The organism is Streptomyces sp. DI166 (assembly GCF_900091315.1).
GTDB lineage: Bacteria > Actinomycetota > Actinomycetes > Streptomycetales > Streptomycetaceae > Streptomyces > Streptomyces fuscus.
The window spans coordinates 1-47,381 of sequence record NZ_FLSP01000070.1; the positions used below are offsets into that span (position 1 = coordinate 1).

Annotated in this window: 42 protein-coding genes and 1 pseudogene; 13 read left to right on the forward strand and 30 right to left on the reverse strand. The window is 72.3% G+C overall.

Translation table 11 applies throughout. The features are described from left to right. Window positions 1-82 precede the first annotated feature (82 nt). The 7 genes from GA0115233_RS28315 to GA0115233_RS41215 form a co-directional block, all read right to left on the reverse strand. Window positions 83-2,851 (reverse strand): SpoIIE family protein phosphatase, encoded by a 2,769-nt coding sequence (locus GA0115233_RS28315; protein WP_093723154.1) that lies wholly within the window; start codon window positions 2,849-2,851, stop codon window positions 83-85. A 74-nt stretch (window positions 2,852-2,925) separates the two neighbouring features. Beyond that, window positions 2,926-5,415: a SpoIIE family protein phosphatase gene (locus GA0115233_RS28320; RefSeq protein ID WP_093723155.1), complete on the reverse strand. Its 2,490-nt coding sequence runs from the start codon at window positions 5,413-5,415 to the stop codon at window positions 2,926-2,928. Between the two features lie 163 nt (window positions 5,416-5,578). After that, window positions 5,579-5,809, reverse strand: coding sequence for a cold-shock protein (locus tag GA0115233_RS28325; RefSeq protein WP_255310382.1), 231 nt, complete (start codon window positions 5,807-5,809; stop codon window positions 5,579-5,581). 1,898 nt (window positions 5,810-7,707) lie between these two features. Beyond that, window positions 7,708-9,534 (reverse strand): SAV_2336 N-terminal domain-related protein, encoded by a 1,827-nt coding sequence (locus tag GA0115233_RS28330; protein ID WP_093723156.1) that lies wholly within the window; start codon window positions 9,532-9,534, stop codon window positions 7,708-7,710. After that, window positions 9,531-10,595 carry an AAA family ATPase gene (locus GA0115233_RS28335; RefSeq protein ID WP_093723157.1) on the reverse strand — a complete coding sequence of 355 codons (1,065 nt, stop codon included), beginning with the start codon at window positions 10,593-10,595 and terminating at the stop codon, window positions 9,531-9,533. The genes GA0115233_RS28330 and GA0115233_RS28335 overlap by 4 nt, the downstream gene beginning before the upstream one ends. A gap of 26 nt (window positions 10,596-10,621) precedes the next feature. Beyond that, on the reverse strand, window positions 10,622-12,535 hold the full coding sequence (locus GA0115233_RS28340; RefSeq protein WP_176711965.1) for a VMAP-C domain-containing protein: 1,914 nt from the start codon (window positions 12,533-12,535) through the stop codon (window positions 10,622-10,624). Beyond that, window positions 12,532-13,743: an alpha/beta hydrolase gene (locus GA0115233_RS41215; RefSeq protein WP_218063556.1), complete on the reverse strand. Its 1,212-nt coding sequence runs from the start codon at window positions 13,741-13,743 to the stop codon at window positions 12,532-12,534. Before GA0115233_RS41215 ends, GA0115233_RS28340 begins: the two co-directional genes overlap by 4 nt. Before the next feature lie 173 nt (window positions 13,744-13,916). On the opposite strand from GA0115233_RS41215, the gene GA0115233_RS28345 reads away from it, so the two are divergent. Next, the gene (locus GA0115233_RS28345) at window positions 13,917-14,612 is read left to right on the forward strand and encodes a YoaK family protein (RefSeq protein ID WP_218063558.1); all 696 of its coding nucleotides are present in this window, start codon (window positions 13,917-13,919) and stop codon (window positions 14,610-14,612) included. A gap of 4 nt (window positions 14,613-14,616) precedes the next feature. Here GA0115233_RS28345 and GA0115233_RS28350 read toward each other — a convergent pair whose 3' ends face one another. From GA0115233_RS28350 to cpt, 4 genes are all read right to left on the reverse strand, one after another. Then, window positions 14,617-16,182, reverse strand: coding sequence for an MFS transporter (locus tag GA0115233_RS28350; RefSeq protein WP_093723160.1), 1,566 nt, complete (start codon window positions 16,180-16,182; stop codon window positions 14,617-14,619). Further along, a complete protein-coding gene (locus GA0115233_RS28355) occupies window positions 16,151-17,227 on the reverse strand; it encodes a hypothetical protein (RefSeq protein ID WP_093723161.1) in 1,077 nt (358 codons plus the stop codon). Before GA0115233_RS28355 ends, GA0115233_RS28350 begins: the two co-directional genes overlap by 32 nt. Window positions 17,228-17,286: 59 nt before the next feature. Beyond that, window positions 17,287-18,006: a carbonic anhydrase gene (locus GA0115233_RS28360; RefSeq protein WP_255310379.1), complete on the reverse strand. Its 720-nt coding sequence runs from the start codon at window positions 18,004-18,006 to the stop codon at window positions 17,287-17,289. 98 nt (window positions 18,007-18,104) lie between these two features. Continuing rightward, on the reverse strand, window positions 18,105-18,638 hold the full coding sequence (gene cpt / locus GA0115233_RS28365) for a chloramphenicol phosphotransferase CPT (RefSeq protein WP_093723162.1): 534 nt from the start codon (window positions 18,636-18,638) through the stop codon (window positions 18,105-18,107). A gap of 202 nt (window positions 18,639-18,840) precedes the next feature. Between cpt and GA0115233_RS41945 the strand changes: the two genes are divergently transcribed. The 3 genes from GA0115233_RS41945 to GA0115233_RS28375 all read left to right on the forward strand — a co-directional run bounded on the left by GA0115233_RS41945 (window position 18,841) and on the right by GA0115233_RS28375 (window position 20,691). Beyond that, entirely contained in the window at window positions 18,841-18,966 is a 126-nt protein-coding gene (locus GA0115233_RS41945) for a hypothetical protein (protein ID WP_255310380.1), read from the forward strand. An 86-nt stretch (window positions 18,967-19,052) separates the two neighbouring features. After that, a complete protein-coding gene (locus tag GA0115233_RS28370) occupies window positions 19,053-19,622 on the forward strand; it encodes a hypothetical protein (RefSeq protein ID WP_093723163.1) in 570 nt (189 codons plus the stop codon). Between the two features lie 256 nt (window positions 19,623-19,878). Next, window positions 19,879-20,691 carry an HAD family hydrolase gene (locus GA0115233_RS28375; RefSeq protein ID WP_093723164.1) on the forward strand — a complete coding sequence of 271 codons (813 nt, stop codon included), beginning with the start codon at window positions 19,879-19,881 and terminating at the stop codon, window positions 20,689-20,691. Between the two features lie 98 nt (window positions 20,692-20,789). Here the strand turns inward: GA0115233_RS28375 and GA0115233_RS42260 are convergent, their stop codons facing one another. Together GA0115233_RS42260 and GA0115233_RS28385 are read right to left on the reverse strand one after the other, a co-directional pair. Continuing rightward, on the reverse strand, window positions 20,790-22,073 hold the full coding sequence (locus GA0115233_RS42260) for a cytochrome P450 (protein WP_093723165.1): 1,284 nt from the start codon (window positions 22,071-22,073) through the stop codon (window positions 20,790-20,792). 67 nt (window positions 22,074-22,140) lie between these two features. After that, window positions 22,141-22,722, reverse strand: coding sequence for a TetR/AcrR family transcriptional regulator (locus tag GA0115233_RS28385; RefSeq protein ID WP_093723166.1), 582 nt, complete (start codon window positions 22,720-22,722; stop codon window positions 22,141-22,143). A gap of 101 nt (window positions 22,723-22,823) precedes the next feature. Here GA0115233_RS28385 and GA0115233_RS28390 point away from each other — a divergent pair, with 101 nt between their 5' ends. Then, window positions 22,824-25,013, forward strand: a complete 2,190-nt coding sequence (locus tag GA0115233_RS28390; RefSeq protein ID WP_093723167.1) for an MMPL family transporter — start codon at window positions 22,824-22,826, stop codon at window positions 25,011-25,013. Window positions 25,014-25,124: 111 nt separating this feature from the next. Beyond that, on the forward strand, window positions 25,125-25,550 hold the full coding sequence (locus tag GA0115233_RS28395; RefSeq protein ID WP_093723168.1) for a tetratricopeptide repeat protein: 426 nt from the start codon (window positions 25,125-25,127) through the stop codon (window positions 25,548-25,550). Between the two features lie 111 nt (window positions 25,551-25,661). Here GA0115233_RS28395 and GA0115233_RS28400 read toward each other — a convergent pair whose 3' ends face one another. Further along, window positions 25,662-26,366 (reverse strand): DUF4328 domain-containing protein, encoded by a 705-nt coding sequence (locus tag GA0115233_RS28400; protein ID WP_255310381.1) that lies wholly within the window; start codon window positions 26,364-26,366, stop codon window positions 25,662-25,664. Window positions 26,367-26,523: 157 nt separating this feature from the next. Between GA0115233_RS28400 and GA0115233_RS28405 the strand changes: the two genes are divergently transcribed. Continuing rightward, window positions 26,524-26,997, forward strand: coding sequence for a DUF6174 domain-containing protein (locus GA0115233_RS28405; RefSeq protein ID WP_093723169.1), 474 nt, complete (start codon window positions 26,524-26,526; stop codon window positions 26,995-26,997). Here the strand turns inward: GA0115233_RS28405 and GA0115233_RS28410 are convergent. After that, a complete protein-coding gene (locus GA0115233_RS28410) occupies window positions 26,994-27,428 on the reverse strand; it encodes a hypothetical protein (RefSeq protein ID WP_093723170.1) in 435 nt (144 codons plus the stop codon). The genes GA0115233_RS28405 and GA0115233_RS28410 overlap by 4 nt on opposite strands. 416 nt (window positions 27,429-27,844) lie before the next feature. Here GA0115233_RS28410 and GA0115233_RS28420 point away from each other — a divergent pair, with 416 nt between their 5' ends. Beyond that, on the forward strand, window positions 27,845-28,396 hold the full coding sequence (locus GA0115233_RS28420) for a YciI family protein (RefSeq protein ID WP_093723171.1): 552 nt from the start codon (window positions 27,845-27,847) through the stop codon (window positions 28,394-28,396). 4 nt (window positions 28,397-28,400) lie between these two features. On the opposite strand, the gene GA0115233_RS28425 is transcribed toward GA0115233_RS28420, so the two are convergent. The 5 genes from GA0115233_RS28425 to GA0115233_RS28445 all read right to left on the reverse strand — a co-directional run bounded on the left by GA0115233_RS28425 (window position 28,401) and on the right by GA0115233_RS28445 (window position 32,431). Next, window positions 28,401-28,634 carry a hypothetical protein gene (locus GA0115233_RS28425; protein WP_093723172.1) on the reverse strand — a complete coding sequence of 78 codons (234 nt, stop codon included), beginning with the start codon at window positions 28,632-28,634 and terminating at the stop codon, window positions 28,401-28,403. A gap of 58 nt (window positions 28,635-28,692) precedes the next feature. Next, window positions 28,693-28,965 carry a hypothetical protein gene (locus tag GA0115233_RS28430; protein ID WP_093723173.1) on the reverse strand — a complete coding sequence of 91 codons (273 nt, stop codon included), beginning with the start codon at window positions 28,963-28,965 and terminating at the stop codon, window positions 28,693-28,695. Window positions 28,966-29,026: 61 nt separating this feature from the next. Further along, entirely contained in the window at window positions 29,027-30,046 is a 1,020-nt protein-coding gene (locus GA0115233_RS28435; protein ID WP_093723174.1) for an LLM class flavin-dependent oxidoreductase, read from the reverse strand. A gap of 61 nt (window positions 30,047-30,107) precedes the next feature. Then, complete coding sequence (locus GA0115233_RS28440; protein WP_093723175.1) at window positions 30,108-31,607, reverse strand: metallophosphoesterase family protein; 1,500 nt, start codon at window positions 31,605-31,607, stop codon at window positions 30,108-30,110. 20 nt (window positions 31,608-31,627) lie between these two features. Then, complete coding sequence (locus GA0115233_RS28445; RefSeq protein ID WP_093723176.1) at window positions 31,628-32,431, reverse strand: MHYT domain-containing protein; 804 nt, start codon at window positions 32,429-32,431, stop codon at window positions 31,628-31,630. Window positions 32,432-32,576: 145 nt separating this feature from the next. On the opposite strand from GA0115233_RS28445, the gene argG reads away from it, so the two are divergent. Together argG and GA0115233_RS28455 are read left to right on the forward strand one after the other, a co-directional pair. Then, a complete protein-coding gene (argG, locus tag GA0115233_RS28450; protein ID WP_093723177.1) occupies window positions 32,577-34,022 on the forward strand; it encodes an argininosuccinate synthase in 1,446 nt (481 codons plus the stop codon). Window positions 34,023-34,252: 230 nt separating this feature from the next. Next, window positions 34,253-36,646 carry an ATP-binding cassette domain-containing protein gene (locus tag GA0115233_RS28455; protein ID WP_093723178.1) on the forward strand — a complete coding sequence of 798 codons (2,394 nt, stop codon included), beginning with the start codon at window positions 34,253-34,255 and terminating at the stop codon, window positions 36,644-36,646. 4 nt (window positions 36,647-36,650) lie between these two features. Here the strand turns inward: GA0115233_RS28455 and GA0115233_RS28460 are convergent, their stop codons facing one another. Then, entirely contained in the window at window positions 36,651-37,412 is a 762-nt protein-coding gene (locus GA0115233_RS28460) for a DeoR/GlpR family DNA-binding transcription regulator (protein WP_093723179.1), read from the reverse strand. A 99-nt stretch (window positions 37,413-37,511) separates the two neighbouring features. Between GA0115233_RS28460 and GA0115233_RS28465 the strand changes: the two genes are divergently transcribed. Both GA0115233_RS28465 and GA0115233_RS28470 read left to right on the forward strand, forming a co-directional pair. After that, entirely contained in the window at window positions 37,512-38,693 is a 1,182-nt protein-coding gene (locus tag GA0115233_RS28465; RefSeq protein WP_093723180.1) for an MFS transporter, read from the forward strand. A gap of 19 nt (window positions 38,694-38,712) precedes the next feature. Beyond that, window positions 38,713-39,318: an HAD family hydrolase gene (locus GA0115233_RS28470; RefSeq protein WP_093723181.1), complete on the forward strand. Its 606-nt coding sequence runs from the start codon at window positions 38,713-38,715 to the stop codon at window positions 39,316-39,318. 6 nt (window positions 39,319-39,324) lie between these two features. On the opposite strand, the gene GA0115233_RS28475 is transcribed toward GA0115233_RS28470, so the two are convergent. From GA0115233_RS28475 to GA0115233_RS28485, 3 genes are read right to left on the reverse strand one after another with little or no spacing between them, the layout of a single operon-like run. Continuing rightward, entirely contained in the window at window positions 39,325-40,104 is a 780-nt protein-coding gene (locus GA0115233_RS28475) for an SDR family NAD(P)-dependent oxidoreductase (protein ID WP_093723182.1), read from the reverse strand. Window positions 40,105-40,131: 27 nt separating this feature from the next. After that, on the reverse strand, window positions 40,132-40,887 hold the full coding sequence (locus GA0115233_RS28480; protein ID WP_093723183.1) for a dienelactone hydrolase family protein: 756 nt from the start codon (window positions 40,885-40,887) through the stop codon (window positions 40,132-40,134). Between the two features lie 40 nt (window positions 40,888-40,927). Next, on the reverse strand, window positions 40,928-41,548 hold the full coding sequence (locus tag GA0115233_RS28485) for an L-threonylcarbamoyladenylate synthase (RefSeq protein ID WP_176711967.1): 621 nt from the start codon (window positions 41,546-41,548) through the stop codon (window positions 40,928-40,930). A 204-nt stretch (window positions 41,549-41,752) separates the two neighbouring features. Between GA0115233_RS28485 and GA0115233_RS28490 the strand changes: the two genes are divergently transcribed. Beyond that, complete coding sequence (locus GA0115233_RS28490; RefSeq protein ID WP_093723184.1) at window positions 41,753-43,246, forward strand: helix-turn-helix domain-containing protein; 1,494 nt, start codon at window positions 41,753-41,755, stop codon at window positions 43,244-43,246. Between the two features lie 129 nt (window positions 43,247-43,375). Here GA0115233_RS28490 and GA0115233_RS28495 read toward each other — a convergent pair whose 3' ends face one another. The 6 genes and pseudogenes from GA0115233_RS28495 to GA0115233_RS28520 all read right to left on the reverse strand — a co-directional run. Then, complete coding sequence (locus GA0115233_RS28495; RefSeq protein WP_093723185.1) at window positions 43,376-44,611, reverse strand: cytochrome P450 family protein; 1,236 nt, start codon at window positions 44,609-44,611, stop codon at window positions 43,376-43,378. Continuing rightward, window positions 44,608-45,846, reverse strand: a complete 1,239-nt coding sequence (locus tag GA0115233_RS28500; protein WP_093723186.1) for a cytochrome P450 — start codon at window positions 45,844-45,846, stop codon at window positions 44,608-44,610. The genes GA0115233_RS28495 and GA0115233_RS28500 overlap by 4 nt, the downstream gene beginning before the upstream one ends. After that, a complete protein-coding gene (locus GA0115233_RS28505; protein WP_093723187.1) occupies window positions 45,843-46,451 on the reverse strand; it encodes a GTP-binding protein in 609 nt (202 codons plus the stop codon). The genes GA0115233_RS28500 and GA0115233_RS28505 overlap by 4 nt, the downstream gene beginning before the upstream one ends. Beyond that, entirely contained in the window at window positions 46,423-46,785 is a 363-nt protein-coding gene (locus GA0115233_RS28510) for a DUF742 domain-containing protein (RefSeq protein WP_093723188.1), read from the reverse strand. The genes GA0115233_RS28505 and GA0115233_RS28510 overlap by 29 nt, the downstream gene beginning before the upstream one ends. Continuing rightward, complete coding sequence (locus GA0115233_RS28515) at window positions 46,782-47,204, reverse strand: roadblock/LC7 domain-containing protein (protein ID WP_093723189.1); 423 nt, start codon at window positions 47,202-47,204, stop codon at window positions 46,782-46,784. The genes GA0115233_RS28510 and GA0115233_RS28515 overlap by 4 nt, the downstream gene beginning before the upstream one ends. Then, window positions 47,201-47,381 (reverse strand): annotated as a pseudogene (locus tag GA0115233_RS28520) (ATP-binding protein); the annotation flags it as partial. The gene GA0115233_RS28515 and the pseudogene GA0115233_RS28520, both read right to left, overlap by 4 nt.

A 47,381-nucleotide genomic window follows, 5' to 3' on the forward strand; every position in this document is an offset into this window, starting at 1 on the left:
CAGTGGGCGGCCTGTGCTCGTGCCTGCGGCAGCGGCTGGCCTGTGCTCGTGCCTGCGGCAGCGGTGGGCCCCGCTCCCGCGTCTACGGCAGCGGCTGCTCCGCCCAGATCACCTTGCCCTCGGACGTGTACCGCGTGCCCCAGCGCTCCGCGACCTGCGCCACCAGGAACAGCCCGCGCCCGCCCTCGTCCGTCATCGCGGCGTACCGCAGATGCGGCGAGGTGTTGCTGCTGTCGAACACCTCGCAGATCAGCGTCCGGTCGCGCATCACCCGCACCCGGATGGGCTCACCGCCGTAGCGGATCGCGTTGGTGACCAGTTCGCTCAGGATCAGCTCGGTGGTGAACCCCAGCTCCTCCAGGTCCCAGTCGGCGAGCCGCCGGGTCACCTCCGCGCGCACCTTGGCGACCTCCGCCGGGTCCGACGGCACCTCCCACTCGGCGACCCGGTCCGCGGGCAGCGCCCGGGTCCGGGCCACCAGCAGCGCGATGTCGTCACCGGGACGGTCCGGCAGCCGGGCGTCCAGCACCGCCCGGCAGGTCGCCTCCGGCGAACCGCCGCCCGCCCGCGCCAGCGCCTCCCGCAGCAGCTCCAGACCCTCGTCGATGTCGTGCTCCCGGTCCTCCACCAGCCCGTCGGTGTACAGCACCAGCCGGCTGCCCTCCGCGAGGTCCAGTTCGGCCGTCTCGAAGGGCAGCCCGCCCAGCCCCAGCGGAGGACCCGCGGGCACGTCCGGGAACTCCACTCTCCCGTCCGGGTGGATCACCGCGGGCGGCGGATGACCGGCCCGGGCGACCGTGCAGCGCCCGGACACCGGGTCGTACACCGCGTACAGACAGGTCGCCCCGGTCACCGGCGCGCTCGCGGTCTCCGCCGCCTCGTCCTGGTCGATCCGGGCGACCAGCTCGTCCAGCAGCGCGAGCAGTTCCTCCGGCGGCAGGTCCAGCGCCGAGAAGTTGTGCACCGCCGTCCGCAACCGGCCCATGGTGGCCGCCGCGTGCAGCCCGTGCCCGACCACGTCCCCCACCACCAGCGCCACCCGGGCCCCGGACAGCGGCAGCACGTCGAACCAGTCGCCGCCCACCCCGGCCTGCGCGGGCAGATACCGGTAGGCGATCTCCAGCGCGTTCTGCTCGGGCAGCGAACGGGGCAGCAGACTGCGCTGCAGCGTGACGGCCATGCTGTGCTCGCGGGTGTAGCGACGGGCGTTGTCGATGGAGACCGCCGCCCGCGCGACCAGCTCCTCCGCCAGCTCCAGCTCCTCGGCGTCGAACGGCTGCGGCTTCTCCGACCGCCAGAAGCTCACCACGCCCAGCACCAGCGCCCCGGCCCGCAGCGGCACCGCGATCAGCGAGTGGATGCCGTACTCCACCACCTGCGCCGACCGCTCCAGGTCCTGCGCCTGCCAGCCCGGAGCCTGGGCGAGCCGCGGCTCCAGCACCGGCCGCCCCGCCTCCAGCGCCCGCGCCTGCGGCGAGGTCTCCACGAACGCGATCTCCTTGCCCAGCGGGTACAGCGGCGCGTCCTCACGGATACCGCTGAACGCCGTCCGGTGCAGCGGCGACACCGTGTCCGCCTGGCCGCCGTTGAGCACCGCCCCGAACAGGTCGACGGTGACGAAGTCCGCGAACCTCGGCACGGCCAGATCGGCCAGCTCCCCGGCGGTGCGCGTCACGTCCAGGCTGGTGCCGATGCCCACCCCGGCGTCGTAGAGCATGCTCAGCCGCTCGCGCGCGGTCTCCGCCCGGCCGGACAGGGCCCGCAGCTCGGTGGAGTCGCGCAGCGTCGCCACACTCCCGGAGGGGCCGCCGCGCAGGTTCGTCGGCCGCTGGTTCACCGCCAGCAGCCGCTCCTTGATCAGGTGCACCTCGTCGGTGGCCACCCGGCCGGAGGCCAGCAGCTCCGCGGTGTCCGCGGTCAGACCCAGATCGGCGACCTGGCGGCCCTCGGCGTCGGCCGGGAGATCGAGCAGCCGGTGCGCCTCGTCGTTGGCGAGCAGCAGCCGCCCCTCGTCGCCGACGATGATCACGCCCTCGCGCACGGCGTGCAGCACCGCGTCGTGGTGCTCGTACATCCGCGTCATCTCGTGCGGGCCCAGGCCGTGCGTCTGCCGCAGCAGCCGTCTGCTCACCAGGGCCGTGCCGCCGGTGGCCAGGGCGAGCGCCACTGCCGCCGCGCTCAGCAGCAGCGGCAGCTGCTGGTCGGCGGTACCGCCCACGGTCGCCGTGGTGATCCCGGCCGACACCAGGCCCACCACCTTGCCGTCGGAGTCCTTGACCGGCACCACCGCCTGCACCAGCGGCCCGATCGTGCCGACAATCTCCTCGGTCACCACCTCGCCGCGCAGCGCGGGCTCGATGGTGCCCACGAACTGCTTGCCGATCCGGTCCGGCTTGGGGTGGCTGTAGCGGATGCCGTCGGTGTTCATGACGACGATGAAGTCGACCCCGGTCGTCACCCGCGCGGCCTCGGCCTGCGGCTGGAACACGGCGGACGGGTCGGGTGCGCTGAGCGTCTCCACGGTGCCGGGCGCGTTGGCGAAGGCCTGGGCGACCGCCACCGAGCGGTTGCGGGCCTCGTTGGTGCTGTCGTGCCGCACCTGGAGCACCAGCGCCACCACCGCGGCCACCACCAGCAGCATCACGATGAAGACCTGGAACAGGAAGACCTGCCCGGCCACACTGATCCGGCTCAGCGGCGACCTGGGCCGCCGGCCGTGCTTGGGCGGGCGCCCGCCGTCCGGTATGCCGCCTCCGCGCAACCCGCGGGCGCGGTCGGGCGCACGGTGGGGACGCGGACCACTACGACGTCGGAGTGACCGGGCCCCTGATCGACCCGAGAGTCGGACCATGAGCCATGTCTACACTGCTCAACCCCTGGAGGCGAGAGGCGTAGCACACCGTCACGGCATGTCACCGGGGTTGCTCACGCCTCGTGCCGGGGCGCCGTGCGCCGGGTGGCGAGCAGCAGGGCGATGTCGTCGGGCCGGTCGACGGTGTGCCGCGCGGTCGCCGTGAGCCGGTCCGCGATCTTCGCCAGCGACTGCCCGCCCGGCCTGCCGAGCGGAGTGCCCGCCCGGGCCAGCGCCACCCGCATCCGCCCGATGCCGTCGTCGATGTCCCCGCCGGGCCGCTCCACCAGCCCGTCGGTGTACAGCGCCAGCACCGCGCCCGGGTCGATGACCAGCTCCGCCACCGGGTAGCGGGCCTGCGGGTCCACACCGAGCACCACCCCGCCGGGCAGGTCCACCCGGTGCGTACGGCCGTCCGGACTACGCAGCAGCGGCGGCAGATGCCCGGCACGTGCCGCCCGGGCCACCCCGGTGACCGGGTCGAGGCGGATGTAGCAGCAGCTCGCGAACAGCCCCGAGTCGATGTCGATCAGCAGCCGGTTCGTACCGCTCAGCACCTCGTCGGGCGGCCGGTCCCCGAGCGCGAACGCCCGCACCGCCGTGCGCAGCTGGCCCATGGTGGCCGCCGCCTGCACCCCGTGCCCCTGGACATCGCCGATGACCAGGGCGAGCCCGTCCCCGGCGGAGACCACGTCGTACCAGTCCCCGCCGATCTCCATGCCCTGGGTCGCGGGCAGATACCGGCCCGCGGTCTCCATCAGCGGGTGCGCGGACAGCCGCCGGGGGAGCAGCGCCTGCTGCAGGCCGCGGGCGAGGGTCGCCTCGCTCTCGTAGCGCTTGGCCTTCTCCATGGCGTGCGCGATCAGCCCGGCGAGCGCGGTGAGCGCGGCCCGCTCCTCGGTACTGAAGGTGCGCGACCGGTCGAAGCCGAGGATGCACGAACCCACCGGACGGCCCGAGGCGATCAGCGGCAGGAACGCCCGCGCGCCCTCCTCGGCGTCCAGCGGTATGCCCGGATAGGCCTCCCCGAGCTGCTCCATCGAGTCGAAGAAGAGCGGGCGACCGCTGGTCAGCGTCTCCACCCCGGGCAGCCGCTCGTCCAGCCCCACCCCCTCGAAGGGCGCCAGGAACCCGGGCGGGAAGCCGCTCTCCCAGGCCAGGAACAGATGGCGGTCCTGCAGCAGGTAGATCGCCAGCCGGCGCCCGCCGAACGCGGGCAGCAGCTCCCGCATGACCACCGCGGACACCTGGCGCGCGGTCACCGCCTCGGTCAGCGCGATGGCCAGCACGATCGGCCGGTACAGCGGCGCCATGGACGCCTCCGGGGCCGGCTCGGCGGGCTCGGCGACCTCCTTCGGCGCGTCGGCGGGCACCTCGACCACGTGGTGCGCCGGACGCACCGAACAGGTCAGCAGCTCCGGGCCGGGGTGCAGGGACAGCACGAGCCAGTCCCCGGCGGTCTTGGCGTCGGGCCGCCCGACGTGGAAGGACACCGGCTCGGGGGAGAGCAGCGCCTTGCGCAGATGGTCCTCGCAGGCGGGCTGGGTCAGCCACGGCACGGCGTCCCACAGAGGTCTGCCGAGCAACTGCGACCGGGGCAGTTCCAGCAGGTCGGCGGCGCGCGGATTGGCGTACACGACCGTCCCCAGCCGGTCCAGCGCGAACACGCCGTCGGGGAGCAGATCGGCCGCGGACTCGGCCGCCGAGGCGGGCCCGGGCTCGATGACGGCACCGTGCACCTCGGACATCGCGGACGCGCCGTCGTCCGCCCGCCACAGCTCCACCAGCCGCAGCGAGCCGTCCGCGGCGCGCAGGTACAACGGCAGCGGCGGCGGCCGCCCCGCGGCGGCGTCACGCAGCGCGGCCAGCAGCGTCTCGGTATCACCGGGCGCCACGGCATCGGCGAACGGACGCTCACCGCTCGTGCACTCCTCGGCGACCGCGCCCAGCATCCTGCGCAGCCGCTCGTCCGCGGTCACGGCCCCGGTCACGGGGTCCCAGCCGAAGCATCCGGCCCGCCCAGGCGGATGCGTCGCGGGCGGCCGTACGCACAGCGGCTCGCCGTCCCAGCGCACCGGACCGTCCTCCTCCGCCTCCCTGAGCCGCCCCGCCAGCTCCTGGGCCAGCCGCGCCAGCCGCTCGCGCGCCGGCAGCAGCTCGGTGGCGTCGGCGGCGGCCGGACGCAGCACGGTGAGCACGCCGTACGCCTTGCCGTCGGTCGCGACCGGCACGTACAGGGACCCGAACTGGAACGGCAGACCCGCCGCGAACTGGGGGTAGCGGCGCATGGTCTCCGTGGCGTTGGCCAGCACCACCTCCACGCCGAGCCGGTGGGCGTCGGCGACCGCGAACCGGCTGTCCATGTGCAGCCGCCACCACGGTTTGAACAGGCGGCTGGGGAGTCCGACGAGCGCGGACAGGCGGAGCACTCCGGGCGTGCTGGAGGTCATGTAAACCCCCGCCGCGTGGCCGTCAGCGGCCCTGAACGCCTTCAGTGAGGCGTCGATCAGCGCCGCCGTCGACCGCCCGGGCGTCAGCTGCGTGTGCTCGACGCTCCCAGTCATCGGCCCCTACCTCGTCCGTGCGCCGTCCCGTGGGGCGACACAGCAAGAATGCGCCACAAGACCCGACCGCCGCACCCGGGCGGCACGGGAGTCCGGCCCTTCCCCGAGGATCACACGAGTCGGGCGCCGTGTACCCGGGGCGGGGTGGATGAGTCCCGGGGGGTCAGTACGGGCGGACGTTGGTGGCCTGGGGGCCCTTGCTGTTCTCGGTGATCGTGAGGCGGACCCGCTGGCCTGTTTCCAGGGTGCGGGGGTCATGCGCAATGATCGCCGAGTAGTGGACGAACACGTCGCGACCGCTGTCGAGGGTGATGAAACCGAAGCCCTTCTCCGCGTTGAACCACTTGACCGTGCCGTGGTGCTCTGCGGGGAAGGCGGGGTTGCGGAAGAGCAGGGTGGGGGCGTCAGCGAGGGAGCGGCTGGTGAGTGACATGACGCGTGAGTGGTGATTGGCGATGTCGAGCAGGCTCAGGAACTCGGGGCCACCGGGGATGCCCGTACTGAGGGTGCGGGTGAGGGCCTGGGTCATGGCGTGAGGTCTCTGACCGGGTTTCGGGAACAGCAGTACCCGGGCGTCCAGCGTTCTGACGTCGGGCTCGAACCATGACCACAGGCGGCTACCGCCGTGGGTGTCGGCGTCGAGGATCAGGACCTTGTGCTGAGCGGGACTCTCGTCGAGGAGCGAACGGAGCCGCAGTACGGACAGAGCTGTGCCGTGCAGGTTCTCGATGTCGGTGTTGCGGAAGGCCAGGAAGGCGTCGTCCGGGGTTTCGACCACGTGGCCCGCGTAGGCCAGGAGGAACGTGTGCTCGGCCTGCTGTACCGCCGAGGAGAGCCTTGAGGAGAAGTTGCTGGGGAGAGGACGGTTCCAGATGGCTTGGACGTTCTCATGGGCGAGGATTCCGTCCTCCCGCCGCCTCCCCAAGGCGGACGCCAACGAGGTGGCGGCCTCCGCGGTGCCCGGCAGCTCGGGGAAATCCTCGTAGAGGCTGCATCCGATGACGACGGCGCGTGACCTGGTCGGGGCGATGAGTCCGGGGGGAGACGACTGCTGGGACGACCGGACGGGGGGGAGAGGGAGCGGGATGATAGGAGCGGCGAAGAGTCCTCTGGATGTTGCTTCGGCCATCGTGACTGCTCCGACGACCGATCCGTGCAGGTCGATGACCGCGGAGCCGACAGTGGGCCATGGCGCCGACACGACTGGAGCCAGTTGGTAATGGTCCGAAATTAGGCGCGTCACCCGGCAGCGGAGCACCCTCAGTTCAGTGCCGCCCTCACTGTCGAAACCGACGACCAAGACCTCCTGCCCGGCGGTCGGCATGGGACCCATCGAAGGACGTGGTACGGCGCGAAGTTCCACACGGGGGTTCAGCAGCAGGTAGGACAGCGCTGTCCGCGGGGCCGGGGAGACGAGCCGCGCGGCTGCGACGTTCTTGCTCAGATAAGGACGAACCTTCAGGGTCTCCTCCGGGACGGCGGGGGAGTGTCGCGCGAACGCGGTGACCACCAGCCCTTCGTCTGACAGGCAGATTCCCGATGCCAGTAGGGATCCCGTGCTGCTCCGGACCTGGACCAGACGTCGCCCGATGTCCTCGATGAGTCCCCGGATGACGGAGTTGGACTCGGGGGACACGTCGTAGAACGCATAGGTGTTGGAGAGGACGCGGGCTTCGTGGGAAAGCCCTCGCTCCTGTGCGGATTGGGCGAGTGAGGGAAGCGCGGCACGGTCGGCGTACTGGGCCAGCACCGGCCACAGACCCGTCGGTGGGTCGACGAACGGTGTCTCCTGCTCGTCGGTACGCACCACGAGGTCGACCAGCTGGTACGTCCCAGGCCCGAGGAGTGCTTCGTCGAGCATGAGCGGCGGTTCTCCCGGGCTCGGCCGACAGGCGTACTCGATTGCCGCCAACATGTTTCTGCGCGTCAGCTTCGCCCGGCTGTTGCGGGGGTGGTAGACCTCGGTCGCGGCCGTCAACAGGTTGAACGGCATGGTGGGGAAATGACCGAGACGCCGAATGTCCAGCGCCGCGCGGAGCATGGACCTGGCGATCGGGGGCGCTTGCTGGATCCGGCGCGCCACTGCGGACTCGTTGCTCCACGAAGGGACGCGCACCAGGTCGATGCCCGCGTTCTCGGGGATGACGTCCACGTCGTCTTCGGTGATCTCGCCGAAGATGAGGAAGGGTCCGGACCTGAAGGGCTGGGACAGGAACGGAACGTCGAGCGTGCGTCCCACTTGGGAGAGATTCAACTCCTTCAGGAGCACGATGGTGCGGCCAGGCAGGTCGGTCAGCCCGGGCACCACCTCGTCCGGACTCCGCGGTGTCCACACCATCCAGTCATCCGGCATCCGGCTGAACGCACGCGCGAGAGCCGTGGTCTTCCCCGCGCCCGTCTCACCGACCAGCACGGTGAACGAGCCCAGGCCCTCCAGGGCCCGAGTGATGACCTCAGCGAGCCGCTCGTCCACCCACCGCTCGAAGTAGTTGTCAGGAACCAACTCCGCGAACTCCGCGACCCGCCGCCAGTCGGGCCCAGGCACCTCCCCGAACCCCCCGGCACCACCCTCGTCCGTGTAGCGAACGGCACCGCCTCACCGGCAACCCTCCACCGGCCGCCCTCGCCCCCGGCCGTGCGCCCCGCGAGAAAGTCACCCCCACTCACAGCCCCCCGCTCGCTGACCTCCGCCCCCATCTCCCGCCGTACGACCTCCTGCACCGACGTTATGGCGTCCCGCCGCTGTCCGCCGAGCAGGGCCTCGCGCACACCGGGCCGGAAGTCGAAAGGAACGCTGTCCGGGTCGGTGGCGTCTGCACCGGCCCAGGGCCTGAGCAAGCCGCCCAGGGCGACCTCCGCCAGGTGGCCGTGCTCGGAGTTCGGGAGCATGACCTGGCGGACCAGGTTCATGACCGGCAGGCTCAGCGGCACGGCGGACAGGTACCCGGCCAGCTCCTGCGCGACCGGTGACGCTCCGGCCCGGAACCGCCGAAGGATGTCGTCGACACCGTCAACACCCGGCGCCTGCTCGACCATTGCGGTCGGCGCAGGCGTCGCGTGAGGCGCCCGCGGGACCGACAAGGACTGCACCCGCTTCCACTGACCGTCGCCCGCCACCACCTTCGCCAGCACCGACACCGACCCCGCCGTGGCCTCCACCACCGGAATCGCGATGCCCTCAGGTTCGGGGCGTCGGCGGCGTCGGCTCCGGGTGGCCGGGGACTGGCGCCAGGACGTGTTCGGGGCGGCGGGGCCCACCGCGCGGACCAGCAACGCCCGAGGGCGTACCGCGCCCCGGTCCCACAGCCGGCGGGGCAGGACGTTGAGCAGGGCCACCGGACCGTGGGTCGACCACTGCCGCAGCATCCCGGCGGCCTCGGCCCCGGCCCAGCCGCTCGCCACCGTGTCGGTCACGACCAGGATGAGACGGTGGCCGGACGGGTCGGACACCTCCTGCACACTGCGCGGCTCGCCGTCCGGTGTCCGGGAGACCGACAGCGGCCCGCCCCCACCCGTGCCGCTCAGGTGCCACACGCGGACGTCCCTGAAGATGCCCGTCTGCACGAACACGCGCCGCAGTTCCGCCACCAGGTCGTGCCACAGCAGCATCGAGTGGTGGGCGTCGATCACCAGCGCCAGGTCCAGCCACCGCGCCTTGCGCGGGCGCAGCACGGGCAGCGGCAGTCGCTGCTCGACGGTGCGGCGGACGGTCAGTTCCTCGTCGAGTTCCAGGTCGGCGGAGCCGTAGTCCGGCTCCCGCCGGCCCGTGCTGCGGCCCAGGGGGCGCAGGGCCCGCATCAGGGCCAGCGGGTCCCGCAGGGACGCGGCACGACGGACTCGGACCAGTTCGATGCCGTCGCGTGAGGGGCCGGGCGCGTCCGTCACATCGGCCGCGCCGTAGAACTCCTCGGTCGGCTCCGGGGCCGCCTCCTCCCGCCCCGGCGAGCCGGGCTCGGGCAGGTCGAGCGGATCGGGATCCTCACCTGCCTCCGGCCACTGCCGTACGCCCGCGCCCGCTGTGCCGCCGACACGCGCCGCCAGCCAGAGGATGTCCGCCAGCTCCTCGGGTCCGGCGTCGGCGCCGGACTCCCGCAGGGCGCGGAACAGGTCCTCGATCACGCCAGCGGGCCCGTCAGCCGTTGCAGCACGGTCTTGAGGAAGTCCTCCCGCTCGTCCACCCCGGACCACGCGCCGCTCAGCCGCAACTGGACGGCGTTCAGGAGCTGGTCGGTGGCCAGGTCGCCTTCCGTGCGGCGTTCGTCGAAGGCCTTGATCAGGTCCCGGTAGTGGTCGTCACCGGTCGACTCGTCGAGCCGCAGGCGCTGCCGGACGATCCGCTCCAGCTTGTCCTTCGTGGGCGGTTCGACGTGCAGGCGGATGCAGCGGCGCAGGAACGGCGGCGGGAAGTCGCGCTCGCCGTTGCTGGTGAGCACCACGATCGGGAAGGCCCGGCACTGGACGCGTCCGCCCTCGATGCCGACGCGGGCCTTCGGGCCGTCCTGAGTGCCGACCCTGACCCGAGGCTGCCGGGCGGCGATCCGGGCCAGCTCGGGGATCTCGAAGGAGCCCTCCTCGAAGACGGTGAGGAGGTCGCCGGGCAGGTCGATGTCGCTCTTGTCGATCTCGTCGACGAGCAGCACCCGGGGCCGGTCCTGAGGCAGCAGCGCGGTGCCGAGCGGACCGAGGCGCAGATACGGTGCGATGGAGTTCCCCGAGGCGGGGCGCTTGGCGCCCGGCGGGCGGCGGCTGCGGCCGGAGGATGCCAGGTGCCTCAGGTTCGCGTCGTGTAGCCGCCCGATCGCGTCGTACTGGTAGAGCCCGTCCCGCAGGGAACTCCGGCTGGTCACCGGCCAGTGCAGGACCGGGCCGAGTTCGAGGTCGGCCGCGATGCTGTGGGCCAGAGTCGACTTGCCGACACCCGGCTTGCCGGTGACGAGCAGCGGGCGGCGCAAATACAGGGCCGTGTTGACGGCGTCCACTTCGTAGTCGTCGGGCACATAGCCGTCGCCGCGCTCGTACGTCTCCGCCCACGCCGGACCCTCGGTGCCCGGCGGGGTGTACTCGGGATCGGGTTCGCCCTTGAACTCCCGCCACGGCGGCCGGTGTTCGTCGAGCCGGGCGCGCCGTTCCCCGACTGTGCCCGGGCCCCGGTAGATCCACCAGTCCTTGGCGGTGTCCATCCGACTTCCTCTCCTCGACGGCTGGTTCATGAGGACAACGACCGCCTGACCGGAATCCGCCCGGGGTCGTCCCAGAGCAGGGCGAGTGGTTGACGGCGCACCCGCAGGTGCTTGAGCTTGGTCGGCAGCTGCGCCACGTCCAGCGAGTCCATCTCCAGCGCGGTGCGGAGGGGTTCCTTCTCCGTTGCGGAGGGGCGGCGCCAGACGGCGATGGGTATGCCGCTGTCGATGACGGCGTCCAGTGCGTTCGGGACCAGGGGTTCGGTCACGTCGGCCAGTACGCACACGGGCGGTTCGTTCAGTTGCAGGACGTCGGCGAGGCCGTCGGTCACGTCGGTGTCGCACACTTCGTGCACGGCTTCCGGGTGGCGGCCGCCGTGGGTCTCGTACCACCGCCACTTGGTCCGCCATGGTTCCTCGACCAGCCCCTCCCGTTCGTCCGGGCAGCGGAGCACGACCTCGTACCAGCACCCGAGGGATGCGGTCTTGTTCGGGCGTCCCGTGGGAACCTCCCACGTCTCGAACGGCTCCTCCAACAGCTCGTACGGGACGTGGAACTCGATCCGCTTCGGCTTGGCGGACGCCTTGTGGGTCAGCAGGTGATCGCCGAGTGCCTTGCGTACGGCCTCCAGGTCCAGGGGTTGTTCGGAGTCGCCCACGTTCTCGAAGTCACCCTGGTACATCCACAGTTGGAGCCAGTACTCGTCCTCGCTCTCGGGGGTGAGGCGGACGTGCAGGGCGGGCGGCTCGGTGGGCTCCGGGGGAGGCGGCGGGAGCGGGTCGGCACCCAGCCGCTCACGGGTGCGTTCGACCCAGGCGGTCGCGGCCGCGGCCCAGTCGGACAACCGGGATCTGGAGGCGAGGTGCTGCATGAACGGCAGGACCAACGGGACGCCGGGGCGCGTTCCCTGACGGTTGTTCAGGTCGCGGGCGATCTCCGTCAACTGTGTCGAGGGCAGACAGTGACCGGCGGGCGGGCCGCTGTCCGCCACCTCGAAGGCCCACCGGTACGCCTCGTAGGTGTGCGGGGGCATCCTGGGGAAGTCCTTGAGCAGTTCGGCCAGTTCCGTCCACGCGAGCTGGTCGAGGACACGCGCGCCGGTGGAGCCCGAGGGGTCGGTCCACCTATCCCCGAACAGCGGTGATTCGTCCCACGAGGTGGCTATCTCGAACGTCGGCTGCTGCGATGTCCTGCCGTTCCGCTTCATGTCCGCAAAGTCCCCTTGCACGGCCCTGGCGATGTCGACCAGGTCCCGGACCGCGTCCGCCACCGTCAGCCCGTCAAGGCGCCTGAGCAGTGTGTCGGTGAACTGGCCCGCGCCCAGTTCCGCCCGGTTGGCCGCCGCCTGGCCCGGCCGAGCCGCGTACAGGACGAACTGGCGCCGCGCGGGTACCGGTTGGCCGACCGGGTACGCGACCGAGCCGAACCCCAGGCGGTCGCCGCGCCAACGGGTGTCGATGCGGCAGGCGTCGGTGATGGCGACGACGTCACGGAACCGTCCCCCGCCCACCGCGGTCGACTGCCACATGCGCAGCGCCGAGGTCAGGTTGAGGTGGGTCGTGTGGGCCGCCGTCGCGTCGGAGTAGGGCAGGAGCAACTGGTGGGCGCGGTCGAGGAAACCGTGTCCGGCCCAGTAGATCCACAGCAGGTCGCCGTCGCGCTGCGGTAAGTCCTTCAGGAGCGCGTCCTCCACGCACTTCTGGGTGGCCGGATCGGCCGTCACGCCGTTCGCGTTGCGGGCCAGGGGCGACAGCAGCAGCCGTACGTTGGCCTGCGGGACGCCTGCCGTGCCGGTGAGCCAGTCGGCGAAGCGGGTGGCGTCGCGGGCCGGGCCGGACAGGTCGAAGCCGCCGATCTCGTACGACTCGACGCCGACGACGAGGGCGAAGGTCCGTTCCGGGGTGATCGGGGGCTCGCACCCGGCGGGCGCCTCCGTCATCGCAGGGCCTCCGCGATGCGGTCGAAGACCGGGTCGAGACGCCAGTAGGCGCTGTGCGAGACGGGGAAGGGCTGACGGCTGCGGACCTCGTGGTCGGTGACCCGGGCGCCGTCGCCGAAGAGCGGCTCGGCGAGGTAGGAGAGCAGGTCGCGGCGGTCGTAGATATTGAGCCATTCGGGGAAGCCCGCGGGCAGCGCCGAGCCCGGTTCCAGGCCCGCGAGGGCCCCGAGCTCGTGCAGGAACGGCGCCTGCGAACCCACGGTCACCAGCAGCCGTACCGGCAGCGCCTGCCCGCGCCGCGCCGCCAGCGCCAGGGTGTCCACCAGGGCGATACCGCCGAGACTGTGGCCGATCAGCACCGGCGGCTCGGGGGCGCGGCCGATCACCTTCTCCAGGTGGGCGCGCAGATGCTCGCCGCGCGCCTGGTAGCGCAGGATGTCGCCGACCTCGGACGCCTTGTCGTTGGTCAGCTCGCCGCGCTTGCTGTCCAGCACGGACTGCGGGGTCAGCCGCTGGGCCAGCTTGAACAGCACGCCCGCCGTACGCGTCATCACGCCGCGAGCGGTGCCGCCGAGCCGGTCGCTCAGCCGGTCGACGAGCCTGTCCCGCTCGTCGCCGGTGCACAGGGCGGTGTCCTGCGCCTCGGCGAGCATCGTGGCGACCACGGCCCGGCTGGTGAGGAGGACGAGTTCGGCGGCGGTGGCCTCGTCCTCGGCGGCGAGGGACGCGGCGTGGAACTCGTCGGAGTTCGCCACGGAGTCCAGGGCTGCGCGGTAGCCGTCGGCCAGGCCGGTGTCGCGTAGGAGCACGGCGAGTTCGTCGGCCGGGTCGAGGGCGCGCGGCAGGCCGCCCAGTCGGTCGCGGACCTCATCACCGGGGCTCTGAAGGCCCGGCAGCCCGAATCCGCCGTCGTCGTCCGAGCCGACGCCGAGTTCCGCGAGCACCCTCAGCTCGCACAGCGGGTCGGTGAGCAGCAGCAGCCACTCGGCCGTCTCGGGGTCGTCCTCGGCGTCCGCCGCCGTGACCGGGCGCATCCCCGGTACGGTGGCGCCCCCGGCGGCCAGTGCGGCGCCGAACTCACGGCCCCAGTAGCACGGTTCCACCTCCGCCGCCGGGAACCGTTTCCGTAACCCCGCCTCGACCTGCCGGAACAACTCGTCGAACCGTTCCTGACGGACCCCGGTCCCGTGAACGAAGACGAACCGCATACGTCCCCCGCCCCCCAACGCGCCTGTGCGCTCAGGAGAATAGTCCGTCCGCCCAGCTCGGGCAGGCGGTACGGGAACCTGCTCCGGTCCCGTCCCGGCGTGCCGGGTGGCCGGAGCGGGGCTGTAATGGGCGGCGGGGGCCGTTGTCCGCCGTGAGGGCAGGGAGGTGTGCCGTGTCCGCAGCCGATCGCCCCGACCCGTTGCCCAGGGTGCTCGTCGTGGTGACCGCGATCACGGGGATCGTCGACGCGGTGGCCTTCCTCGGCCTCGGGCAGATCTTCACGGCCTTCATGACCGGCAACATCCTCTTCCTCGGCTTCGCCCTCGCCGGGGGCGAAGGGCTCAGGCCGCTGGGGTCACTGACCGCGTTCTCCGCGTTCGTGTGCGGTGCCGTGGCCGGGAACCGCATGGGTGCGGTGCTGCAGAACCGGCGCAGGCGCTGGCTCCTCACCTCGTCCGGCACCGCGTCGTTCCTGCTCGTCGTCGGGGCGCTGTTCGCCATCGACCTCCCGAACGTCGACGCGGAGCCCAGACCGCGGCACTACGTCGTCATCGCCGCGACCGCCCTGGCCATGGGGGTGCGCAGCGCGACCATGTGGCGGCTCGGCGCCGTCCTGAACACCACGCTCGTCACCGGCACCCTCGTGACCTTCCTCCGGAAGTCGCCGATCGGCGGCGGCAGGGGGGACGACCCGTCCAATCCCTATCGGGCGGCCGGTGTGGTGGCGGTCCTGACCGGCGCGGCCGTCGGCACCCTGCTGCTGCGGGTGAGCATCACGGTGGCGCTGCTGGTGGCGGCGGCGGGGGTGCTGGGCGCCATGGGCGGGTACGCGCTGCGGTGGGCACCGCGGCAGGTGGCGGAGGTGTGACGGCTCAGCGGCCTCCGGGGGAGCCGGCTGTCGGCCCTGTCGACCCTGTACGCCTCGTCGGTCCTGTCGACCCTGCTGGCCCCGTCGGCCGCGCCGACCCCCGCTCCGCCCCTCGCCGCGGCAGCCGTCGTGCCAGGAACCCGACCGCCGCCGCCAGCGCCAGCAGCGCCCACGAGCAGCCCAGCAGGGCCGCGGTGAAGTCCCCCTCGCCCAGGCCCGCCCCGGAGTCCTGGGGGTCGGCGCCCAGCAGGGCGACGAAGAGGGCGCCCAGCACGGCGACGCCCAGGGAGCTCGCGAGCTGGTTCGCGGTGAGCATGATGCCGGACCCCGCCCCGGCGTCCTCGCGGCGGACCGTGGCCAGGACGACCCCGATGAGGGGCGCCGATACGAAGCCCTGTCCGGCCCCGGACAGCAGCAGCGCGGGAGCCAAGGCGAGGGCCTCCCGGGGCCCGGAGGACGCCGGTCCCGGTGCCAGGGTCGCGAGGAGGACGACGTAGCCGATCACCATGGTCCCGGCGCCGATGAGCAGGACCCGGCTGCCGTACCGGGCGGTGAGGCGGCGGCTGGCCAGGGACGCGGCGGCGAAGCCCACGCCGAGCGGCAGGAAGGCGATGCCGGAGGCGAGCGGGGACAGGTGCAGGCCGTCCTGGAAGACGTAGGCCAGGAGGAGGAACAGGCCGTAGTTGCCGCTGTAGAAGATCAGGGCGATGGCCAGGCCGATCCGGAACCCGGGCACGCGGAACAGGGACGGCGGGACCAGGGGCGCCCCGCCCGCGCTCTCCCTGCGCCGCTCGGTGAACCACAGGGCGACCAGGGCCAGGGCGGACCCCGTGAGGGCCGGCCAGACCCAGCCGGGCCAGCCGTCGGCGCTGCCCCGGACGAGCGGGAAGATCAGCAGCGTCATGGCGACCGCGGTCAGCAGCAGGCCCGGGATGTCCAGCGGGTGGCGGGCGGCGGGCCCGCGTTTGGGGAGCGTGGCGGGTACACAGGCCGCCACGGCGAGCCCGATGGGCACGTTGACCAGGAACACCGACCGCCAGCCGAGGCCGAACACGTCCGCGCGGATCAGGGCGCCGCCGATGATCTGGCCGAGGACCGCGCCGAGCCCCAGCGTGGCGCCGTAGAGCGCGAGCGGGCGGGCCCGCCGGTCCGGCGGGAAGATCACCTGGATCAGCGCCAGCACCTGCGGCAGCATCAGGGCCGCCGCCATGCCCTGGAGGAGGCGCAGCGCGATGAGGACTCCGGCCGACGGTGCCGCCGCGCATCCGGCGGACAGGGTCGTGAAGCCCAGGACGCCCAGCAGGAAGACCCGCTTGTGCCCGTAGGAGTCGCCGAGCCGGGCGCCCGTGGTCAGCAGTACGGCGTAGGCCAGGACGTAGCCGCTGATCACGGCCTGGATGTCGGCGAAGCCGGCGTGCAGGTCGCGCTGGATGGAGGGGGCGGCGACGTTGACGATGAGCACGTCGAGGATGCCCATGAACGACGCGAGCAGCAGGACGGCGAGCGCGCCGCGCCGCCGGGTGCCCGGTGCCGCCTCGCTAGAGGCGCGCGATGCGGAGCGGGACGACATGCCAGTGCGTCTCGACGGCTTCCGGGTCGGCGGCCACGCGGGCGCGCAGCCCGGCCGCGAGGGCCTTCGCCACGCGCTCGACGTCACCGGCGTCGCGTTCGGCGTCGAGCGCGCTGAACAGCGACGGCTGGAACGCCGCCCGGAAGAACGCCGTCACCTGTTCGGCGAAGCCCCGGGCGTCCCCGGTCGCCCGGAAGTGGTCCAGGTGGATGTCGGGGAGCCGCACCAGGTCGTACTCCTCGACGCGCAGGACGTCCGTCAGGGGACCCGCCCGGAGCGGGGCGAGGAACTCGTCCACGGTCCGGTTCCAGGTCGGTACGGTCATCCGCGCGTGCTCGGCCCGCGTGAGCAGTCCCTGCCGTACGAGGTCGGCCAGTACCGCGTCGGCGGTGTCCATCAGGCACTCGGCCCCGCTGGACCCGTCCTCGGCGCACGACCCGCCCAGGACCACGAGCTGCCCGCCGGGGCGCAGCTCCCGGGCCCGGTGGGTCAGGAACGCCTCCCAGTCGGACCGCGACCGCTCCTTGAAGGCCTCGCGAATGTCACCGGTGGCCCGGGTGGAGAAGATGTGGCCGGGGATGGGCGCGGGCACCCGGGACAGCCAGTGCACGGCGATCGCGCTCCACGCCAGGTGCAGTTCGCCGGGCGGGAAGAGGGGCTCGTAGAAGGAGCGGGCCTCGGCCTGGACGAAGACCCGCGGCTCGCGGGCGTAGGTGCCGGGGGAGTCCATGACCGTGGCGAACAGGGTGTTGAAGTCGTTCGCGAGGATGTCGGTGTGGACCACCGTCACCGGGGTGTCCTCGCCGGTCCGTCGGCGCACGCCTTCGACCACGGCACGCATCGGGTCCAAGGAGTTGGTGCCGGCCGCCGCACCCAGGTCCGCGACCCGGAACGGCGCGCCGTTGTGCGGCAGGACCACCGCGTCCAGGGCGCGGTGCAGCAGGGGCATTCCGTAGTCGTCGGCGCGGTGCTGCACCCGGGAGTGCAGGGCGTAACCGCGCCCCATGGCGCCCTCGACACCGGGGGAAGTGACCGATCCGCTCATGGAGACCTCGCTCACCAGCAGTCGCGGCCCCTACGACCACGATAACCGTGACCCGGGGGTCAGGCGACGCGGTGCACGCGCTGGTCGGTCAGCTCGTACCGGGCCCCGACGACGGCGAGTTCACCGGCCCTGACCCTGGCCGCGAGGTCCGGTTCCGCGGCGACGAGGTCGCGCACCAGCCGTACGTTGGCGTCGATCGTCGCGTCCACGCGTGCCTCGCCCGTCCTGGTGCGGTCGATCACCGGGCGGATACGGTCGGCGATGTACTGGATGTGCCCGGGCAGGTGCTCCCCGCTCTCGTCGGCCTCGACCGTCGCGCGCACCGCGCCGCAGGACTGGTGGCCGAGGACCAGCACCAGCGGGATGCCGAGTTCGAGCACGCCGTAGGCGACGCTGCCGAGCACCGCCTCGTCCAGGACCTCACCGGCGCTGCGCACGGTCATCAGGTCCCCGAGGCCCTGGTCGAAGACCAGCTCCGGCGGTACGCGGGAGTCGATGCAGCCGAGGACCACGGCGAAGGGGTGCTGGCCCGCGACCAGCTCCTGGCGGACGGCGCGGGTCTCGTCGGGGTGTTCCTCGCGGAAGGCGCGCCAGCGCGCGTTGCCGGCGGCGAGAGCGCGCAGCGCCTGGGCGGGCGTGGCCGGGCGGTGGCGGGGTCTCGGCGCGGCGGTCGCGGGGGCGGCCCCGACGGTGAGACCGGCGCCGAGCGCGGTGGCCGAGGTGAGCGCGCCCCGCAGGAGGCAACGGCGGGCCGGTAGGGGATGGGTGTCGGCGTTCACGGGCAGAACGTACGACCGGAGCCGCGCGGGCGGGCCCGTCCGACGCAATCGTTGACGGCTCGTTGACCGTCCATGGCGAAGTGTTGATCGTTCCTTGGTCAGCCGAGGTACGAGGCGATGGTGCGCGCGCAGTCCAGTGACTCCGTGTGGGTGGTGTCCACTTCGAGGTCGTAGCGCACCTGGCGGTGCACCGGCTCCGCCTGCCGCGCGGCCATGCCCGGGGTGCGGTCCCCGCGGGCGATCTCCCGGGCAGCGGCGACCTCGGGGTCGCAGCGCACGCCGACCCACAGCACGTCGAGGTCGCCGAGCGCCTTCTCCCACCGCTGCTGGGAGGCGGCGCCGCCGAGGAAGACGTCGTCGACGACGATCCGCGCCCCGGCCCGGGCCATCGCGGCGATGCCCTCCGCCCAGGCCGCCTGGAGGGCCATGAAGTCGCCGCCGACGCTCACCGAGCCGTCGTCGCCGAAGGTGATCCCGTCGTCGGTGGTCTGCATCCTCGCGGGGAGCGCGTCGACGAACGAGTCCACCCCGAACGCCAGCCACGGATCGGGCAGCACGGCCTGAAGACAGCGCACGAGCCCGGACTTCCCCGAGCTGGAGCCGCCGTTGAGGATGATCACTTGAGTCGCCACGGGGCCACGCTACGGCGGACGGGGTCGCGGAACGAAACGGATTTCGCCCGCCGGGTGGGCGGAAGTCCTGTGCCTTGCCAACCTTCCCCGCTACTCTCGGAGTTGCTTCCATCCATGCCCCGCGCGGGCTCGGGGGGAGCCGCTGTCGGCGCCGTTCCACGGACGGGGCCGACGGAGGCGAACCGGATGGGAGGTGAAGTTCATGGCCGACGACAAGTCGACCAGGGCGGCCACGCTCTGCGCGGACCTGGCAAAGCGGGTCATCGCCGCGCTCAGCGCTCGCGCGATGTGGGCGGCGGTGCTCTATCTGCTGCACCGCGACGTGTGACGTCCGGGGTCCCGGTCCCGCCCCCAGGGCCGGGGCCCCGCTTTTTCTGTCGCCCGTGGCCCCCGCGCGCTGGCACGCTGACCGCCATGGACCAAGTGGAAGCACTGCTGATCGGTGGACGGGCCGGGGTCGGGAAGACGACGGTCGGGTGGGAGGTCTCCGCCCGGTTGCGGGCCGCCGGGGTGGCCCACGCGGTCGTCGAGGGTGACTACCTGGGTCAGATCCATCCGGCGCCGGACGGCGACCCGCGCCGCGCGGGGATCACCGAGCGCAACCTCCGAGCCGTCTGGGCCAACTTCGCCGAGCAGGGCTGTCGGCGGCTGATCTACACCAACACGGTGAGCGTGCTCTCCGCCGCGACGGGGATGTTCGAGCGCGCCATGGGCCCTGGAGTGCGTCTGGTTCGCGTGCTGCTCACCGCCACCGACGACACGGCCCGCGCCCGCCTGACCGGCCGTGAGATCGGGTCGGAACTGGAGGGGGAGCTGGCGGCCAGTCTGCGCAAGGCGCGGCTGCTGGAGCGTGAGGCGACGGCGGACACCGTGCGGGTGGCGACCGACGGCCGGGCTGTGACGGAGATCGCCCGGGAGGTCGTGGCCGCGACGGGGTGGGCGGCGGCCGATTTGGATCCGCCGCCGGTCCTACCGTATGGTTGATCTTGCGCCGGTCGCCGCAACTCAGGGCGAATGGCAGTGCGTTGGTGGTCCAAAGCAAGACGCCCCGCTTCCTGCGGGGAAATGCAGGTGCGAGACCTGCCCAGCGCTCGGATGTACGGCCCGTCCCGGTCCTCGGGGCGGGCCGTACGCGTTGCCCGGCACCTGCGACCGGTCATAAGTTGATGAATCAACTACACTGGATGTCCGTAGTTCCGCGGCCCGAGGCTCCGGAACGCCAGGACGAGAAGGTGCCGCCGTGGCCACACCCCGACTCATCGCCACCGACCTCGACGGCACCCTGCTGCGCAGCGACGGCACGCTGTCGCCCCGCACCCGGGCCGCCCTCGCCGCGGTCGAGCGGGCCGGGATCCCGGTCGTACTGGTCACCGGCCGCCCGTCACGGGTCGTGGACGCGCTGCTGGAGATCATCGGGCCGCACCACGTCATCGCCGCGAACGGCGCCGCCGTGCACACCCCCGACGGTTCCCTCGCCCTCGCCTCGCCGCTGCCGCCCGCCGCGGCCACGGGGCTGGTGACCGGGCTGCGGGCCGCGGTCCCCGGGGTCTCCTTCGCGGTCGAGTACGACCGGGACTTCGGCCATGAACCGGACTACCCCACCTGGTCGTTCGGCAGTGACGCGGTCGAACTCGTCGGTGCCGCCGAGGCGTTGGTGAGCCGTACTCCCGCCAGGCCCCTGCTGAAGATCCTCGCCCACCACCCGACCCTCCCGCTGGACGACTTCGTCGCGCGGGCCGCATCGGCCGTGGGACCGTGTGCCGAGACCACCCACTCCACCGGACTGTCCCTCGTCGAGTTCAGCGCGCCCGGCGTCACCAAGGCGACCACCCTGGTCGAGTGGAGCAAGCGCCTCGGCATCGGCGCCGACGAGATCGCCGCGTTCGGCGACATGCCCAACGACCTGCCCATGCTCACGGTCGCGGGCCACTCCTACGCCATGGCCAACGCCCACCCGGACGTCCTGGCCACCGCACGGCACCGCACGTCCTCCAACGACGAGGACGGCGTCGCCCAGGTGCTGGAGGGGTTCCTGGACACGCTGGTGGCCTAGGACCTACGCCCGCTCCACCGACGAGGACGGCGTCGCCGAGGCGCTGGAAGGGTTCCTGGGCACACTCGTGGCCTATGACTTACGCCCGCTCCACAGTCTCAGGCCCGCTCCACCGTCACCCGCAGCGGCGCTCGGAACGACAGCAGGCCGAGCATCAGGTCGTCCGCCGATGGGGACAGCCGGGCCGAGGGCAGTCGGCGGGCCGCCGCTCGCAGGGCCACCGCCGCCTCCGTACGGGCCAGGGACGCGCCCGGGCAGCGGTGGCGGCCGACTCCGAACGCCAGGTGCTGCCGTACGTTCGCCCGGTGCGGGCACAGGCGCTCCGGGGCGTCGAAGACCTCCGGGTCCGAGCCGCTGCCCAGCAGCAGGAGCAACAGCTGGGCTCCTTCGGGGAGTTGGGCACCGCCCAGCTCGACCGGGCGTGCCGTCACCCGGCGCCACGAGGTCACCGGGGGCTCACGGCGCAGCACCTCCTCCACCCAGGCGCGCGGGAGGTCGTCCTCGGCGGCGGCGCGGGCCCAGATGCCCGGCTCGGTCAGGGCGTGGCGCAGCACCGTGGCGATGAGCTGGCCGGTGGTGGACTGACCGGCGATGAAGACGAAGAAGCAGGCGGCGACCGCGGTTCCGACATCCAGCCGTTCGCCGTCCGGCAGCCGGTGCCCGGTCAGGGCCCGGACGAAGGAGCCGGGACGGGCCGCGCCGTCGGACACCGTCGCCGTCAGCCAGCGGTGGAACTCGGCCACCAGCTCCGCCAGTTCGAGCTGCCGCTCCGGTGTCGGCCGGCCCCAGAACAGCTCCAGCGAGGCATCGCTCCAGCGGATCAGCGTGGCCGGTGCGACGCCCTCGATGCCGAGCAGCTCCATCAGCACCCGGCACGGCAGCACCTGGGCGAACGTGGTGAACAGATCGCAGCGCCCCGAGGTGTCGAACCGCTCCCGCACCCCGTCGAGCAGTTCGTCGGCGATGCGCTCGATGACCGGTAGGGCGGCGGAGACCCGCTGGGCGTTGAAGAACCGCGTCACCACGCGGCGCAGCCCCGGGTGGCTGTCGGTGCCGTTGTTGGCCAGCGCGACCGGCAGGTTGAAGCCGGCCCGCGCCAGCACCCGCAGCGCGCCGAACGGCAGGGGCGTGACGGCGTTCTGCGCGTTGTCCGGCAGGTAGTCCTCCGGGGTGAGCAGCACCTGCCGGATGTCCCGGTGCCGGCTCACCAGCCACAGCCCGGTGCCCGCGTCGAAGTGCACCGGCGACTCGGCGCGCAGCGCGTCCAGCCACGGGTACGGGTCGCGGGTGAAGCCGTCGCCGAACAGGTCCAACGCGGCGCCGAGCGGGGCGGACACGTCGGTACCGAGCGGGGCGGATACGTCCAATACCGGGGAAGTCACGGCGGGGACGCTAACACGCGGTCACGGGGTGACCCCGGGTAAGTGCCCGGCGTCACTCAAGGCCTGTTCAGGACGGATCCGACCTGGTCACGAGCGCGTCGATACCGGCCCGCAGGAAGGCCATCGCGGCATCGATGTCGGCGTCCTCCGGGTGATGGCAGACCTCGCTGACCACCGCGGCCGCCGCCGCTGCCGCGATCCGGGGGCCGAAGTCGTCGGGCGACTCCCCGCGCTCCTCGGCGAGCAGCCGGGCGCCCTCCTGGATGACCTCGGTGAGCCGCACGCCGGTGACGGCCCGCACCTGCGGGTTGAGGTCGAGCATCCGCTCGTAGAGGTGATCGAGATCGGTCATCTCGGCGATCTCTCCGCGCAGCCAGTGCTCCAGCGCGTCCAGGAGCGGCAGTCCTTCCGGCCGGTCGCGCAGGGCCATGTGCAGCCGGTCCGCGAACTCGTCGAACTGCGAGGTGGCGAGCTCCAGCTTCGACGGGAAGTAGAGCGTGACGGTCCGCGGGGAGACCTCCGCCGCCGCGGCGATGTCGGCGATGGTCGTGGCCTCGAAGCCCCGCTCGGCGAACAGTTCGTACGCCGCCCGCAGGATCGCCTCCCGGCGTCGCGCCTTCGACCGTTCACGCAGACCCTCGCTCATCATGCCCGCACTTTACCATCGGTAGCGAATTTACAGTCGACTGCAAAAATGCCGTACGGTGCAAGAAGCGGGGGACGTAACTCAGCGAAGGAGAGGGGACAGGCATGGCCTCACGCCTGTACACATGGGCCCGGTGGGCGGTGCGCCGTCGCGGCCTGGTCGTCGCGGTCTGGCTGTTGCTGCTCGCCGTGGTCGGGGGTCTCGGGGTGACCCTGCACGGCAGGGCCAGTACCGAGTTCACGGTGCCGGGGATCGAGTCGCAGCAGGCCCAGGACCTGCTGGAGAAGGAGTTCCCGGAGGCCGCGGGCGGTGTGGTCCGGGTTGTCCTCGCGGCACCGGAGGGCGGTGACCTGACCGCGCCGGACACCTCGGCCGCCGTCGCGGCGAGCCTGCGCGAGGCCGCCGGGGTCGACGGCGTCGTCAATGTCCCCGACCCGCTGAAGGACCGGACCGTCTCGCCGGACCGGCGGATCGGCTATGCCGATGTCGTCTTCCGCGAGCAGGCCAGCGATGTCCCCGAAGAGTCGAAGGACGCGCTGTCCCGCGCGATGGACAAGGCCCGGGACGCCGGAATCCAGGTCGAGTTCGGGGGCTCCGCGATGGAGCCCAAGACGGAGGTCGGCGGACCCGCCGAAGTGGTCGGCGTCGTGGTCGCGTTCGTCGTCCTGGCTCTCGCCCTGGGCTCCCTCGTGGCCGCCGGACTGCCCCTGCTCACCGCCCTGGTCGGGGTGGTGATCGGCGTCCTCGGCGTCCGGTTCGTCAGCCGCTACGTCGAGATGACCAACACCGCCACCGTGCTCGCCCTGATGATCGGGCTGGCCGTCGGCATCGACTACGCACTGTTCATCATCTCCCGCCATCGCGAACAACTCGCCGATCCCGACCGGGACGTGGCCGACTCCATCGCCCGCGCCGTGGCCACCGCGGGAGGCGCGGTGGTGTTCGCCGGGGCGACCGTGATCATCGCGCTGGCGGCGCTCGCGGTCACCGGCATCCCGTTCCTGACCGTGATGGGCGTGGCCGCCGCGGTGACCGTGCTGCTCGCGGTCCTGGTCGCCGTCAGTCTGGTCCCGGCCGCCCTCGCCCTGCTCGGCGAGCGACTGCGGCCCCGCGCCCGCGGTACGGAGCGCAAGGCGCCCGGCGCCTGGGGCCTGGCGTGGGGCCGGGCGGTCACCCGCAAGCCGCTGCTCGTCCTGCTCGCCGGGGTCGTCGGACTGCTCGCGCTCGCCCTGCCCGCCCGCGACCTGCGCCTCGGCCTCCCCAGCAACGCCTCGCAGCCCACGAGCAGCACCCAGCACAAGAGCTACGACCTGCTGACCGAGGGCTTCGGACCGGGCTTCAACGCCACCCTGACGGCGATCGTCGACCTCGACGGCGTCCCCGCCGCCGACCGCACCACGACCGTGGGCGAACTGCGCGCGGACCTCGCGGGCGACCGGGGCGTCACCGTGGCCGCCCCGCCGGTCACCAACTCCGACGGCAGCCTCGCCGTCATCGCCGTGGTGCCGAAGACCGGGCCCGACGCCCAGGCCACCACCGATCTCGTGCACCGGCTGCGCGACCACGCGCCGGCCGTGGCCGAGGCGGGCGGCACCCTCTACATCGCGGGCCAGACGGCCGCGGCGATCGACGTCTCCGGCAAGCTCTCGGACGCGATGCCGCTGTTCGTCGCCCTCATCGTGGTCCTGGCGCTCATCCTGCTGACCATCGCCTTCCGCTCCCTGCTCGTGCCCCTGAAGGCGGCGCTCGGCTTCCTGCTGTCGGTCGCCGCGTCCCTCGGCGCCACGGTCTGGGTCTTCCAGGACGGCCATCTCATGGACCTCCTGGAGATCCCCTCCGCCGGGCCGGTGACCAGCTTCCTCCCCGTGCTGCTGATCGGCGTGCTCTTCGGGCTCGCCATGGACTACGAGGTGTTCCTGGTCAGCCGGATGCGCGAGCACCACGAGCACACCGGCGACGCGGCCGGGGCCGTCATCCGGGGCGTGGCCAGCAGCGGCCGGGTGGTCAGCGCCGCCGCGCTGATCATGGTCGCCGTCTTCGGCGGGTTCGTCTTCAACCACGACCCGATCATCAAGTCCATCGGCTTCGCCCTGGCCTTCGGTGTCCTCGTCGACGCCTTCGTGGTCCGGATGACCCTCGTACCGGCGGCCATGGCCCTCCTCGGCCGGCACGCCTGGTGGCTGCCGCGGTGGCTGGACCGGGTCACCCCGGACGTCGACATCGAGGGCGCGAAGCTCCCGGCGCACCGGGAGCCCGAGCCGGAGCGGAAGCAGGAGGAGGCGGTCGTGGGCTGAGGCCGCAGGGCGAGCGGGGACGCGGCCCGCGCCGGGAATAGGGCGTGCGCGGACCGCGTTCCCCCGCACGTGGTTGACGTATCAACCACGCTGGAAGCGAGGGCTGAGGGTATGACGACGAACGGCTTCAACGAGTACGCGGCTCACGGCGGCGTCGCCCCCGACCGCTGGGCGAGCGCCCTGCACCTGTTCGACAACGGTGCCGGGGTGCCGCACGAGGAGACGCTCCTGGAGCGCTGGGAGCGGGCGCGGTTCTTCTTCGACGCCCGGGACTACATCGGCGCCGCCCGGCTCCTCGCCGATGTAGTGGAGGAGGTCCCGGAGCAGACCGGCCCCCGGCTGCTGCTGGCCCGGGCCTACTACCACTCCGCCCAACTGCGGCGCGCCGAGGAGCAGTTGCGCCGCGTCATCGAGCGCGACCCGGTGGAGCACTACGCACACCTGATGCTGGGCCGCACGCTGGAGCGCCAGGGCCGCCACGAGGAGGCGGAGCCCTGGCTGAGGATGGCGGCCGCCTTCACCGGTGAGGCGCCGTAGAGGTTCACGTCCTTGGGGCGGCCTCGCCGCGCAGGGCCTTTGAGCTCTGCGCGGAGGTCACCCCGAGGGCGTGGAGGTCACCCCTAGGGCCGCGGTCCGGGGGAGCGGAGGCTAGGCGGCGGGGCCGTAGGGACCTTCGAGGACCTTGCGCTCGTGCATCGCGCTGAGCCGCAGGACGAACAGAATGGCCGCGCCCGCGGCCAGGATCTCCAGGCTGTCGCAGATCATGTACTGCACGGCGGCCTGGCGCAGCTCCGCCAGGTCGTCGGCGAAGTCGAACCGTGCCGCGCACCAGCGGCTGAAGACCGCGTTGCCGGCGAACAGGGCCCACCACAGGTTCACCGGCCAGACCGGCGCCCGGTACGGCTGCCCGTCGGTCGGCAGCGGCGAGGCGCCGCCCCACATGTCGAGGGCGATCCGGTACGGCACCCACAGATTCACGATCGGCACGAACCAGGCGCCGATGGCCCACCCCGCGCGGTGCCGGAACCGGTCCGGCGCCATCAGGCCGAGCGCGCGGCGCGTGCGGTAGAACCACTGGATGAACAGGGCGCCGCACAGAATGTAGGCGCCGCCCTGGAACCTGCCCGCCGTCTCCCACATCGACAGCGCGCCGTGGAGGTCCTGGGCATCGGTGGTGAGGAAGCCCGCCTCCCCGTCGATGACCCCGTACAGCCGTATTCCGGCCACGACGGCGAACACGCCGGTGAGCCCCGCCAGTCCGAGCAGCGCCGCGACCACGGCGGCCAGCCATCGTGGCGGCATCGGTATGCCCGTGGACTGCTGGGCGTGCGGACGTGGATCCAGGACGGACATGGCGGAGCCCCCCGAGTGAACAAGAACGTGAAACCAAGATCGATGCCCGCGTACCTTACGTCCTCACCGGCCCCGACCGCGCGGTGCCTGCGGCGCCGAACGTTCCGGCCCCCTTCGGCGTCGTAGGAGCAACCGTGTCGAAGGGATCGGATTTCACATGACTCGCGCACCCCGGCGTACCCGCACCGCCTCCGCCGTCGCCCTGGGCGGGGCCCTGCTCCTCGCCGCCGTCGGCTGCGGCGGCGAGAGCGGTACCGGAGTCCGTACGGCCGAGGAACCGCCGACCTGGCAGGAGCCCGCCGCGTACAGCTACACGCTGGAGTCGATGGCGGGGGAGCGGTCGCTGCTCGGGAAGTTCCGGATCACGGTCCGGGACGGTGAAGTGGCCGAGGCGACCGGGCTCGACGCCAGCGGGCTCCGGGTCGTGCGGCACATGCCGGAGCACGTGCCCACGATCGGCGACCTGCTGGCGGAGCTGCGCCGGGCACGCAAGGACGGCGCGGACCGGGCGGAGGCCGAGTACGCCGCCGACGGACATCCCGAGCGGATCGTCCTCGACCCGAGGGAGGGCGCCATCGACGACGAGGCCGTGTACGTCATCAGCGGCTACGAGGAGGCGAAGGCCGGCTAGGACCTCGGCGCCGGGCCGATGCCCTGGAGCTTCTGGATCTCCCCGCCCAGCTTCGGGCGGAGGTCGTCGAGCACCTCGGGCTTGGCGCCGACCACCCAGCGGGTGCCGACGAGATAGGTCCCGCCGTACACGGAGGCCGAGTCCAGCCAGGTCTGCTTCAGTCTCTCCTCGGGGAAGGTGGTGATGACGTAGTCGGCCTTCTCGGTGCGGCACACGCCTTCGCGCAGTTCGTCCGCCTCGATGCGGATCTTCGGCTTGCAGCCCGTCAGTCCCGCGATCACCTCGACCTTGGCGGGGGCGACGACACCGGCGGACGCCGCGGCCGAGACCTTCTCGGCCCTGGGAGCGGCGGCCGCGTCGTCCTCGCCGCCCCCGCATCCCGCCGCCAGGGGAGCCAGTACCACCAATCCGACGATGAGCGCACGTCTCACTCGGTCCCACTCTTTCCTTCGATCAACCGTCCGAGGGGAGTACGGACACCGGGCCCGGACTGTTCAAGCGCTCGCACGGGCGCCAGTAATCAACTTTGACTAGATTGGGGTCATGGGTAAAACGACCATTCCGATCCTCCCGTGCCGGACCCTCCCGTCGCTCCTTGACTCCCCGAAGCCGCGGCGAAGGTCGTCGACCGGGCGCTCGGGCCGGCGGACGAGCGGCCGACGCCGGTCCCGCGCGCGGACATCGCCCGTCGGCTCGACGACGAAGACACGGCGGCCGGGATGCTGGAGTGGGCCGCGGCGGTCCCCCTCACCCCGGACACGCTGCGGCGGCTGGAGGAGCCGGGCGAGCGCTGATCGGGCCGAAAGTCTGTTGAGGCCCCGCCTGCGGTGGGGGAGGCTCGGGGGTCATGGAGTTCCTCTGTTACCACCGGGACCGCCGCGGGTCCCTTCCGCTGCGCGAGAAGCTCGTCGAGGAGCACTGGTCCTACATGGACCGGTACGCGGACGGGATGATCGCCCGCGGGCCCACCTTCGCCGAGGACGGCGAGACACCGTCCGGCAGTGTGCACATCCTCGATCTGCCGGACCCCGCCGCCGCCCGCGCCTTCGCCTTCGACGAGCCCAACTACCAGGCCGGCGTGTACCGCGACGTGCTGCTGCGCCGCTGGCGCAACCTGCTCGGACGCACCATGTGGGACTTCCCCGGCGGGCCCACGGGTGGCAGTCGCTACCTGGTGCTCGGGTTCGGCGAGGGTGCTGCGGCCGATCTCACCGTTCCGCTGTCCCAGCAGGACGAACTGATCGCGTACGGCCCCCTGTTGTCCGACGACGCCGCCACCTGGCTCGGCACCGCGGCCCTGCTCCGGGCACCCGACCCGGAGAGCGCCCGCGCCCTGCTCACCAAGGACCGGTACGCCGAGACCGAGGTCCACGACTGGGAGTTCGGCGGACGGCGCTGACGCGTCACTCGATGTACCCGGTGGCCGGGTCGACCTGAGCGAGGAAGTCCCTTACGGTTTCTTCGAGTTCGGCCCGGCCGAGCGGCGCCGGAGGGTGGGTGCGGAACGCGAAACCGTACTGCGGGTCCCGACCGGACACCCACGTCAGCTCGTAGCTGCCCGGACTGTCGGGCGGCTGCACGACCTCGAACTCCTCACCGTCGACGGTGATCCGGGACCGTATGCCGTCCGTTGCCATGGCGGCTCCTCTCAAGGCCGAAACGGCGAGAGTACCCGCGGTATCCGGCCCACCTGGCCTACCCGGCCTGGCGTACGGCCTGGGCCACTTCGGACTCCACGTCGCCGAGGGCGGCGCCCTGTTCCTTCGCGTACTCCGTGAGGGACGTGTGGGCGTCGCGGGCGAGGTCGCGCCAGGCCCGCCACGCGGTCTCGTAGGTCTGGGTCTGCGTGTCCGACCAGCCGCCGGTCTGGGCCGGCGGGCCGTACTGCGCGCGCAGGCCCTCCACCCGGCGGTGCGCCTCGTCCGCCGCGCGCTGCTTCTCGATCAGCTCCTCGAAGGTGTGTGCCACTGTGCGATCGTAAGAAGCCCGGGCGCGAAGCGCGCGCCGAGCGGCAGACGGCGCAGACCCGTCACGCGGACGGCTGCCGGCCCAGCTCGGGCCCCAGCTTCACGGCCATGTCGGTGAGGATCTGCACATAGTCCTCGTGCTCGAAGGTGAAGGGCAGCGCGAAGGCCACCTCGTCCACCTCACGGAACGCGGCGTGCGCGTGCAGGTGCTCCGCTATTTCCGCGCTGGTGCCGACCAGGTCCGGGGCGAACATCAGCCGGGCCGGGCCCTGCGGGGACCGCGTGCGCGGGGTGCGCCTGAGGGCGTACTCCTCGTACTTCGCCCGCTGGGCCGGGGTCGCCGAGTCCGTCGGGATCACCACCAGGCCCTGGGAGACCCGGGCCCGCTCGCCGTCCGGGTGGGCGGCGCGGAAGGCGCGGACGTGGGAGAGCTGGATCCGCTCGAAGTCCGCCGACTCCTCGGCCTTCACCACACTGCTGGTCAGCAGGTTCATTCCGTGCTCACCGGCCCAGCGGGCCGAGCGGAGGCTGCCGCCGCCGTACCACATACGGCCGCTCAGGCCGGGGGAGTGCGGCTGGACGCGCCGGGAGAACACCTCGAAGCCCTCGGTGCCCTCGAAGTCGGTGGCCGCCTCACCGCGTACGAGGTCCAGCAGACGGCGCACCCGGTCGTAGCCGAAGTCCTCGGCCTGCGCGGTGTCCGGGTAGAGCGCCTGCTGGACGCGGTCGTAGTGCATGGGCGGGCCCACGCTGACACCGGGGTTCAGCCGGCCGCCGGACAGGACGTCGACCGTGGCCAGGTCCTCGGCCAGGCGCAGCGGGTTCTCCCAGCCCAGCGGGGTGACCGCGGTGCCCAGCTCGATCCGGCGGGTGCGCTGGGTGGCCGCCGCCAGCAGGGCGACGGGCGAGGATATGCCGTACTGGAGATGGCGGTGCCGGACCCAGGCACTGTCGAAGCCGAGCCGTTCACCCAGCTCGATGAGGCCGAGCGTGGCTTCGTGACCGGCACCCGGGTCGTGCTCGTCGAACAGGCCCATGGTCAGGAAGCCCAGTTTGCGCAGCGGTCGCGGGGTCGACGGCACAGGTCCTCCAAAGTTCAAGAGTTTTTCCGTGCCAACCGCGGCCGTGCCCGTCCTGTTCCGCTCAGACGAGGGAAATCGTCACCTCGTCCTCCACCGGGGGCTCGATCTCCTGGGCCCGGTTGCCCGTGGCCGCGTAGCAGCGCAGCCGGACCGACTCCGGGGAGACGTCCACGCGCAGGAAGGACTTGAAGAACGGCGGGCTGTAGGTCGCCGAACCGGGCGAGAACAGCGAGGTGTGGATCTTGCGCACCGGCAGCCGCAGCCGGGAGGCGCGGTCGGGGCGGCGGCCCGCGCCCAGCAGGCTCGCCACGATCCGGGTGCGCCGGGTGACCCTGGCGGCCGTCCGCTGCGACCGGGTGAGCGGGATGCCCAGGCGCCCGGCGACCACGGCCGCCGCCTCGGCCTCGCTGAGGGTGAAGAAGCGGCGCAGGCGCAGCCGGCGGCCGTACAGGGCGCTGTAGAAGGCGAGGGAGTCGCCGCGCAGAGGGTAGCAGCGGAAGTCCGCCTCGGTCACGCCCGCGATGTCGACGCGGGGGATGGTGTGGGTGGCGTGCATGAACGCGCCGCCGCCGCCCGAGACGACGTACTGGATGGTGCGGTCGCCCACCCGCACCGGATAGCGCTGGTAGTTGTGGATGTCGCCGCCTATCGCCGCCACATAGCGGTGCGCCGGGTCGCGGACGATGTCGTCGACCGTGCCGCCGCCCTCGATCGGGCAGGGGTGGTGCTCGCCGTCCACGTACAGCGGGGAACCCGTGATCAGGATCTTCGGGCGCGGGTCGCGGGAGACCTCGCGCAGCCAGGCGCCCTGCTCCGCGTCGAGGGTGCCGAGCAGCCCGGTGTCGATACCGATCAGGCGCACCGGTCCGGCGTCGATCGCCCAGTACGGGCCGGGCTGGACGGCCTGCTGCTCGGGCGCGGAGCGCAACTTGCGGGCCTCGTCCAGGTGTTGGCCGTCCGTGCGGCGCGGCCGGTGCCACAGCAGGGAGCGCGGCCAGGCCCGGGTGAGCGGGCGCGGCCGGGACTCGGGCTCCAGCGGCGGGGCGTCGCAGAAGACGCGCATGAAGGCGCCGAGGTCCTCGTACCAGTCATGGTTGCCGGGTATCGCGTAGATCGGCGCCCGGTAGTCCTGGTAGGGGCGGAAGAACTTGTCGGCGTAGTCGTCGGCGCTGCCCACCGGGTAGATCACGTCACTCGCGAGCACCGCGAAGCTCGTGCCCTCGCCCGCCTTCAACAGCCCCGGCACGACCGAGTACTGGGGCTCGCCGCCCTCCCCGGTGTCCCCGACGACCAGGAAGGAGAAGCGGTCCGGGTCTGAGCGCCGGATCACCTTGTCCGCGGGTGCCCCGGCCGCGGCCCGCTGCGCCGTCCAGCGGGCCCGGGTCCGCCCGGTCGGATCGCCGAACCAGGAGGCGAGCACGCCGTTGCGGGCCGCCCACAGCATCCGCGGGTCCAGCCAGGAGATCCGCATGACGTCCGGGGGCATAAACCGCCGGTAGGTACCGCGTTCCGCGGTTCCCCAGCCGGCGCCTTCGGCGGTATCGCGTGAGGATTCAGACACCCGTGCACCGTAACAACGATCTATGAACGGGCGTGCGGCGCAACGCTCTTGACCGACTGTCGGTCGTCCGTGCCCCCGCCCTTGTCGTCGTTGAGGACGAGCCCCGGGTCGAACATCACCACCACGCCCACGAGCCCCAGGAACACCACCGGGCCGAGGAGCATGGGCAGCAGCAGGGAGGTGGGGGAGTCGCCCGACCAGGTGCCCTGTTCCGCCCAGCTGTGCAGATGGACTGTCACGGCCGCCATGCCGGTGTAGTGCATCCCGGACACGGCCAGGCCCATCACCAGGCTCGCCCCGAGGCTCGCCAGGAAGCCCCGCACCGTCACCGCCGCCCACAGGGCGGCGGTCGCCGCGCCGATCGCGATCAGGACGGAGAGGTGGACGGTGAGGATGTCGTAGCGGATGTCCGCGCCGAGCCGCAGCGCGGCCATGCCGAGGTAGTGCATGGCCGCGATCCCGAGCCCGGTGACCACGCCCGCGAAGGTGAGCGTGGCCGGGCTCGCGCCCCGGCGGCCCACGAGGAAGACCCCGACGCCCACCACCACGATCGCCACGACCAGGCTCAGTACCGTCAGGGTGACGTCGTAGCGGACCCGCGTCTCCTCGACCTGGAAGCCGATCATGGCGATGAAGTGCATGGTCCAGATGCCGCACCCGATGGACGTGGCGCCCAGCGCCAGCCAGCCGGTCTTCCATGTCTCCTCGTCGATCAGCGACCGCACGATGCAGCGCAGTCCGAGCGCGCCTCCCAAGCAGGCCATCAGAAAGGCCGCCACGGGGGTCACCACCCCGTACCGGAACCCGTCGACCGTCCCCTCCACGTGCCAACTCCCCCCAGAGCCAAGGCCGGTTGAGGTGAAAGGTTTACGTTGTGCGACCCCTGTGAAGCAAGCCCCGCTACTGGTCCGGACCGGCCTCGCCACTAGGGCGTTGCATGTTCATGCGTTGTCGTGCATACTTCTGCGTATGTCCAAAGTGCTTACCTCCCTCCCCGTCGGCTCGCGCGTCGGGATCGCCTTCTCCGGGGGCCTCGACACCTCCGTGGCGGTCGCCTGGATGCGCGACAAGGGTGCCGTGCCCTGCACGTACACCGCCGACATCGGCCAGTACGACGAGCCCGACATCGCGTCGGTGCCCGGCCGCGCGAAGACCTACGGTGCCGAGATCGCGCGCCTGGTCGACTGCCGCGCGGCGCTGGTCGAGGAGGGCCTGGCGGCGCTGACCTGCGGCGCCTTCCACATCCGCACCGGCGGCCGGGCGTACTTCAACACCACGCCCCTGGGCCGCGCGGTCACCGGCACCATGCTGGTGCGGGCGATGATGGAGGACGACGTCCAGATCTGGGGCGACGGCTCCACCTTCAAGGGCAACGACATCGAGCGGTTCTACCGCTACGGCCTGCTCGCCAACCCGCACCTGCGGATCTACAAGCCCTGGCTCGACGCCGACTTCGTCACCGAGCTGGGCGGCCGCAAGGAGATGTCGGAGTGGCTGCTCGCCCACGACCTCCCCTACCGGGACTCGACGGAAAAGGCGTACTCCACCGACGCCAACATCTGGGGCGCCACGCACGAGGCGAAGACCCTGGAGCACCTGGACACCAGCCTGGAGACCGTGCAGCCGATCATGGGCGTGCGGTTCTGGGACCCCGCGGTGGAGATCGCCACCGAGGACGTCACGATCGGCTTCCAGCAGGGCCGCCCGGTCACCATCAACGGCAAGGAGTTCGCCTCCGCCGTCGACCTGGTGATGGAGGCCAACGCCATCGGCGGCCGGCACGGCCTGGGCATGTCCGACCAGATCGAGAACCGGATCATCGAGGCCAAGAGCCGCGGCATCTACGAGGCGCCCGGCATGGCGCTGCTGCACGCCGCCTACGAGCGCCTGGTCAACGCGATCCACAACGAGGACACCCTCGCCCAGTACCACAACGAGGGCCGCCGCCTCGGCCGGCTGATGTACGAGGGCCGCTGGCTGGACCCGCAGGCGCTGATGATCCGCGAGTCGCTCCAGCGCTGGGTCGGCCAGGCCGTCACCGGCGAGGTGACCCTGCGGCTGCGCCGCGGCGAGGACTACTCGATCCTCGACACCACCGGCCCGACCTTCAGCTACCACCCGGACAAGCTGTCCATGGAGCGCACCGAGGACGCCGCGTTCGGTCCCGTCGACCGCATCGGCCAGCTCACCATGCGCAACCTGGACATCGCCGACTCCCGCACCAAGCTGGAGCTGTACGCCGGGCTCGGCATGGTCGGCACCGCGGCGGCCGCCGCCGTGGAGACCTCCGGGACGACGAGCCTGATCGGCGCCCTGACCGAGGGCGGCGCCGAGGCCATCGCCTCCGTGGGCAAGGGCCCGGACAGCGACGAGGAGCTGCTGGACCACGCGGCCATGGAGTTCGGCACGGACTGACGGACGGTACGCACGCACGGCGCGGGCGGGTTCCTGGGACAGGGAACCCGCCCGCGCCGCGTTGTGCGCGGCGGCCCCCCGATCAGGAACGGAGAAGCGCCCGGCCCCCGGCAGTGGATAGCGTGGCAGTCGGCTTGAACCGCCCCCGATTCCGACGGCGATCAAGTACACCTTGACGTACTGTTCAAAGCCGGTCAGCTCCGGCCAGGCGATCCGACGAGGGAGACACGATGAGCAGGGCCACCAGGACGAACACCAAGTCGCCCGCGCCGCACATCGCCGACAGCCACGACCTGATCCGGGTGCACGGAGCCCGCGAGAACAATCTCAAGGACGTCGACATCGAGATCCCCAAGCGCCGGCTGACGGTGTTCACGGGCGTCTCCGGCTCCGGCAAGTCCTCCCTGGTCTTCGACACCATCGCAGCCGAGTCGCAGCGGCTGATCAACGAGACCTACCCCGCCTTCGTCCAGGGCTTCATGCCGAACCTGGCCCGGCCCGAGGTGGACGTCCTGGACGGCCTGACCACCGTGATCAGCGTCGACCAGCAGCGCATGGGCGCCGACCCGCGCTCCACCGTGGGCACCGCCACCGACGCCAACGCGATGCTGCGCATCCTCTTCAGCCGCCTCGGCAAGCCGCACATCGGCCCGCCCAGCGCGTACTCCTTCAACACGGCCTCGGTGAAGGCCAGCGGCGCGATCACCGTGCAGCGCGGCGACAAGACCAAGGCCGAGAAGGCCACCTTCGAGCGCACCGGCGGTATGTGCACCCGCTGCGAGGGCCGCGGCAAGGTCACCGACATCGACCTCACCCAGCTCTACGACGACACCAAGTCGATCTCCGAGGGCGCCTTCACCATCCCCGGCTGGAAGTCGGACAACGTCTGGACCGTCGGCATCTACGCCCAGTCCGGCCTGCTCGACCCCGACAAGCCGATCCGCCGGTACACCAAGAAGGAGATGCACTCCTTCCTCTACGGCGAGCCCATGAAGGTGAAGGTCAACGGCGTCAACCTCACCTACGAGGGCCTGATCCCGAAGATCCAGAAGTCCTTCCTGTCCAAGGACAAGGAGGCCATGCAGCCGCACATCCGGGCCTTCGTGGAGCGGGCCGTCACCTTCACCACCTGCCCCGAGTGCGACGGCAGCCGGCTCAGCGAGGGCGCCCGCAACTCCAGGATCAAGGGCGTCTCCATCGCCGACGCCTGCGCGATGGAGATCCGCGACCTCGCCGAGTGGGTGCGCGGTCTCAAGGAGCCGTCGGTGGCGCCGCTGCTGACCGCGCTCCAGCAGACCCTGGACTCCTTCGTGGAGATCGGCCTCGGCTACCTCGCCCTGGACCGCTCCTCCGGCTCACTGTCCGGCGGCGAGGCGCAGCGCGTGAAGATGATCCGCCACCTCGGCTCCTCGCTCACCGATGTCACCTACGTCTTCGACGAGCCGACCGTCGGCCTGCACCCGCACGACATCCAGCGGATGAACAACCTGCTGCTCAGGCTGCGCGACAAGGGCAACACGGTGCTGGTGGTCGAGCACAAGCCGGAGACCATCGCCATCGCCGACCACATCGTCGACCTCGGCCCCGGCGCCGGTTCCGGCGGCGGCACCGTCTGCTTCGAGGGCGACCTCGACGGGCTCAGGGCCTCCGACACGGTCACCGGCCGCCACCTCGACGACCGGGCGAAGCTGAAGGACACGGTGCGCGAGGCGACCGGCACGCTGGAGATCCGCGGCGCCACCGCCAACAACCTCCAGAACGTCGACGTGGACATCCCGCTCGGCGTGCTCACCGTCATCACCGGCGTCGCCGGTTCCGGAAAGAGCTCGCTGGTGCACGGCTCGATCCCGGCCGCCGAGGGCGTCGTCTCCGTCGACCAGAGCCCGATCCGCGGCTCCCGGCGCAGCAACCCCGCCACCTACACCTCCCTGCTCGACCCGATCCGCAAGGCGTTCGCCAAGGCCAACGGCGTCAAGCCCGCCCTGTTCAGCGCCAACTCCGAGGGCGCCTGCCCCACCTGCAACGGCGCCGGCGTCATCTACACCGACCTGGCGATCATGCAGAGCGTGGCCACGCCGTGCGAGGACTGCGAGGGCAAGCGGTTCCAGCCCTCGGTGCTGGAGTACCACCTCGGCGGCCGGGACATCGCCGAGGTGCTGGCGATGTCGGTGGCCGAGGCGCGGGAGTTCTTCGCCGAGGGCGAGGCCCGCACCCCGGCCGCGCACACCATCCTCACCCGGCTCGCCGACGTCGGCCTCGGCTACCTGACCCTCGGCCAGCCGCTGACGACCCTGTCCGGCGGTGAGCGGCAGCGGCTGAAGCTCGCCACGCACATGGCCGACAAGGGCGGCGTCTACGTCCTCGACGAGCCCACCACCGGTCTCCACCTGGCCGACGTGGAGCAACTGCTCGGTCTGCTGGACCGGTTGGTGGACTCCGGCAAGTCGGTCATCGTGATCGAGCACCACCAGGCGGTCATGGCGCACGCCGACTGGATCATCGACCTCGGCCCCGGCGCCGGTCACGACGGCGGAAAGATCGTCTTCGAGGGCACGCCCGCCGACCTGATCGCGGACCGCTCCACCCTCACCGGGGAGCACCTGGCGCAGTACGTCGGCGCCTGACGCCTCAGACGGTCCTGGTCACGACCCCGGCGCGCTCCAGCGCGGCGACCTCGTCGGCCGGTGCGGAGGCGTCGGTGACCAGGGTGTGCAGCTCGGTCGCGGGACCGACCCAGGCGTAGGCGGTGTGGCCGAGCTTGCTGCCGTCGGCGGCGGCGACGACCCGGCGCGAGGAGGCGATCGCCGCCTTCTTCACCGCCGCGTCGTCCAGGTCGTAGGCGGTCAGGCCGTCGGCCGCGCTCAGCCCGCAGCAGCCGATCACGGCGGTGTCGAAGCGCAGCGCCGCGAGGGAGGCGAGGGTGAGGGGGCCGGTCAGAGCCCCCTCGGCGGCCCTCGGCTGCCCGCCGGGCACCATCAGCCGGACCGGGGCCGGGCCGTCGCCGAGCACCTGGATGGACTGGAGCGACAGGGCCATCACCGTGACCGGCCGCTCGCGCAGCAGATGGGCCAGTTCCAGACAGGTGGTGCCGCTGTCGAGGAGGACGGTCTCACCGTCCGCGATCAGCTTGGACACCTCCGCCGCGATACGCCGCTTGGCCTCGATCGCGTCGTGCGCGCGCAGCGCGAACGGCGGCTCCTCGCCGCGCAGCAGCAGGGTGCGCGCCCCGCCTCGGACCCGCTCCAGGACCCCCTGCGCGGCCAGCGCGTCCAGGTCGCGCCGGATCGTCATCTCCGAGGCACCGGTCAGCGCGGCCAGCTCCTGCACCGAGCACCGGCCCGCCTCCTGGACGGCCTGGGCGATGACCCCGTGCCGTTCCGTGTTGCTCATCCCGCTCATGCCGGAGATTCAACCGCAGCCGAAACGAACAGGCAATGTGTGTGAATCGCCAGTGTTCAAACAGTAAGCGTGTTCATTACGGTGGCGGGCATGGAACAATCGCTGCGCTCCGCCCGAGTGGCGACCTTCGTGTACTTCGTGCTCTGCGGCACCACGATGGGCACCTGGGTGGTCAACATCCCCGCCGTCGAGGACCGCGTGGACATCAGCCACGCCACACTCGGCGGACTGCTGGTCCTGCTGGGCCTCGGCGCCTTCACCGGCATGCAGGCGGCCGGGCGGTTCACCGACCGGCTCGGAGCGCGCGTCGTCGTCCCCGCCACCGGGGTCCTGTGCGGCGCCACCCTGGTCCTGCCCGGCCTGGCCCGCGACCCGTGGACCCTGGCCGCCGCCCTTGTGCTCTTCGGCTTCGGCAACGGCTGCCTGGACGCGAGCATGAATGCCCACGCCGTGCACGTGGAGAAGGCCTACGGCCGCCCCGTCATGTCCGCCTTCCACGCCACCTTCTCCGTCGGCGGCGTCATCGCCGCGCTGGTGGGCGCGGGCGTGGCGGCCGCAGGGCTGAGCCCCGTCGCGGGCATGGCCGCCGTCGGCGCCCTGACCGTCGTGGTCGCCCTCGGCTGGACCCGCGCCCTGCTGGAGACCGTGGCGTCGCCGGCGCCGGGTGACGAGGTGCCGGAGGCCAAGCGCGCCGTCGGGGGCCGTATCTGGGTCCTGTCCGGGCTGGCCCTGCTGGTGATGCTGTGCGAGGGCGCCGCCAACGACTGGAGCGCCCTGCACCTCAAGGACGTCCTTGACGCGCCCGTGAGCGTCGCCGCCTTCGCGTACGGCACCTTCGCGGCGACGATGACCATCGGCCGGCTCCTCGCCGACCGGGTCGCCGCCCGGTTCGGCTCGATGGCGGTACTGCGCCACGGCGCCGTCACGGCCGCCGTCGGCATCACGGTCGTGGCGCTCGCGCCGTGGGTGTGGGCCGCGTTCGTGGGCTGGGCGCTGTTCGGCCTCGGCCTGTCGGGCTGTGTGCCGCAGCTGTTCAGCGCGGCCGGGCACGCCGACCCCGCCGCCGCGGGCGCCAATGTCTCGCGGGTCGCCGGACTCGGCTACGTCGGCATGCTCGCCGGTCCCGCCGTCATCGGCTGGCTGACCCACCTCGTCGCCCTGAACCACACCTTCGTGCTGCTGACCCTGATGTGCGCGGTCACCGCCGTGGCGGCGGGAGTCCTGCGCCCCGCACCGGACCGCGCCCGCGAGACGGCGCCGAGCAACCGCTGACCGTACCGGAGACCCCTTCATGACCACCGCCCGCAGGATCGTCCTGTTCGACCTCTTCGGCGTCATCGCCCGCCAGCAACGCCCCGGCGCCCAGGAGAAGATGGCCGCCCGCTGCCAGGCCCCCACCGAGGACTTCACCGCCGCGTACTGGGCCTGCCGTCCGCCCTACGACGCCGGACAGGTCTCCGCGTCCGAGTACTGGACCGCCGTACTCGGACGGCTGTCCCGCCCCGCCGAGCCCGACACCGTCGAGGAACTGCGGCTCACTGACATCGACAGCTGGTCCCGCGTCGACGACCGGATGGTCGCCTACGTACGGTCCCTGCGCGAGACCGCCGAGGTCGCCCTGCTGTCCAACATCCCCGCCGACCACGCGGACGCCTTCCTCGCGGCGCAGCCCTGGCTGCACGAGCTGGACCATGTGGCCCTCTCCGGGAGGACCAAGGTGGCGAAACCCGACCCGGCGGCCTTCCTGCACTGCGTCACCGCGCTGCGGGCGGCCCCGGCCGACTTCCTCTTCGTCGACGACCGCGAGGAGAACGTACGTGCCGCACAGGCGCTGGGCATGCGCGGACACGTGTTCACGGACCAGGAGGCGCTGGCGGCGGTGATCGCCGCGGGGTGAGCGCGCTCAGTGGACGGAGAACCCACCGTCCACGAAGAGCGAGTGGCCCGTGACGTACGCGGAGGCGCGGCTCGCGAGGAAGACGGCCGCGCCTTCGAAGTCCTCGGGCAGGCCGTTGCGGCCGAGCATCGTGCGGGCCGCCAGCTCCGCCACCTTCTCGTGGTCGTCCTGCAGCCGCGCGTTCAGCGGGGTCAGCACGAACCCCGGCACCAGCGTGTTGCAGGTGACTCCGTACGGCGACCAGGCCTCCGCCTGCGAGCGGGCCAGCGACTCAAGTCCGCCCTTGGAGACGCCGTAGGCGCCGCTGCTCACGAAGGCGCGGTGCGCCTGCTGGGAGGTGACGTGGATGATCCGCCCGAATCCGCGCTCGGCCATGCCCGGCCCGAAGCGCTGGCCCAGCAGGTAGGGCGCCTCCAGGTTCACGGCCATCGTGCTGTCCCAGACGCCGTCGTCCAGGTCGTTCATCGGCGGACGCAGGTTGATCCCGGCGCAGTTGACGAGGATGTCGGGCTCGCCGAACACGGCGGCCGCGGCCTCCGCGCCCGCGCGCACGCCCTCCCGGGTGCTCAGATCGGCGCTCACCCAGGCCGCGCGGCAGCCGTCGGCCGTCAACTCGTCCACCGTGGCGGCCAGTTCCTTCTCCCGGCGGGCCACGATCACGACGCTCGCGCCCGCGCGGGCCAGCGCCCCGGCGATGGCCCGTCCGATACCGGAGCTGCCGCCGGTCACCAGGGCGACCCGGCCGTCGAGGGAGAACAGTTCGGAGAGATAGTCCCGTGCGGTCATGGACCGAACCCTAAGCGAACGGGCTGCTCAGAACGTACGCCGCAGCAGATCCAGCAGCGCCGCCCAGTGGCGGGCGTCCGCCTCCGGGTCGTAGACGGAGGTGTCCGCCATGGTGAAACCGTGGGCGGCGCCTTCGTAGACCTCGCAGCGGTGCCGGACACCGGCCGAGCCGAGGGCGTCCAGCAGCCGCTTCTGCTGCTCGACGGGCATGGAGGGGTCGTTGTCGGCGTGGCCGAAGTACAGCTCGGCGGTGACGCGGTGGGCGACCAGGTGGGGGCTGTCGGGGTCGTCGGTGGCCAGCGGCGCGCTGTGGAAGCCGGCCGCCGCGGCGACGCGCTCCGGATAGGTCCCGGCGGTGAGGAGCGACAGACGGGCGCCGAAGCAGTACCCGGTGAGCGCGACGGGCCCGTCCGCGACATGCGGGTTCCCGGCGAGCCACCGCAGGTACGCGCCGGCGTCCCGCATGGCGACGGCGGGCGGCAGGGTCTGCCCGAGGGGTCGGAGCTTCTCGAAGATTCCCTCGCGGGCGGAAGCCTCGATGAACTCCGGCAACTCCACCACCGGCGCGGGGCCGTGACGGTAGAACAGGTTCGGCACCAGGACCGTGTAGCCCTCCCCGGCGAGCCGGTCGGCCATGGAGCGCAGCTGGGGGCGCAGCCCGAAGGCGTCCATGTAGAACAGCACCGCCGGGTGGGGGGCTCCGTCGTCGGGGTGGGCCAGATAGGCGTCGGCTGTGCCGTCCTCGGTGAGGATCTCGACGGTGTTTCCCTGAATGGCGATCATGTGATCATCGTGGCACGGGTGGCTGCCCGGGCGAGCGCCCTCACTCGAAACGGGAGGTGTCGCCCGCGCCGTGCCGAATGATCTCGGCCTCGCCGCCGGAGAAGTCGATGACCGTGGTGGGCTCGGTACCGCACTCCCCGGAGTCGACGACCGCGTCCAGCACATGGTCCAGGCGGTCCTTGATCTCCCAGCCCTGCGTCATCGGCTCGTCCTCGTCGGGCAGCAGCAGGGTGCTGGACAGCAGCGGCTCGCCCAGCTCGGCGAGGATCGCCTGGGTCACGCCGTGCGCCGGGATACGCACACCGACCGTCTTCTTCTTCGGGTGCTGGAGCATGCGCGGCACCTCACGGGTGGCGGGCAGGATGAAGGTGTAACTGCCCGGCGTGGACGCCTTGATCGCGCGGAACACGTCCTTGTCGATCTGCACGAACTGCCCGAGCTGCGCGAAGTCCTGGCACACCAGCGTGAAGTGATGCCGGTCGTCGAGCTTGCGAATCGCCCGGATCCGCTCGGTCCCGTCCCGGCTGCCGAGCCGGCAGCCCAGCGCGTAGCAGGAGTCCGTCGGATATGCGATCAAGGCGTCGGCCCGAATACTGTCGGCGATCTGCGCGAGGATGCGCGGCTGCGGATTGTCGGGGTGCACATCGAAGTACTTGGCCATCCGCCGAGGGTATGCCCTCGACGGGATTTGGACACGCAGGGCGGGGTGCGCCGTGGCCTGCCTGCCTCTGTGCACGGGCCGCGGCGCGCGGGGTACCCGTCCCCGGGTCGGCCGACCGACCGGACGGCTGGTGACCGGCGCGGGGGTGTGCGGTAGCGTCCCGGGGCGGTACGGAAGCGGTACAAGCGTGAGGGAAGGCCGAAGGTGGGTGGCAGGGGCGACGGGTGGGGCTGGGAGCGGGAGCTGTTGGACCTGCTGCGGCCCGGTGGGAGCAGCGTGCGGCAGGTCGTGGCCTGGCTCGCGGACGCTGTCGGCGGTGCCGTGTGTCTGCACGACGACACCGGGGCCGTGGTCGCCGGGACCGAGCTCGACTCCGGCCCGTTCGAGTCGCTGCTCGGGGATGTCGTCGCCGGGCGGATCGCCTCCGCGGCCTGGGAGGGACAGGGGCGCCATCTGCGGATGGTCCGGCTGAGCGGCCCAGCCGGTGTGGTCACCGTGTCCCGTACGGCGCCGTTCGAGCGGCGGGACTCCGAGATCGTCGCACGTACCGTTCAGGGGCTTGAGCTGCTGCTCCGGGCCCGGCAGGGCACCGAGTCCGAGCGGCGGCTGGAGCGGGCCACCTCCGATCTGCGGCTGGCCATTCTGCAGCTGCTCATGGTCGAGGACACGGTCTCCGCGCGGCGCGTCGCCGCGGGGCTGTGGCCGGGGCTGCTGGACACCGACACCGCCTGTGTCTACGTCGTCGAGAGCGGTCCGGAGGAGCGCGACCGGCTCGCCGAGGAGTGCCTGCACGCCACGGCCGAGCAGGCCCTGGTCGTGCGGTGCCCGGCGATGGACGGCCATGTGATCGTCGTGACGCCCCGGGAGGGCGTGGCCGGTGCCCTGCGGTCCCTGATCGGGTCCCGGCCCCGTGTCTTCCTCGGCGGCAGCGCCCGGCAGAGCCTCGCCCGGACCGCCACCGCGTACGGGCAGGCGGTCAGCGCGCTCGCCGTCGCCCACTTCCGGCCCGACCAGGCCGCCGTCTACGCCGAGCGCACCCACCCCGAACGCCTGATCAGCCCCGCCGCCCTGCACGGCTGGGCCGCCCGGGTGCTCGGGCCCTTCGACGGACTGCCCCACCACACCCGTGCCGAACTGCTCGCCACCACCCGGCTCGGCCTGGAGTTCACCGCCGTCAGCGCCGCCAAGGTCCTCGGCGTCAGCCGCAACACCGTCCGTGCCCGGATGGAACGCGCCGAGACCCTGCTCGGCACCGACTTCACCGACCTCACCGCCCGCGCCGTGGTCCACCTCGCCCTCAGCGCCCACGAGAGCGCCGCCCACGACCCCGACCGGGCGCCCGGCCCCACGTCGGCCGACGCCGAGGACGCCGACCTGTTCGCCGGCCCCGCGCTGCGCTCCTGGGCCCACGACCTCCTGGCCCGCCTCGACACCGACAGCCGTGACCTGCGCCGTACCGTGCGCACCTGGATCGCGGCGGGCGGCAACGCCGAGCGCGCCGCGCAGACCCTCGGCTTCCACGCCCAGACCGTGCGCGAACACGTCCGCGCCGCCGAACCCGTCCTCGAACGCCGGCTCCTCGCCGGAGGCGGTGACCTGTACGAGGTCGTGCTCGCGCACCTGGCCTCCGGCGACCTCGCTCAGCCCGCCCTGCGCGGCGCGGACCAGGACGAATCGGACTCACTTGTGCACAGGTGAGCCCCGACCCGCGCGCAGCGGGCATCAACACGGTTCACAAGCACCCAGGCCTCCACGTAGTTTCGTCGAGCCGCGGGGGCGCGACCGGAACGGGGGACCGGTCGACCCCCGCGTTCCGAGCCGTGCCCGTCATCCGCCCAGCACCACCGGGATCTCCTGCCACCCGAAGGCGATGAACGACGGCACCTGCTTCAGCTCCTCGGCGTCCACCGCCAGCCGGAGCCCCGGGAACCGCTCGAACAGGGCGGGCAGCGCGGTGAGCGCCTCGATCCGGGCCAGCGGCGCCCCGATGCAGCGGTGCACACCGATCCCGAACGCCAGATGGTCGTCGGCCCCGCGCGCCGCGTCGAAGGTGTCCGCGTCCGGACCGTAGTGCGCCGGGTCCAGGTTCGCGGCGGCGTACGTCGTGATGATGGCGTCCCCGGCGGGGATGGTGACGCCCCCGATCTCGACGTCGGTGACCGCGAACCGCAGCGGCAGCGAGGCGATGGAGGGGTGGACCCGCAGCGTCTCGTCGACCACCGCCTCCCAGCCGATCTTCCCCTCGCGCACCGCCGTGAGCTGCGCCGGGTCGCGCAGCAGGGCGACGACCGCGTTGCCGATCAGGTTCACCGTCGTCTCGAACCCGGCGCCGATCACCAGCAGCAGCGTGTACAGCAGCTCCGCGTCGCTGAGCCGGTCGCCGTCCTCGTCGCGCACCCGGATCAGCTCGGTGGTCAGATCGTCCCCGGGGTGCTCGGTGCGGTGCGCGATCAGCGCGGGCAGCACCGTGCCGATCTGCTGCTGCACGAACGCCGCGTGCTCGGGGGACGGGTCCGAGGTGTCCATGATGGCCGCGATCAGCCGGGTCATGTCCGGCACCAACTCGTCCGGGACACCGAACAGTTCGCAGATGAACCGCAGCGGAAGCGGGTGCGCGAACGCCGCCTTGATGTCCACCCGCTCCTCACCGGACTCCGCGACCTTGTCCAGCAGCTCCGCCGTGATCGCCTCGACCCGCGGCCGCATCGCCTCGGTGCGCCGCTGGGTGAAGCTCGGCGCCACCAGCTTGCGCAGCCGGGTGTGGTCGGGGCCGTAGGTGGAGAGCATGTTGACCACGCCGACCCAGCCCAGGATCCAGCCCCAGGAGGGGTGTTCACCGACCTCGGGCCACAGCCGCCAGTGCTTGCGCGGGTCCTTGCTGACCTGCGGGTCGAGGATCAGCTGCTTGAGGGTGGCGTAGTCGGTGGGCGCCCAGGCCGGGATACCGCCGGGCAGCTCGACGGGCACGACCTGGCCGAGCGCGCGCAGCCGGGCCGACTCGCCGGGGATGTCGGAGCCGAACGGGTCGAGTGCGAAGCGTTCGGTGCGGTCGGTCACGGTCACGAGGGGCCTCCAGGCAGATCGGGGGAGCGGGGGCTGAACCGCACGGGCAGCGAGGTCAGCGAACGGTGGAACGGACCCGGTCGCCAGGTCAGGCGCTCGCGCGGCAGTACGGGTTGCAGATCGGGCAGCCACTGGGTGAGCCGCTCGATCGCCTCGGTCGCGATCAGCAGCGTGTGCTGTTTGACCGGGCACGCGTGCGGCCCCGCCGACCAGGACAGATGGGAGGCGTCCCCGGGGCGGCGCCGGCCGCCGTGCTCCTGCTCGGCGGCGTGTGCGAGGGCCCCGTAGGAGATGACGATGGGGACCGCGGCCCTGATCCACGCGCCGTGGAAGGTCACCGGGGTGCGGGCGTAGTGGATGCCGTAGTTGGCCAGCGGTGTCTCGTGGTGCAGCACCTCCACCACGGCGTCCATCACCGGGCGCGCCCCGCTGGTCAGGGTGGAGTAGTAGGAGGGGTTGCCGAGGATGCGGGAGAGCGCGTTGGAGACCAGGTTCGCGGTCGGCTCGTGCCCGGCGCCCAGGGTGAGGAAGACCTGCCAGGTGACCTCCTCCGGGGTGAGCCCAGCGGGATGGTCCAGCAGCCAGCTCGGCAGGTCCTCGCCGCGCCGCTCGGCCTTGGCGGCGATCAGCTCCAGCACGTAGCCGCCGAACTCGGCCTCGCCCTGGGCCGCCTCGGCGCCGCCCTCCATCATCTTGCCGAGCGCCGTGTTGAGCCGGTCGCTCTGGCTGTCGGGCAGGCCGAAGAGGTTGTTGAACACCAGCGCCATCAGCGGCCGGGCGAAGTCGCCCACCAGGTCCGCCTCGCCGCGCGGGCCGAACCTGCCGACCAGCAGCCGTACCGCGTGGTGGACGCGGGCCCGCAGGTCGTGCGGTTCCACCCGGTCGAAGGCGTCGAGCAGCGCGGTGCGGTAGCGCACGTGCGCGGCGCCGTCGGCGAACAGGGTGTTGGGCCGCCAGCGCATCATGCCGAGGATCGGGGAGTCGTCGGCGACCGTGGACTCCCAGGGCCGCGGATCGTGCGAGAACGTCTCGGTGTCGTGCAGCAGGTCCAGCGCCGCCCGCCGGTCGGTGACGACGTACGCGGGCACTCCGGGCGCCAGCTCGCCCCAGCCGATGGGGCCCTGGGCGCGCAGGTCGGCGTAGTAGCGGTAGGGGTCCAGGGCGAAGCCGTCCTCCCACAGCCGCACGGGCGCGGAGCGGGAGAAGGTCTGCTGGGCGGTGGGGTAGGTGGTCACCGGGTCTCCGGGGGGTGGCGGTCGATCAGGTGCTGGACCAGCGCGAGCAGCGCGTCCACGGAGGAGTTCGTGTCGCGGGCGTCGCAGGTCACCATCGGTGTGTCCGGCTCCAGGTCCAGCGCGGCGCGCAACTGGTCCTCGGTGTAGTGGCTCGGCGCGTCCGGGAAGGCGTTGAAGGCGACGGCGTAGGGCAGTCCGCTCTCCTCCACCAGGCCGAGCACGTCGAAGGAGGCGTCGACGCGGCGGCTGTCCACCAGGACCAGGGCGCCCAGCGCCCCGTAGGCGATGTCCTCCCACAGGGAGCGGAACCGCTCCTGGCCGGGCGTGCCGAACAGGTAGAGCACGATCCCGCCGTTGAGGCTGACGCGGCCGAAGTCGATGGCGACCGTGGTCGTCGACTTCTCGCGGATGCCGTCCAGGTCGTCCACCGGGGCGGACGCCTCGCTGAGCCTTTCCTCGGTGTGCAGGGGCCGGATCTCGGACACGGAGTCGATCAGCGTGGTCTTGCCCACCCCGAACGGGCCCGCGACCAGGATCTTCACCAGGTCGCGGGCGCCGTCGGGCAGGTGCATGCCGCTAGTCGTGCTTGAGGGCGCGAAGGCCATCGGCCACTCTCTTCAGCAGGTCGGGGTCGAAGCGTTCGGCGGGCGGGATCGGGGCGCGGGCGAGGACCAGGTCGCGGTCCAGCAGCGCTCCGGCCAGCACCCGCACGGCGGAGACCGGCAGTCGCAGGTGTGCGGCGGCCTCCACCACCGTCAGGGAGCCGCCGTCCAGGGCTTCCAGCAGGGCGAGTTCGGCGGCGGGCAGTCCGGACGGCGCGGGTTCTCCGCTGCGGGTGAGCACCGAGAGCCGTTCCAGGTGCGGACGGCTCGGCCGGGCCACGCCGCCGGTCGACAGATACGCGGGGACCAGCGGACGGCCGCCCGGGCGGCGGCTCATGCCGGCGCGCCGCCGTCGGTGCCTCTGGGCGCGGCGGCCATCGTCTTCTCACCGAGCCGCGCCACCTGGGAGTGCACCCGGTGGGCGAGCAGGTCCAGCCGCACCTCGCTGTCGCCGTAGGCGGCGACGCAGGTGCCGTGGTCGGTCGGCACGATCAGCACATAGCCGTGGTCCGACTCGATGACGACCTGGCGCACCTCGGCGCGCTCCCGGTCGGCGAAGGCGGCCGCCGCGGTCCGGCAGGCCCCCTGCACGGTGCTGGTGATCGCGGCGACCCGCTCGGCGGACGCCTGGCTGAGGGCGTCGGTGTACCCGGTGACCAGCCCGTCGCGGGTGAGCAGCACCGCGGCCACGACGTGCGGCACCTGGAGGATCGGGTCCAGGACCCATGCCGTGTCTCCTGTTTCGCGGCCGGTCATCGGGCCGTTCCCCCTTCGTGGTCGTCCTGTGCGGTGATGCGTTCGCTGTCGTGTTCCATGGCGGCGACGGTCTCGTGGGCGGCGTCGCGGGCCGCGGCGGTGGCCGCCTGGAGTGCGCCGAGCGCGGCGGCGGCCTCCTCGGGAGCGCGGGCGGGTGTGCGCGGTTCGGGTACGTCC

What these genes read in the sequence shown, in the direction of transcription:
- GA0115233_RS28340 (WP_176711965.1), bottom strand. Translation starts at nt 12,535, where the DNA reads ATGACGGAGGCGCCCGCCGGGTGCGAGCCCCCGATCACCCCGGAACGG.
- GA0115233_RS28335 (WP_093723157.1), bottom strand. Translation starts at nt 10,595, where the DNA reads ATGGACACCGCCAAGGACTGGTGGATCTACCGGGGCCCGGGCACAGTC.
- GA0115233_RS28420 (WP_093723171.1), top strand. Translation starts at nt 27,845, where the DNA reads ATGGAGTTCCTCTGTTACCACCGGGACCGCCGCGGGTCCCTTCCGCTG.
- GA0115233_RS28465 (WP_093723180.1), top strand. Translation starts at nt 37,512, where the DNA reads ATGGAACAATCGCTGCGCTCCGCCCGAGTGGCGACCTTCGTGTACTTC.
- GA0115233_RS28460 (WP_093723179.1), bottom strand. Translation starts at nt 37,412, where the DNA reads ATGAGCAACACGGAACGGCACGGGGTCATCGCCCAGGCCGTCCAGGAG.
- GA0115233_RS28400 (WP_255310381.1), bottom strand. Translation starts at nt 26,366, where the DNA reads ATGTCCGTCCTGGATCCACGTCCGCACGCCCAGCAGTCCACGGGCATA.
- GA0115233_RS28405 (WP_093723169.1), top strand. Translation starts at nt 26,524, where the DNA reads ATGACTCGCGCACCCCGGCGTACCCGCACCGCCTCCGCCGTCGCCCTG.
- GA0115233_RS28480 (WP_093723183.1), bottom strand. Translation starts at nt 40,887, where the DNA reads ATGATCGCCATTCAGGGAAACACCGTCGAGATCCTCACCGAGGACGGC.
- GA0115233_RS41215 (WP_218063556.1), bottom strand. Translation starts at nt 13,743, where the DNA reads ATGCGGTTCGTCTTCGTTCACGGGACCGGGGTCCGTCAGGAACGGTTC.
- GA0115233_RS28485 (WP_176711967.1), bottom strand. Translation starts at nt 41,548, where the DNA reads ATGGCCAAGTACTTCGATGTGCACCCCGACAATCCGCAGCCGCGCATC.
- GA0115233_RS28510 (WP_093723188.1), bottom strand. Translation starts at nt 46,785, where the DNA reads ATGAGCCGCCGCCCGGGCGGCCGTCCGCTGGTCCCCGCGTATCTGTCG.
- GA0115233_RS28390 (WP_093723167.1), top strand. Translation starts at nt 22,824, where the DNA reads ATGGCCTCACGCCTGTACACATGGGCCCGGTGGGCGGTGCGCCGTCGC.
- GA0115233_RS41945 (WP_255310380.1), top strand. Translation starts at nt 18,841, where the DNA reads ATGGCCGACGACAAGTCGACCAGGGCGGCCACGCTCTGCGCGGACCTG.
- GA0115233_RS28315 (WP_093723154.1), bottom strand. Translation starts at nt 2,851, where the DNA reads ATGGTCCGACTCTCGGGTCGATCAGGGGCCCGGTCACTCCGACGTCGT.
- GA0115233_RS28470 (WP_093723181.1), top strand. Translation starts at nt 38,713, where the DNA reads ATGACCACCGCCCGCAGGATCGTCCTGTTCGACCTCTTCGGCGTCATC.
- GA0115233_RS28475 (WP_093723182.1), bottom strand. Translation starts at nt 40,104, where the DNA reads ATGACCGCACGGGACTATCTCTCCGAACTGTTCTCCCTCGACGGCCGG.
- GA0115233_RS28455 (WP_093723178.1), top strand. Translation starts at nt 34,253, where the DNA reads ATGAGCAGGGCCACCAGGACGAACACCAAGTCGCCCGCGCCGCACATC.
- GA0115233_RS28515 (WP_093723189.1), bottom strand. Translation starts at nt 47,204, where the DNA reads ATGACCGGCCGCGAAACAGGAGACACGGCATGGGTCCTGGACCCGATC.
- GA0115233_RS28355 (WP_093723161.1), bottom strand. Translation starts at nt 17,227, where the DNA reads ATGAGCGGATCGGTCACTTCCCCCGGTGTCGAGGGCGCCATGGGGCGC.
- GA0115233_RS28320 (WP_093723155.1), bottom strand. Translation starts at nt 5,415, where the DNA reads ATGACTGGGAGCGTCGAGCACACGCAGCTGACGCCCGGGCGGTCGACG.
- GA0115233_RS28425 (WP_093723172.1), bottom strand. Translation starts at nt 28,634, where the DNA reads ATGGCAACGGACGGCATACGGTCCCGGATCACCGTCGACGGTGAGGAG.
- GA0115233_RS28370 (WP_093723163.1), top strand. Translation starts at nt 19,053, where the DNA reads ATGGACCAAGTGGAAGCACTGCTGATCGGTGGACGGGCCGGGGTCGGG.
- GA0115233_RS28350 (WP_093723160.1), bottom strand. Translation starts at nt 16,182, where the DNA reads ATGTCGTCCCGCTCCGCATCGCGCGCCTCTAGCGAGGCGGCACCGGGC.
- GA0115233_RS28385 (WP_093723166.1), bottom strand. Translation starts at nt 22,722, where the DNA reads ATGATGAGCGAGGGTCTGCGTGAACGGTCGAAGGCGCGACGCCGGGAG.
- argG (WP_093723177.1), top strand. Translation starts at nt 32,577, where the DNA reads ATGTCCAAAGTGCTTACCTCCCTCCCCGTCGGCTCGCGCGTCGGGATC.
- GA0115233_RS28395 (WP_093723168.1), top strand. Translation starts at nt 25,125, where the DNA reads ATGACGACGAACGGCTTCAACGAGTACGCGGCTCACGGCGGCGTCGCC.
- GA0115233_RS28505 (WP_093723187.1), bottom strand. Translation starts at nt 46,451, where the DNA reads ATGGCCTTCGCGCCCTCAAGCACGACTAGCGGCATGCACCTGCCCGAC.